This is a genomic window from Nonomuraea sp. NPDC005692 (assembly GCF_040631115.1).
Lineage (GTDB): Bacteria > Actinomycetota > Actinomycetes > Streptosporangiales > Streptosporangiaceae > Nonomuraea.
Genome location: NZ_JBEXYU010000005.1, coordinates 1 through 55368, shown reverse-complemented (window position 1 = coordinate 55368; position 55368 = coordinate 1). Strand labels below are relative to the sequence as shown.

56 protein-coding genes (1 of these 56 only partly in view) are annotated in these 55368 nt (G+C 71.2%); 28 read left to right on the top strand and 28 right to left on the bottom strand.

Translation table 11 applies throughout. The features are described 5' to 3' along the window. Positions 1-806, bottom strand: partial view of a M20 family metallopeptidase gene (locus ABZ459_RS13260; protein ID WP_357969801.1) — the 5' portion only. 418 nt of this gene lie to the left of the window's left edge; only the first 806 of its 1224 coding nucleotides appear in the window; it begins with the start codon at positions 804-806; its stop codon lies beyond the left edge, outside the window. Between the two features lie 486 nt (positions 807-1292). Here ABZ459_RS13260 and ABZ459_RS13255 point away from each other — a divergent pair, with 486 nt between their 5' ends. Beyond that, positions 1293-2684 (top strand): peptide ligase PGM1-related protein, encoded by a 1392-nt coding sequence (locus tag ABZ459_RS13255; protein WP_357969799.1) that lies wholly within the window; start codon positions 1293-1295, stop codon positions 2682-2684. On the opposite strand, the gene ABZ459_RS13250 is transcribed toward ABZ459_RS13255, so the two are convergent. After that, positions 2656-2886 carry a hypothetical protein gene (locus tag ABZ459_RS13250; protein ID WP_357969796.1) on the bottom strand — a complete coding sequence of 77 codons (231 nt, stop codon included), beginning with the start codon at positions 2884-2886 and terminating at the stop codon, positions 2656-2658. The genes ABZ459_RS13255 and ABZ459_RS13250 overlap by 29 nt on opposite strands. 78 nt (positions 2887-2964) lie before the next feature. On the opposite strand from ABZ459_RS13250, the gene ABZ459_RS13245 reads away from it, so the two are divergent. Beyond that, entirely contained in the window at positions 2965-4071 is a 1107-nt protein-coding gene (locus ABZ459_RS13245; RefSeq protein WP_357969794.1) for a D-alanyl-D-alanine carboxypeptidase, read from the top strand. A 25-nt stretch (positions 4072-4096) separates the two neighbouring features. Here ABZ459_RS13245 and ABZ459_RS13240 read toward each other — a convergent pair whose 3' ends face one another. Continuing rightward, positions 4097-5107 carry a YihY/virulence factor BrkB family protein gene (locus ABZ459_RS13240; protein WP_357969792.1) on the bottom strand — a complete coding sequence of 337 codons (1011 nt, stop codon included), beginning with the start codon at positions 5105-5107 and terminating at the stop codon, positions 4097-4099. A gap of 31 nt (positions 5108-5138) precedes the next feature. Next, positions 5139-6416, bottom strand: a complete 1278-nt coding sequence (locus tag ABZ459_RS13235; RefSeq protein ID WP_357969789.1) for an amidohydrolase family protein — start codon at positions 6414-6416, stop codon at positions 5139-5141. A gap of 61 nt (positions 6417-6477) precedes the next feature. Between ABZ459_RS13235 and ABZ459_RS13230 the strand changes: the two genes are divergently transcribed. Continuing rightward, the gene (locus ABZ459_RS13230) at positions 6478-6984 is read left to right on the top strand and encodes a MarR family winged helix-turn-helix transcriptional regulator (RefSeq protein ID WP_357969786.1); all 507 of its coding nucleotides are present in this window, start codon (positions 6478-6480) and stop codon (positions 6982-6984) included. Between the two features lie 30 nt (positions 6985-7014). On the opposite strand, the gene ABZ459_RS13225 is transcribed toward ABZ459_RS13230, so the two are convergent. Further along, on the bottom strand, positions 7015-7878 hold the full coding sequence (locus tag ABZ459_RS13225) for a haloalkane dehalogenase (protein WP_357969783.1): 864 nt from the start codon (positions 7876-7878) through the stop codon (positions 7015-7017). Between the two features lie 92 nt (positions 7879-7970). Here ABZ459_RS13225 and ABZ459_RS13220 point away from each other — a divergent pair, with 92 nt between their 5' ends. From ABZ459_RS13220 to ABZ459_RS13210, 3 genes are all read left to right on the top strand, one after another. Further along, entirely contained in the window at positions 7971-8444 is a 474-nt protein-coding gene (locus ABZ459_RS13220; RefSeq protein ID WP_357969781.1) for a MarR family transcriptional regulator, read from the top strand. 134 nt (positions 8445-8578) lie between these two features. Continuing rightward, entirely contained in the window at positions 8579-9766 is a 1188-nt protein-coding gene (locus ABZ459_RS13215) for a helix-turn-helix domain-containing protein (protein WP_357969779.1), read from the top strand. Between the two features lie 95 nt (positions 9767-9861). Beyond that, entirely contained in the window at positions 9862-10062 is a 201-nt protein-coding gene (locus ABZ459_RS13210) for a hypothetical protein (RefSeq protein WP_357969777.1), read from the top strand. 40 nt (positions 10063-10102) lie between these two features. Here the strand turns inward: ABZ459_RS13210 and trpS are convergent, their stop codons facing one another. Continuing rightward, entirely contained in the window at positions 10103-11107 is a 1005-nt protein-coding gene (gene trpS / locus ABZ459_RS13205; RefSeq protein WP_352362044.1) for a tryptophan--tRNA ligase, read from the bottom strand. Positions 11108-11121: 14 nt separating this feature from the next. After that, positions 11122-12435 carry a hemolysin family protein gene (locus tag ABZ459_RS13200; RefSeq protein ID WP_357969775.1) on the bottom strand — a complete coding sequence of 438 codons (1314 nt, stop codon included), beginning with the start codon at positions 12433-12435 and terminating at the stop codon, positions 11122-11124. Between the two features lie 86 nt (positions 12436-12521). On the opposite strand from ABZ459_RS13200, the gene galE reads away from it, so the two are divergent. Together galE and ABZ459_RS13190 are read left to right on the top strand one after the other, a co-directional pair. Beyond that, positions 12522-13472 carry a UDP-glucose 4-epimerase GalE gene (galE, locus tag ABZ459_RS13195; RefSeq protein WP_357969772.1) on the top strand — a complete coding sequence of 317 codons (951 nt, stop codon included), beginning with the start codon at positions 12522-12524 and terminating at the stop codon, positions 13470-13472. Between the two features lie 219 nt (positions 13473-13691). Beyond that, complete coding sequence (locus tag ABZ459_RS13190; RefSeq protein ID WP_357969769.1) at positions 13692-14924, top strand: MFS transporter; 1233 nt, start codon at positions 13692-13694, stop codon at positions 14922-14924. Positions 14925-14958: 34 nt separating this feature from the next. On the opposite strand, the gene ABZ459_RS13185 is transcribed toward ABZ459_RS13190, so the two are convergent. From ABZ459_RS13185 to ABZ459_RS13170, 4 genes are all read right to left on the bottom strand, one after another. Continuing rightward, the gene (locus ABZ459_RS13185) at positions 14959-15933 is read right to left on the bottom strand and encodes a malate dehydrogenase (protein ID WP_357969767.1); all 975 of its coding nucleotides are present in this window, start codon (positions 15931-15933) and stop codon (positions 14959-14961) included. 55 nt (positions 15934-15988) lie between these two features. Then, positions 15989-18100 (bottom strand): transporter substrate-binding domain-containing protein, encoded by a 2112-nt coding sequence (locus ABZ459_RS13180; RefSeq protein ID WP_357969764.1) that lies wholly within the window; start codon positions 18098-18100, stop codon positions 15989-15991. Positions 18101-18558: 458 nt separating this feature from the next. Next, positions 18559-19587, bottom strand: a complete 1029-nt coding sequence (locus ABZ459_RS13175; protein ID WP_357969761.1) for a polysaccharide deacetylase family protein — start codon at positions 19585-19587, stop codon at positions 18559-18561. Positions 19588-19695: 108 nt separating this feature from the next. Further along, on the bottom strand, positions 19696-20193 hold the full coding sequence (locus ABZ459_RS13170) for an SgcJ/EcaC family oxidoreductase (protein WP_357969758.1): 498 nt from the start codon (positions 20191-20193) through the stop codon (positions 19696-19698). 65 nt (positions 20194-20258) lie between these two features. Between ABZ459_RS13170 and ABZ459_RS13165 the strand changes: the two genes are divergently transcribed. Together ABZ459_RS13165 and ABZ459_RS13160 are read left to right on the top strand one after the other, a co-directional pair. Next, on the top strand, positions 20259-20717 hold the full coding sequence (locus ABZ459_RS13165; protein ID WP_357969757.1) for a MarR family transcriptional regulator: 459 nt from the start codon (positions 20259-20261) through the stop codon (positions 20715-20717). A 102-nt stretch (positions 20718-20819) separates the two neighbouring features. Then, complete coding sequence (locus ABZ459_RS13160) at positions 20820-21335, top strand: pyridoxamine 5'-phosphate oxidase family protein (RefSeq protein ID WP_357969754.1); 516 nt, start codon at positions 20820-20822, stop codon at positions 21333-21335. 26 nt (positions 21336-21361) lie between these two features. On the opposite strand, the gene lysA is transcribed toward ABZ459_RS13160, so the two are convergent. Beyond that, positions 21362-22597, bottom strand: coding sequence for a diaminopimelate decarboxylase (gene lysA / locus ABZ459_RS13155; RefSeq protein WP_357969751.1), 1236 nt, complete (start codon positions 22595-22597; stop codon positions 21362-21364). Positions 22598-22719: 122 nt separating this feature from the next. On the opposite strand from lysA, the gene ABZ459_RS13150 reads away from it, so the two are divergent. From ABZ459_RS13150 to ABZ459_RS13130, 5 genes are read left to right on the top strand one after another with little or no spacing between them, the layout of a single operon-like run. Further along, positions 22720-23589, top strand: a complete 870-nt coding sequence (locus ABZ459_RS13150) for an ABC transporter substrate-binding protein (RefSeq protein ID WP_357969750.1) — start codon at positions 22720-22722, stop codon at positions 23587-23589. Further along, the gene (locus tag ABZ459_RS13145; RefSeq protein WP_357969747.1) at positions 23586-24416 is read left to right on the top strand and encodes an amino acid ABC transporter permease; all 831 of its coding nucleotides are present in this window, start codon (positions 23586-23588) and stop codon (positions 24414-24416) included. Before ABZ459_RS13150 ends, ABZ459_RS13145 begins: the two co-directional genes overlap by 4 nt. 1 nt (position 24417) lies before the next feature. After that, entirely contained in the window at positions 24418-25170 is a 753-nt protein-coding gene (locus ABZ459_RS13140) for an amino acid ABC transporter ATP-binding protein (RefSeq protein ID WP_357970646.1), read from the top strand. A gap of 31 nt (positions 25171-25201) precedes the next feature. After that, positions 25202-26785, top strand: a complete 1584-nt coding sequence (locus ABZ459_RS13135) for an amidohydrolase family protein (RefSeq protein ID WP_357969744.1) — start codon at positions 25202-25204, stop codon at positions 26783-26785. Next, positions 26782-27534, top strand: coding sequence for a serine hydrolase (locus tag ABZ459_RS13130; protein WP_357969741.1), 753 nt, complete (start codon positions 26782-26784; stop codon positions 27532-27534). Before ABZ459_RS13135 ends, ABZ459_RS13130 begins: the two co-directional genes overlap by 4 nt. Here the strand turns inward: ABZ459_RS13130 and ABZ459_RS13125 are convergent. Further along, positions 27503-28426, bottom strand: coding sequence for a LysR substrate-binding domain-containing protein (locus tag ABZ459_RS13125; RefSeq protein WP_357969738.1), 924 nt, complete (start codon positions 28424-28426; stop codon positions 27503-27505). The two genes, ABZ459_RS13130 and ABZ459_RS13125, sit on opposite strands and share 32 nt — an antisense overlap. A 52-nt stretch (positions 28427-28478) precedes the next feature. Here ABZ459_RS13125 and ABZ459_RS13120 point away from each other — a divergent pair, with 52 nt between their 5' ends. Next, positions 28479-29060, top strand: coding sequence for a GNAT family N-acetyltransferase (locus ABZ459_RS13120; protein ID WP_357969735.1), 582 nt, complete (start codon positions 28479-28481; stop codon positions 29058-29060). Positions 29061-29139: 79 nt separating this feature from the next. On the opposite strand, the gene ABZ459_RS13115 is transcribed toward ABZ459_RS13120, so the two are convergent. From ABZ459_RS13115 to ABZ459_RS13095, 5 genes are all read right to left on the bottom strand, one after another. Further along, complete coding sequence (locus tag ABZ459_RS13115; protein ID WP_357969732.1) at positions 29140-29298, bottom strand: hypothetical protein; 159 nt, start codon at positions 29296-29298, stop codon at positions 29140-29142. 101 nt (positions 29299-29399) lie between these two features. Further along, positions 29400-29705: a hypothetical protein gene (locus ABZ459_RS13110; RefSeq protein ID WP_357969729.1), complete on the bottom strand. Its 306-nt coding sequence runs from the start codon at positions 29703-29705 to the stop codon at positions 29400-29402. 176 nt (positions 29706-29881) lie between these two features. Beyond that, positions 29882-31099, bottom strand: coding sequence for an NADP-dependent isocitrate dehydrogenase (locus ABZ459_RS13105; protein ID WP_357969726.1), 1218 nt, complete (start codon positions 31097-31099; stop codon positions 29882-29884). A gap of 53 nt (positions 31100-31152) precedes the next feature. After that, complete coding sequence (locus ABZ459_RS13100) at positions 31153-31452, bottom strand: DUF3017 domain-containing protein (protein WP_357969724.1); 300 nt, start codon at positions 31450-31452, stop codon at positions 31153-31155. Next, positions 31449-32570, bottom strand: a complete 1122-nt coding sequence (locus tag ABZ459_RS13095; RefSeq protein WP_357969721.1) for a citrate/2-methylcitrate synthase — start codon at positions 32568-32570, stop codon at positions 31449-31451. Before ABZ459_RS13095 ends, ABZ459_RS13100 begins: the two co-directional genes overlap by 4 nt. Before the next feature lie 181 nt (positions 32571-32751). On the opposite strand from ABZ459_RS13095, the gene ABZ459_RS13090 reads away from it, so the two are divergent. Continuing rightward, complete coding sequence (locus ABZ459_RS13090) at positions 32752-33402, top strand: FHA domain-containing protein (protein WP_352362084.1); 651 nt, start codon at positions 32752-32754, stop codon at positions 33400-33402. A gap of 233 nt (positions 33403-33635) precedes the next feature. Here ABZ459_RS13090 and ABZ459_RS13085 read toward each other — a convergent pair whose 3' ends face one another. After that, positions 33636-35165: a family 10 glycosylhydrolase gene (locus ABZ459_RS13085; RefSeq protein ID WP_357969718.1), complete on the bottom strand. Its 1530-nt coding sequence runs from the start codon at positions 35163-35165 to the stop codon at positions 33636-33638. A gap of 88 nt (positions 35166-35253) precedes the next feature. On the opposite strand from ABZ459_RS13085, the gene ABZ459_RS13080 reads away from it, so the two are divergent. Together ABZ459_RS13080 and ABZ459_RS13075 are read left to right on the top strand one after the other, a co-directional pair. Beyond that, entirely contained in the window at positions 35254-36684 is a 1431-nt protein-coding gene (locus tag ABZ459_RS13080; protein WP_357969715.1) for a glycoside hydrolase family 3 N-terminal domain-containing protein, read from the top strand. Next, positions 36669-37541 (top strand): MurR/RpiR family transcriptional regulator, encoded by an 873-nt coding sequence (locus ABZ459_RS13075; protein WP_352328557.1) that lies wholly within the window; start codon positions 36669-36671, stop codon positions 37539-37541. Before ABZ459_RS13080 ends, ABZ459_RS13075 begins: the two co-directional genes overlap by 16 nt. Before the next feature lie 28 nt (positions 37542-37569). Here the strand turns inward: ABZ459_RS13075 and ABZ459_RS13070 are convergent, their stop codons facing one another. Beyond that, on the bottom strand, positions 37570-38340 hold the full coding sequence (locus ABZ459_RS13070) for an IclR family transcriptional regulator (RefSeq protein ID WP_357969712.1): 771 nt from the start codon (positions 38338-38340) through the stop codon (positions 37570-37572). Between the two features lie 100 nt (positions 38341-38440). Between ABZ459_RS13070 and ABZ459_RS13065 the strand changes: the two genes are divergently transcribed. Genes ABZ459_RS13065 through ABZ459_RS13045 form a run of 5 tightly spaced genes read left to right on the top strand, consistent with a single transcriptional unit; the run spans position 38441 to position 43229 of the window. Then, on the top strand, positions 38441-39373 hold the full coding sequence (locus tag ABZ459_RS13065; RefSeq protein WP_357969709.1) for an ABC transporter substrate-binding protein: 933 nt from the start codon (positions 38441-38443) through the stop codon (positions 39371-39373). Further along, positions 39370-40140, top strand: a complete 771-nt coding sequence (locus ABZ459_RS13060; RefSeq protein WP_357969706.1) for an ABC transporter permease — start codon at positions 39370-39372, stop codon at positions 40138-40140. The genes ABZ459_RS13065 and ABZ459_RS13060 overlap by 4 nt, the downstream gene beginning before the upstream one ends. After that, positions 40137-40886 (top strand): ABC transporter permease subunit, encoded by a 750-nt coding sequence (locus ABZ459_RS13055; RefSeq protein ID WP_357969705.1) that lies wholly within the window; start codon positions 40137-40139, stop codon positions 40884-40886. The genes ABZ459_RS13060 and ABZ459_RS13055 overlap by 4 nt, the downstream gene beginning before the upstream one ends. Then, positions 40879-41649, top strand: coding sequence for an ABC transporter ATP-binding protein (locus tag ABZ459_RS13050; RefSeq protein WP_357969702.1), 771 nt, complete (start codon positions 40879-40881; stop codon positions 41647-41649). The genes ABZ459_RS13055 and ABZ459_RS13050 overlap by 8 nt, the downstream gene beginning before the upstream one ends. Next, positions 41646-43229, top strand: coding sequence for a thiamine pyrophosphate-dependent enzyme (locus ABZ459_RS13045; RefSeq protein ID WP_357969699.1), 1584 nt, complete (start codon positions 41646-41648; stop codon positions 43227-43229). The genes ABZ459_RS13050 and ABZ459_RS13045 overlap by 4 nt, the downstream gene beginning before the upstream one ends. 6 nt (positions 43230-43235) lie before the next feature. Here the strand turns inward: ABZ459_RS13045 and ABZ459_RS13040 are convergent, their stop codons facing one another. Both ABZ459_RS13040 and ABZ459_RS13035 read right to left on the bottom strand, forming a co-directional pair. Continuing rightward, on the bottom strand, positions 43236-44387 hold the full coding sequence (locus ABZ459_RS13040; protein ID WP_357969697.1) for a C45 family peptidase: 1152 nt from the start codon (positions 44385-44387) through the stop codon (positions 43236-43238). A 76-nt stretch (positions 44388-44463) separates the two neighbouring features. Continuing rightward, on the bottom strand, positions 44464-45309 hold the full coding sequence (locus tag ABZ459_RS13035; protein ID WP_357969695.1) for a bifunctional methylenetetrahydrofolate dehydrogenase/methenyltetrahydrofolate cyclohydrolase: 846 nt from the start codon (positions 45307-45309) through the stop codon (positions 44464-44466). A gap of 247 nt (positions 45310-45556) precedes the next feature. On the opposite strand from ABZ459_RS13035, the gene ABZ459_RS13030 reads away from it, so the two are divergent. Continuing rightward, a complete protein-coding gene (locus ABZ459_RS13030) occupies positions 45557-46456 on the top strand; it encodes an ROK family protein (protein WP_357969692.1) in 900 nt (299 codons plus the stop codon). Here ABZ459_RS13030 and ABZ459_RS13025 read toward each other — a convergent pair. From ABZ459_RS13025 to purN, 3 genes are all read right to left on the bottom strand, one after another. After that, positions 46453-46629 carry a hypothetical protein gene (locus tag ABZ459_RS13025; RefSeq protein WP_357969691.1) on the bottom strand — a complete coding sequence of 59 codons (177 nt, stop codon included), beginning with the start codon at positions 46627-46629 and terminating at the stop codon, positions 46453-46455. The genes ABZ459_RS13030 and ABZ459_RS13025 overlap by 4 nt on opposite strands. Positions 46630-46757: 128 nt before the next feature. Then, positions 46758-48299, bottom strand: coding sequence for a bifunctional phosphoribosylaminoimidazolecarboxamide formyltransferase/IMP cyclohydrolase (gene purH / locus ABZ459_RS13020; RefSeq protein WP_357969689.1), 1542 nt, complete (start codon positions 48297-48299; stop codon positions 46758-46760). Next, positions 48296-48925, bottom strand: coding sequence for a phosphoribosylglycinamide formyltransferase (gene purN, locus ABZ459_RS13015; RefSeq protein ID WP_357969686.1), 630 nt, complete (start codon positions 48923-48925; stop codon positions 48296-48298). Before purN ends, purH begins: the two co-directional genes overlap by 4 nt. A gap of 76 nt (positions 48926-49001) precedes the next feature. On the opposite strand from purN, the gene ABZ459_RS13010 reads away from it, so the two are divergent. After that, a complete protein-coding gene (locus ABZ459_RS13010; RefSeq protein ID WP_357969684.1) occupies positions 49002-49421 on the top strand; it encodes a hypothetical protein in 420 nt (139 codons plus the stop codon). Here the strand turns inward: ABZ459_RS13010 and ABZ459_RS13005 are convergent. The 3 genes from ABZ459_RS13005 to sucC all read right to left on the bottom strand — a co-directional run bounded on the left by ABZ459_RS13005 (position 49418) and on the right by sucC (position 53307). Beyond that, on the bottom strand, positions 49418-51055 hold the full coding sequence (locus ABZ459_RS13005) for a DUF6350 family protein (protein WP_357969682.1): 1638 nt from the start codon (positions 51053-51055) through the stop codon (positions 49418-49420). The genes ABZ459_RS13010 and ABZ459_RS13005 overlap by 4 nt on opposite strands. Positions 51056-51246: 191 nt before the next feature. After that, on the bottom strand, positions 51247-52122 hold the full coding sequence (gene sucD / locus ABZ459_RS13000; protein WP_125644468.1) for a succinate--CoA ligase subunit alpha: 876 nt from the start codon (positions 52120-52122) through the stop codon (positions 51247-51249). Positions 52123-52125: 3 nt separating this feature from the next. Next, positions 52126-53307, bottom strand: a complete 1182-nt coding sequence (gene sucC / locus ABZ459_RS12995) for an ADP-forming succinate--CoA ligase subunit beta (RefSeq protein ID WP_357969680.1) — start codon at positions 53305-53307, stop codon at positions 52126-52128. Between the two features lie 353 nt (positions 53308-53660). Here sucC and ABZ459_RS12990 point away from each other — a divergent pair, with 353 nt between their 5' ends. Beyond that, entirely contained in the window at positions 53661-54473 is an 813-nt protein-coding gene (locus ABZ459_RS12990; protein WP_357969678.1) for a hypothetical protein, read from the top strand. Positions 54474-54493: 20 nt separating this feature from the next. Continuing rightward, positions 54494-55264 carry a hypothetical protein gene (locus ABZ459_RS12985; RefSeq protein ID WP_357969676.1) on the top strand — a complete coding sequence of 257 codons (771 nt, stop codon included), beginning with the start codon at positions 54494-54496 and terminating at the stop codon, positions 55262-55264. Positions 55265-55368: the final 104 nt, after the last annotated feature.

Genomic DNA, 55368 nt, shown 5'->3' with positions numbered 1-55368 from the left:
TCGTCGAGGCAGCGGATCGTGCCCTCGGCGATGCCGTCGTCGGGGATGGCGTTGGCCGCCGAGCCCGCCTCGACCCGGCCCCAGACGAGGCTGAGCGAGGAGCGCGGGTCGATCCGGCGGGAGAGCGCGGCGGGCAGCTCGGTGAGGATCTTGGCCAGGGCGAAGACCAGGTCGGCCGTCAGGTGGGGACGGGCGGTGTGGCCGCCGGGGCCGGAGACCCTGACGACGATCTTGTCGCAGGCCGAGGTGATCGGGCCGCTCCGCAGACCGAGCTGGCCGACGTCGACGCGCGGGTCGCAGTGGAGGCCGAAGATGCGGTCGACGCCGCTGATGCCGCCGTGGGCCATGACCTCAAGAGCGCCGCCGGGCAGTTCCTCGGCGGGCTGGAAGATCAGCCGGACCCGGCCGGGCAGCAGCCCGGCCGCGGCCTGCTGGGCCAGGAAGATCGAGGTGCCGAGCAGAACGGTGGTGTGCACGTCGTGCCCGCAGGCATGGCACGCGCCGGGGACGGTGGAGCGGTAGGGCACGTCCTTCTCGTCCTGGAGCGGCAGCGCGTCGATGTCGGCCCGCAGCGCGATGGTCGGCCCGTCGCCGCTGCCCACCTCGCAGATGAGACCGGTGCCACGCGGCAGCACCGACGGCGTCAGCCCCGCGGCGGTCAGCCGGTCGGCGATGCGCTGGGTCGTGCGGTATTCGGCGAAGGCCAGCTCAGGATGCATGTGAAGGTCACGACGGAACGCCACCAGCTCCTGCTCGATCTCCGCCAGGAACGCGTCCAGTTCTCCCCGCAGCTCACGTCCCCGCATATGTCACCATCCATCCCGTAGAGGCCGCGCGTCCCACGCACGGACGGCGGCTCATAACGCTCTCGAAAAAGTCCATCCTGCGGCAGCCACCTGGTTGAGGCGGCCGTTCGGCGAATCAAAAGCCACACCCGTAGGTTTCGGTGCGAGATCGTCAGCACGGGCTTCGCGTTCATCGGTCGCAGCAGCCCGGGTGCACGGCGGTAAGCCGTGAGCCCGGTGGCGATGCTTCTGACTTTATCGCTCCCGTGCGCCTTCGCGCCGACAGATACACCAAAAGTTGGCCGACGGCATGCCCGTAACCGCAGGTGGTCACGTTCCGCACATGTCCACCTGATCAGGAAAATAGTCACAAGGGATCATTAGATGGTGACCCGATGTCGCCACTTCCAAACGTGCTCACCGATTTCGAATCCTGTCACCTTCTGTCATGTTCATGACACTTTGGCGCTTGCTGCATTTGTGAAGAATGCGTGTTTCACTCGCTATATGATCACTAATATCCCGTTCGGGGAGAAGTATGCCGGGTTGAGCATCTTCGAGCCGAGCGAGGGGACCCTGGTGGTCGTACCCTCGCTCTCCCTGCCGCAGGACGAGCTGCGCCGCATCACGGCAGCCCGATCGTACGAGGAGCGCCTGCTCTTCCTCCTCCTGACGCTCCGGGAACCCGGGGTCAAGGTGATCTACCTCTCCTCCGCTCCGATCGATCCCGACATCATCGACTACTACCTCGGCTTCCTTCCCGACCCGGACGACGCCGCCAAGCGCCTGGAGCTCATCAGTCTCGACGAGCCCTGGTCGCAACCCCTCACCCGGACGCTGCTGCGCCGACCCGACGTCCTCGACCGGTTACGGTCGGCGATCGACGCCGACACCTGGCTGGTGCCGTTCGTCCTCAGCGAGACCGAGGAGGAGCTGGCCGCGTCACTCAACGTCCCCATCTACGGCCCCGCCACCGCGCTGGCCTACTACGGCTCCAAGAGCGGCGCCCGCGAGGTCGGGCACGAGGCCGGCGTGCCCATGGCCCGCGGTTTCGGCGACGTGCACAGCATCATCGCGATCGACGAGGCCATCGACTCGCTGCCCGGCGAACGGGTGATCGTCAAGCTCAACGACGGCTACTCGGGCCTGGGCAACGCCATCGTCAGCAAGGCCGACCGCTCGCTGACCCGATTTTCGGCGGCCGGGGAGACCTGGACGAGCTTCACGACGAAGATCAGGGAACGCGGCGCGGTGGTGGAGGAGTTCATCGAACATCGCCCGCTCTACTACCCGAGCGCCTTGGCCCGAATCACGCCCGGCGGGCACGCGGCCGTGCTGGCCACGCACGACCAGGTGCTCGGCGGCCCCAACAACGACGTCTACCAGGGCTGCACGTTCCCCGCCGCCCCGGAGTACCGGCACGAGGTGGGCGAGTCTGCCGGGCGCATCGCCGCCATCCTGGCCGAGCGGGGCGTGGTCGGCCTGTTCGGCATGGACTTCTTCGCACTCAAGGCCGACGCCGGGTACGCCGCGCTGCTGTGCGAGATCAACCTGCGGATCGGCGGCACGACGCACCCGTACGGCGCGGTGGTGCTGACGACCGGGGCCAGGTACGACCCGGCCACCGGCCTCCTCATGGCCGGGGACCAGCCGAAGTACTACACCGCGACCGACAACTGCTCTTCCTCCTGCCTGCGTGGCCGCACGCCGGGCGAGGTCATGCGCACCGCCCGGCGGCTCGGGATCGGCTTCGACGCCGACCGGCGCACGGGCAACGTCTTCCACCTGCTCGGCGCCATCCCCGAGTACGGGAAGCTGGGCTTCACCTCCATCGGCGACTCCCGCGAGGAGGCCGACGAGCTGCACGCGCTCACCCGCCGCCTTCTTTGCGACGCCTGATCCCCGCCTCCCGCAGACCGCGCCACCCGATCACCGCCAGCACCGCACCGAGGATCACGTTGACCCCGATCAGGATCCCGTGCACGACGTAGAAGCCGGTGGGATGTCCGTCGGCCAAGTTAAACCCCAGGTTGATCCACTCGACGATCATGAACACGCCGAGGATGACGAGGAAACCGGCGATCTTTGGTGACATGGTCATCTCTCCAGTATCGAAGGCGGATCATCTGGGGAATGTGTCGCCACATGGGCATTCACACGGAGCTACGCTGAGACCGCCATGTGGACGAAATTTGTGCCGGTTACGGCACTTCTCGCCGCGGTCACGCTCACGAGCGGGACCGCATCCGCCGCCCCGACGACACCCGTCGGCGGTGACGCGCTGGGAAGCCGTGGGCTGGTGCAACCCCAAGGCGTCAAGGCGCCCCCCAAGAGCAAGGCTACTTCCTACGTCATCGCGGACGTGGAGACGGGTCAGGTGCTCGCCGCGAAGGACGCGCACGGCCGCTACCTGCCGGCGAGCACGCTCAAGACGCTCACGGCGCTCACGCTGCTGCCGAAGCTCGACAAGAACCGCAAGGTCCGGCCGAGCCAGAACGCCTGCAACCAGGAGGGCACGGCGGTCGGGCTGACGCCGAAGATGACGTACAAGGTCGACGACCTGTTCCGGGCGCTGATGATGTCCTCAGGAAACGACGCGGCCATGGCCCTGGCCGAGACGAACGGCGGCGTGGCCCAGACCATGCGCGACATGAACGCCGAGGCCAAGCGGCTGCAGGCGTACGACACGGTGGCCAAGACGCCGAGCGGCCTGGACAAACCCGGGCAGAGCAGCTCGGCGTACGACTTGGCGCTCATCGCCCGCGCCGGCCTCGCAAACCCCGATTTCAGGCGATATATCAGTACAAAGGTTGCCAAGTTTCCGGCGCCCAAGGACTACTACGAGATCAGCAACCACAACAAGCTGCTCTGGCGCTACCAGGGCATGATCGGCGTCAAGAACGGCTGGACGTCCAAGGCACAGGGCAGCTTCGTCGGCGCGGCCACCCGCGGCGGCCACACGATCCTCGTCACGATCATGCGGCACGAGGGCTACTTCTGGGACGAGGTGGCCAAGCTGCTCGACTGGGGCTTCACGGTCAGGGGCAAGGCGACCCCCGTCGGGCAGCTCGTCGAGCCGGTGCCCGAGCAGGTGCGGGCCGCGCCGCAGGCGCCGGTGTCGAAGGTGACGCCGGCCGCCCAGCCGCCGCTGCTGGACACGGCGGCCTCCAAGCAGACCGACTCCACCCGGACGGTCGGCTCGGCCGTCATCGGCGGCGGCCTGCTGTTCGGGCTGGTCTGGCTCGGCTTCGGCATCCGCCGCAAGCGCAACAGGTCCCGCCTCTGACGACGGAGGGCGCGTCAGGGCCGGGTCAGGGCTCCGAGGTCGGGTGCGGGGTCGTGCCCTTGCACTCGGGGCCGGGCGCCGGGCCCGGGTCGGCCGCCGGCACCTCCAGCGGGTCGCCGAGCGACGGGATCGGCGACGGGGACGGCGGCGGGCACAACCCCGTGGTGGACGTCCACGCGGCGGCGAGCAGCACGAGCCTGGCCGAGAAGTTCATCCACACCAGCAGCCCCACGATGGCGGCGAACGCGCCGTAGACGGGGTTGCCGAGCGTGGTGCTGAGCAGCAGGCTCGCCACCTGCTTGAGCAGCCCGAACCCGATCGCGCCGAGCAGCGCGCCCCTGACGATGACCTTGAACGGCTCGGCCGGCTTGGCGACCCAGCCGAGCAGGATCACGAACAGCACCCAGTCGGCCACGACGCTCGCCACCACCACGAAGATCCGGAACGCCTCGGTGCTGAGCAGCGAGTTGTCGCCGAAGACGTGGTCGAGCACCTTGTCCGTGACCGTGGTCGCGGCCCCGGACACCAGCGTGGAGGCGACCAGCGTCGCCCCGAGCAGGATGACCGAGACCAGGTCGCGCAGTTTGCCCAGGAAGTAGTTCGGGGGCGGCACGGTGGTCATCGACATCTCGCGCAGCGCCGCGCGCAGCGCGTCCATCGCGCCGAGCCCGGCGTACAGGAGGCCGAGGAGGCCGATGATGCCCGCCGTCGTCCTGGCGCCGGCGATCTGCTCCAGGTTGAGGTCGGTCGCCATGCCGGGCAGCCGTTCGGTGATGGCGGTCTCCAGCGCCTCCCTGGTCGCGCTGCTGGCGTCGAGGGTGTAGCCGAGCACCGCGTACCCGAGCGCGAGCAGCGGGAAGAAGGACAGGAAGGAGAAGTAGGTGACCGAGCCGGCCAGCCGGTCGCCTCCCTGGAGCTGGTAGCGGCGCACGGCCCTGACCAGGTGGTCGATCCACAGCCTGCGGACCCGCCAGTGGTCGAGCGTCGTCCGGCCCCAGGCGCGCAGCGACACGATCCGCTCGTTCAGACTCGCCATCACGCCCTCACCCCCCGCCGGAGGCGAACGATCACCTCGTCACGGCGTCGGCCGATTCTGCCAGTGACGCGAGGACCGCCGCCAGATCCTGGTGGAGCATCTGCCCATCTCGCTTGACGACACGCCCGCCGACCAGCACCGTTTCCACGACGCTCGGGTCGGCGTTGAGCACGACGGCGCCGATCGGGTCGTGCGCCGCCGCCATGCCGAGGGTGTCCGTACGCAGCAGTTGCAGGTCGGCCTGCTTGCCCGGCCGCAACGAGCCGACGACGTCGCCCAGCCCCACCACCTCGGCCCCCTCGACGGTGGCCATGCGCAGCACGTCGCGGGTGGTGAAGCCCATGCCTCCGCCGTCCGGCCTGCCGCGCTCCAGCAGGTACGCCGCCCGCATCAGGCTGAACATGTCGCCCGGCGCGCAGCTCACCGTGTCGATGCCGAGACCGGTCGGCGCGCCCGCCGCCCTGGCCCGCCCGCTGACCGGGTAGCCGAGGCCAAGCGTCATCTCGTCGACCGGCGAGACCGACACGTTGCCCCCGCTGCCGGCGACGCGCTTGAGGTCGTCGTCGGTGTAGCTGTTGGCGTGCACGTACGTGGTCCGCGGCCCGAGCAGGCCGTTCGCCTCCAGGAACGCCAGGCCGCGGGCGGCGCTGTCCGGGCCGCCGACGCCCATGTGCACGGTGACCGGCAGGTCGAGCTCGCGGGCCAGCCGCCATTCGGCCAGCGCGTGCTCCTCGTCCACGATCTCCGGCCCGAGCGCGGCGACGACCATGGTGACCAGGCCGCCGCCGGCGCCGAAGTGCTCCTCGTGCACCCGCAGGCCCTCGCGGACGAGCCCGCCCGGCTCGCCCCCGTGGCACCAGCCGAGCACGGCCCTGATCCCCGACTCGCGCAGCGCCCGCACGGTGGCCTCGGTGTGGGCGGGCGAGAGCTGGATGTGCGACCAGTCGAGCAGCGTGGTGATGCCGGTGTCGAGGCATTCCAGCGCGCCGGCGAGGTTGCCCGCGTGGACGTCGGCCGGGCGGTGGGCCGGGGCCAGCTCGCCGAGCACGCGGCTCAGGTAGCCGTCGAAGGCGACGTCGGGGGCGACCGCCCTGATGCCGGCCTGCCAGGTGTGCCGGTGGGTGTCGACGAACCCGGGCAGCACGATCCGCCCGGTCGCGTCGATCACCTCGGCGCCCGGGACGTCGGGCAGCCCGGGGCCCACCTCGGCGAGCACGCCGTCCTCGACGCGCACGTCCACCTGGCCGAGCACCACGGGCTCGGGCTCGGTGTCGATCACGGTGCCGTTCTTGATCAGCAAGGTTGTCATGGCGAAAAGCTTAATTAGAAGCTTTTCAAAAAGCAATCTCGCGATGGGTATCCTCGATGGCGTGAAACCGGATGAGATCGACGCGATGGTGCCGCGCTGGGTGGAGTCCGGGCTGCCGTCGTCGCTGATCGCCGGTCTGGAGCTGAGCAAGCGCCTGTCCCGGCTGCACCTGGTCTTCGAGCAGGCGATCAAGGCGGAGCTGGCCGAGCTGGGGCTCACCTACGCCGAGTTCGACGTGCTGGCCGCGCTCGCCCGTACGCCGGCGCCCCATCGGATGAAGCCGAGCGAGCTGTCCAAGGCGCTGCTGCTCACCTCCGGGGGCACCAGCAACGTGCTCCAGCGCCTGACGGCGGCGGGCTACGTCGAGCGGGAGGCCAACGCGGGCGACGCGCGCAGCCGGTGGGTGCAGCTCACGGCCGAGGGGCACCGGGTGGCCCTGGCGGCCCTCGACGCCTCCTCGCGAGCGCACGAGGAGGTGCTGGCCGGGGTGCCGGAGCAGGACGTCAGAGCCGCCGCCGACGCCCTGCGCGAGGTGCTCACCCTCGTCGGCCGCCGCCGCTTCCGCTAGCCCGCCGCCCCCAGGCCCGCCGGGCCTCCGCTAGCCCGCGCGCAGGGCGTGGCGGTCGGCCCAGGAGCGGATCGACGCCGCGATGGCCTCCGGCTGGTCCTCCGGGGCGTGGTGACCCGCCGGACCCAGGTGCTCGATCTCCAGGGCCGAGATGTTGCGGGCGCACCAGTCGAGCACCTCGCCCTGGATCAGCAGGGTCGGCGAGGAGTCGAAGGTGAGCAGCAGCTTGGGCACCTCGTCGCTGTTCGCCAGCCACTTGTCGTAGCGCTCGACGGCCTCGGCCACGTCGGCCGGGTCGCCGTCGAGCGGGATCGAGCGCGCCCACTGCAGCAGCGGCCGGCGGCTCTCCCTGGTCGCGTACGCCTCCAGGTACGGCCGCAGCTCCTCCTCGCCCAGCGGGTTCAGCACCCCGCCCGTGTACGCCGTCCGCACCAGGAAGTCGTCGTCGAGCACCAGCCGCTCCCCCGCCTCGCTCCTGATCAGCTCGCTGCGGGCACGCGGCCCCTCGCCCAGCTCGCTCCAGCTCATCGGCCGCACGATGGTCTCGAAGAAGGCCACCCCGCGCACCCGGTCCGGATGCCGTGCCGCCCAGTCGAAGGCCAGCGCGCCGCCCCAGTCGTGGCCGACCAGCACGGCGTCCTCAAGGCCGAGCTCGTCGAACCAGGCGTCGAGGTAACGGGCATGGTCGGTGAAGCGGTAGGCCAGGTCGGGCCGTCCCGAGCGACCCATGCCGATCAGGTCGGGCGCGAGCAACCGGCCGGGCCCGCCCACCCCGGGCAGCACGTTGCGCCACAGGTGGGAGGAGTTGGGGTTGCCGTGCAGGAAGACGATCGGCACACCCTCCCCCCGGTCCTCGTAGTACATGGTCGAGTCCAGCACCTCGGCAACAGGCATGACACGCCTCTTTCGTTCGTCGCACTAACGTTTATGTCACTAACGAACGTACATCGTTAGTGCCACTAACGCAACGGGGTACGATCACCGGCATGAGCCACGACATGTCCGACGCCGCCGACCAGGCCGCCCCCACCCGCCTGCGCGGCCTGCCGAGCCGGCTGCTGGCCCACGTCGCGATGCAGGCCGACCGGCTGGTCAGCGACCGGCTCGCGGGCGCCGACGCGCGCAAGTGGCACTACGCGGTGCTCGTCGCGCTGCGCGAGTCCGGCCCGGCCAGCCAGGCCGAGCTGAGCCGGCTCACCGGCATCTACCGCAGCGACATGGTCGCGCTGCTCAACGAGCTGGCCGGGCGCGGCCTCGTCGAGCGAGCACCCGACCCCGCCGACCGTAGGCGCAACGTCATCTCCATGACCGAGCGCGGCCGCGACCGGCTCACCCGGCTCGACGGGCTGGTGGACGACGTCCAGGACGAGCTGCTGGCGCCCCTGACCGGCCCCGAGCGCGACCAGCTCGTCGGGCTGCTCGGACGGCTGCGCGACCACCACTCCCGATCAGCCCAATAGTGGGCAAAGACTGGTAAAAGCCAAGGCGTGGGAGCTTGCCGACATACCTCCTGACCAGGGGGAACGCATGGCAGGGCCGCTCCGGTGACCCTAGCCTGTGCTGTGTCGGGACCAAGCCAGGAGGCGTCACGCCCATGACCGAAATCAGCACCGGGCAGATGGTGCGACTCCAGCGCGAACGAAGGGGCATGAGCACGACCGCGCTGGCGACCCAGTCGGGCTGCACCACCCGGCACATCGAACTGATCGAACACGGGAAACGCACCCCCTCGCTGCCCCTTCTGCGCGAGATCGCCAAGGTCCTCGGCGTACGGACCGCCGTGCTCCTGGGCGAGACCCCCCGCGACTCCCACGAGCCCAGCCGGCCGCAGATCCGCGACATCGAGCGCGCCCTGTTCGCCTGCCGCACGGAGCCCGACCTCGAACCGCCCGACGCCGAGCAGCTGACCGAACGCGTGGCGGCGGCGCGCAACGCCTGGTTCACCTCGGCCCGCCGGTACTCGATCCTGATGGCCGCGCTGCCCTCGCTGGTCTCCGACGCCGAGAGCCTGGTGGCCGAGCGCACCCCCGCGGCCTACCGGACGGCGACGGACGCGTACATGCTGGCCAGGGGTGTGCTCAAGCACCTGCAACGGGTGGATCTCGCGCACCTGGCCGCCGACCGGGCCATGCGCTACGCCGAGGAGTCGGCCGACCCGCTGATGCTCGCCTGGGCCCACTGGAACCTCGGCCAGTCGATGCTCTCCGACGACATGCACCAGATCGCCCACGACGTGGCCCGGCGCGGCATCGAGATACTCGAACCCCATGTGGCCGACGGCGACGTACGGCACATCAAGGCTCTCGGCGCGCTGCACCTGCTGGCCGCCATCAGCGCGGCCAGGGGCGGCGACGACGAGCAGGCTAGGGAGACCGTGCGCGGCACCGCCGCCCGGCTCGCCGACCGCGCCGACGACCACTCCGACGCCTACGACCTGGCCTTCTTCGGCCCCACCAACGTCGCCATCCACATGGCCAGCATCGAGAACGACACCGGCCACCCCGAGGCCGTGCTGCGGCTGGCCGACGACATCGACATCCGCCGGACCCCGTCCATCGAGCGGCGCACCACGCACCTGTGCCACGTCGCGCGCGCCTGCGAAGACCTGGGCGACGACGCCGCCAGCCTGGTCTACCTGCTGCGGATCGAGCGCGAGAGCCCCGAGGAGCTCGACCACAAGCTGCTGCTGCGGGAGATGGTCCGCTCGCTGGTGCGCCGCGCGCGGCCGTCGTGGGCGCCGGAGGTGCGTTTCCTCGCCGAACGCCACAACATCGACGTGTGAGGCCGGCCACCGAACTCTGAGTTCGCTCCGGCCGAACAGGGAGATCTGTCGCCGCGGTTCGTCACCGAGAGGGGCCGGAGTGGCACTGTGCGTCCATGACCACAACGCCGAGTGCCGACGTCGTCATGGAACGCCTGCTGGAGGAGGCCATGCGCGAGTTCCCCGGTTGGGCGTTCAGCCGCGGACGATCGGGATGGACCGCCGTGTCGGGCGGTGTGCGGCTGACCGGGCGGAGCCTGGCCGCGCTCCGCGCCCGCCTGCGCGTACGCCCCCTCGACCGGCGCGCCCGCCTGTGACGACCGGAGGAAGGGCGGCAGGCCCGCCGCCCTTCCCGCGTCACACCTTGGGCAGGAAGCCCACCCGGTCGCGGACCTCGGCCATCGTCCGCCGGGCCACCGCGGCGGCGCGCTCGGCGCCGACGGCCAGCAGGCGGTCGAGCTCGACCTCGTCGGCCAGCAGCTTCTCCGTGCGCTCCCGGATCGGCGTGAACGTCTCCACGACCGCCTCGGCGACGTCCTTCTTGAACGTGCCGTAGCCCTGGCCCTCGTAGCGGGCGACCAGGTCGGGGATGGGCGTGCCGGTCAGCGCCGACTGGATGCGCAGCAGGTTGGAGATGCCCGGCTTGTTCTCCTCGTCGAACAGCACCTCCGAGCCCGTGTCGGTCACCGCGCGCATGACCTTCTTGCGCAGCGGCCCCGGCTGCTCCAGCACGTCGAGGATGCCCGCCGGGCTGGAGGACGACTTCGACATCTTCGCCGTCGGGTCCTGGAGGTCGGTGATCTTCTCGACCTCCTTGAGGATGTACGGGTCGGGCAGCGTGAACGTGTCGCCGAAGCGGTGGTTGAAGCGCTGGCCCAGGTCGCGGGTGAGCTCCAGGTGCTGCTTCTGGTCGGCCCCCACCGGGACGGCGTTGGCCTGGTAGAGCAGGATGTCGGCGGCCTGCAGGATCGGGTAGGTGAACAGCCCGACGCTGGCCGCGCTCTCGCCGAACTTGGCCGACTTGTCCTTGAACTGCGTCATCCGGGCAGCCTCGCCCATGCCGGTGAGGCAGATCAGGATCCAGGCGAGCTCGGTGTGCTCACGCACGTGCGACTGCACGAAGACGGTCGAGCGCTCGGCGTCGAGGCCGGCGGCGAAGAGCTGCGCGGCGGCCACCCGGCTGCGCCTGCGCAGGGCCGCGGGCTCGGTCGGCACGGTGATCGCGTGCAGATCGACCACGCAGTAGAAGGCGTCGTGGGTCTCCTGCATGGTGACCCACTGACGGACCGCACCCAGGTAGTTGCCCAGGTGGAATGAGTCCGCGGTGGGCTGGATGCCGGAGAGAACACGAGGTCTGGCCATAGCTGGCAATTGTGTCAGGAATCCTGGTCGGGCGGCGACTCGGCGGCGGCCCGGCGTTTCACCCTCACCCGCGCGATCCGGCGCCCGTCCAGCTCGGTGACGGTCAGCTCGAAGCCCTGGATCTCCACCTGCTCGCCGGCGGCGGGCAGGTGCCCCAGCATGGCCATCACGAACCCGCCCAGCGTCTCGTACGGGCCGTCGGGCAGCCGTACGCCGGTCTCGGTGGCGAAGTCGTTGAGGTTGGTCAGGCCGTCGATCTCGATCTCGCCGGCGGGCAGGACGACGACGTCCTCCTCGACGTCGTACTCGTCCCTGATGTCGCCGATCAGCTCCTCGACCAGGTCCTCCATGGTGACGATGCCGGCGGTGCCGCCGTACTCGTCGACCACGATGGCCAGGTGCTGGCCCTCGTCGCGCATCTCGTTCAGGGTGCTCAGCAGGCGCTTGGAGGCGGGCACGAACTTGGCCGGCCGGATCGGCACGACCGCGCTGATGGGCTCGGTACGCCCGATCAGCTCGGGGTCGAGCAGGTCGCGCACGTGCACGAAACCGATGACCTCGTCGTATGAGTCGCGGTAGACGGGGAAGCGGGAGTGCGGGAGCGTGGCGGCCAGGTTCGCGGCCTCGGCCAGCGGCGTCTCGGCGTCCATGAACTCGACCTCGGTGCGGGGCAGCATGACCTCGCGGAGCTGGCGCTTGCCGGCGGCGAACACCTCGGCGATGAGCTTGCGCTCGTCGGCGGTGAGCTCGGTGTGCCCGACGACCATGTCGCGCAGCTCCTCGGTGGTGACCTCCTCCCGGTCGGCCTCCGGGTTCCCGCCGAGCAGCCGGACGACCAGGTCGGTCGACTTCGACAACATCCAGATGATCGGGCGCGACAGGGCGGCGATCCGGTCGAGGAAGGGCGCGACGAACAGCGACAGCCCCTCGGTGCGCTGCAGGGCCAGCCGCTTGGGGGCCAGCTCGCCGAGCACCAGGGAGACGTACGAGATGGCCAGCGTCACCAGCACGAGCCCGAGCACGGGCGCGACCGCATGCGGCACCCCCCAGCGTTCGAGCACCGGGACGAGCTCCATCCCGAGCCGGTCGGCGCCGAAGGCGGCCGAGAGCATCGTGGCGACGGTCACCCCGATCTGCACCGCCGACAGGAAACGGTTGGGGTCGCGGGCGAGCTTGGCCACGCGCTCACCCCTCCGGCCCCGCTCGGCGAGCTTGCGGACCTGGCTCTCGCGCAGGGAGACCATCGCGATCTCCGCGCCCGCGAAGAACCCGCCGACCAGGATGAAGATCAGGACCAGGGCGATGTTCGCCGCGAGGGTGTCAAACATGGTGGTTGGCAGCGTACTCGGCGGGTTTCCCGCGTATGCTGAACGGCAAGCCGTACAAAATCAAACATATGTAAACAGGAGTACACATGAGGCTGTTGGTCACCGGAGGCGCCGGGTACGTCGGCAGCGTCGTCGCCGCGCAGCTCGTCGAGGCGGGGCACGAGGTGACCGTGCTCGACGACCTGTCCACCGGCCACGAGGACGCGGTGCCCGAGGGCGCCCGGTTCGTGCGCGAGTCGATCACGAACGCCCACGACGCGCTCGACGGCATGGACGCCGTGCTGCACTTCGCGGCCAAGTCCCTGGTGGGCGAGTCGGTGGAGAAGCCGGGCCTGTACTGGGCCAGTAACCTCGGCGGCACGCTGGCCCTGCTCGACGCGATGCGCGACAAGGGCGTGCGCCGGATCGTCTTCTCCTCGACGGCGGCCACGTACGGCGAGCCGGAGCGCTCCCCCATCGAGGAGGACGACCCGACGCGCCCGACCAACCCCTACGGCGCCTCCAAGCTGGCCGTGGACACCGCCCTGAGCGCCTACGCGGGCATCCGCGGGCTCGGCGCGGTGAGCCTGCGTTACTTCAACGTGGCCGGCGCCTACGGCCGCTTCCGCGAGCGCCACACGGTCGAGACCCACCTCATCCCGAACGTGCTCAAGGTCGCCACCGGCGAGCGCGACTCGGTGAGCGTCTTCGGCACCGACTACCCCACCGCCGACGGCACCTGCGTGCGCGACTACGTCCACGTCGGCGACCTGGCGCGGGCGCACCTGCTGGCGCTGGAGGCGGTCGCCGAGGGCGAGCACAAGATCTACAACCTGGGCAGCGGCACCGGGTTCAGCGTTCAGGAGGTGATCTCGGTCTGCCGCGAGGTCACCGGTCACGAGATCCCGGTCGTCGTGGGCGACCGGCGGCCCGGCGACCCGGCCGTCCTGGTGGCCTCGTCCGCGCGGATCCAGCGCGACCTGGGGTGGAAGGCGGAGCGGGCGGCGCTGCGCGACATCGTCTCCGACGCGTGGACGGCACTTTCCGGGAACGCCTGATGTAGGCGGCGTTTGTATGCTGTGATACCCAAATGTGAGGAGCTTTTCACCAAGGGTCACGAAGCTGCTCTTTGGTGCCCTCATCCTGCTGGGCAGCCTCGCCGCGGCGGCCGGGGTGCTCTACGCGACCGCCCAGCCCGCGCCGGCCGCCCAGCCCGTCCCCTCCTGTCCGGGGGCGGACGAAAAGGACGTTTCCCGGCACCAGTAGCCTGTTCCGCCGTGTCACTCCTCCCCGAGAGCGGGCCCGTGCGCGCGCTCACGTACGCCACACTCCTGCGTTCCCTCGGCCGCGGCCTGTTCGTCACGGTGAGCGTGCTGTTCTTCAAGCTGTCGGTCGGCCTGTCGGACGGCGAGATCGGGCTGGGGATGACGATCGCCGCGGCCGTCGGGCTCGCCGCCGGGCTGCCCGCCGGGCGGCTGTCCGACCTGGCCGGGCCGCGCGGAGTGCAGATCGCCTTCTCCGCCGCGGGCGGGCTGCTGGTGCCGGTGTACGCGCTGGTGTCGGGGTTCGCCGGGTTCGTCGTGGTGGCCACCCTGGTGACGTTCGCCGAGGCCGGCGAGGGCACCGCGCGGGCGGCGCTGGTCGGGGGCGCGGTGCCGGCGGCCGACCGGGTGCGGGTGCGCGCGTACCTGCGGGCCGTGACCAACGTCGGCTGGTCGGTGGGCGGGCTCGGAGCGGGCGCGGCGCTGCACTTCGACAGCCGTCCCGTGTACCTGGGGATGATCTTCGGGTGCGCGCTCTGCTACCTCGGCAGCGCGGCGCTGACGTTCCGCGTGCCGCCCGTCGCGCCGGTCCCGCGCAAGGCGGGCGAGCCGGTCTGGATCGTGCTGCGCGACCGGCCGTACGCGGTGCTGGCGCTGCTCAACGCGGTGCTGTTCATGCAGAACGGGCTGCTCACCATCGCGATCCCGCTCTGGGTGGCCGGCCGGACCTCGGCGCCCACGTGGACGGTGGCGGCCGTCGCCATGATCAACACCGTCACCGTCACGCTGCTGCAGGTGCGGCTCAGCCGCGGCACCGACGACGCGGCCGGCGCGGCCCGCGCCCAGCGCCGCTCGGGCGTGTTCCTGCTGCTGGCGTGCGTGTTGCTGGCCCTGGCCGCCGGACAACCGGCCTGGGTGGCGGTGGTCGCCCTGTTCGGCGGCGCGCTGCTGCACGTCTTCGGTGAGCTGCTGCAGGCCGCCGGCTCGTGGGGATTGTCGTACGAGCTGGCCCCGCCGCACGCGATCGGCCAGTACCAGGGCCTGTACGGGATGAGCCAGCAGGTGTCCAACATCGTCGTGCCCGCCGTCATGACCACGGTCATCGTGGGCTGGGGGCTGCCGGGCTGGCTGCTGTTCGGCGGGGTCTTCCTGGCCGCCGGGCTCGCCGTGCCGCCGGTGACCCGCTGGGCCGAGCGCACCCGCGCGGCCGCGCTCCCCCTCACGACGACGGACGCGCGCCCCCGCTGAGCCGGGGACGCGCGTCCGGGGTGTCGCGCCTGGTTCAGATGAGGCCGAGCCCGCGGACGGCGTCGCGCTCCTCGGTCAGCTCGCGCACGCTGGCGTCGATGCGCTCGCGGGAGAACGAGTCGATCTCCAGGCCCTGGATGATCTCGTACCGGCCGTTGACCGAACGCACCGGGAAGGACGAGATGAGCCCCTCGGGCACGCCGTACGAGCCGTCGGAGACGACGGCGGCCGAGGTCCACTCGGTGCCGTTGACCCAGTCGTGGACGTGGTCGATCGCGGCGTTGGCGGCCGAGGCGGCCGAGGAGGCGCCACGGGCCTCGATGATGGCGGCGCCGCGCTTGGCGACCGTCGGGATGAACGTCTCGCGCAGCCACTCGCCCTCGACCTGCTCGGCCGCGATCTTGCCGCCGACCTCGGCGTGGAACAGGTCGGGGTACTGGGTGGCGGAGTGGTTGCCCCAGATGGTCATCTTCTTGATCTCGGTGACCGGGACCTGGAGCTTGGCGGCGAGCTGGGACAGCGCGCGGTTGTGGTCGAGGCGGGTCATCGCGGTGAAACGCTCGGCCGGGACGTCCGGCGCGTTCTGCTGGGCGATGAGCGCGTTGGTGTTGGCGGGGTTGCCCACCACCAGGACGCGGATATCGTCGGCGGCGTGCTCGTTGATCGCCTTGCCCTGAGGGCCGAAGATGCCGCCGTTGGCGCCGAGCAGGTCACCGCGCTCCATGCCGGCCTTGCGCGGCATGGCGCCGACCAGCAGGGCGACGTTGGCGCCGGCGAAGGCCACGTTGGCGTCGTCGGTGATCTCGATGCCGGACAGCAGCGGGAACGCGCAGTCGTCGAGCTCCATGGCGGTGCCCTCGGCCGCCTTCACCGCCTGAGGGATCTCCAGCAGGCTCAGCTTGACCGGGACGTCAGCGCCGAGCAGCTGTCCCGACGCGATGCGGAACAGCAGTGCGTAGCCGATCTGACCGGCGGCCCCGGTGACGGTTACCTTGACGGGCGTGGCCATGGCCTTCCCCTAACTCACTGGATGAATTCGTTGGACTTTCGGATGTTACCGCTCGTCATCCGCAGGGCTCCATCGCGGGCACCTTCAGCTCGGGCTGGAAGTCGACCTTGCCGAAGTGGCTGTTCAGGAGCTTCTTGATGGTGCCCGTGCGGTAGAGGTCGGCGATGACGCCCTTGACCGCGGTGCAGGTCTTGGCGTCGCCGTCGCGGACGCCGACCGCGTACCGCTCGTTGTCCAGCTTGGCACCGATGATCTTGTAGCGCATGTTCTCCCGGCTGGCGAACCCGGCCAGGATCAGGTCCTCGCCGGGCACCGCGTCGACCTTGCCGTTCCTGAGCAGGTCCATGCAGGCTGCGTAGTTGCCGGCGGTCACGGGCTCGACCTTCACCCTGTCCTGCACCTCGCCGACCGTCGGAGTGTCGAGCGCGCAGATCTTCTTGCCCTTGAGGTCCTCCAGCGAGTCGATGCCGGTGCCGGCGCGGACCAGCACGTCGCGGTGGGCCACGTAGTACGGCCCGGCGAACCTGGTCTCGCTCTTGTCCACCGAGTACGTGGCGACGACCAGGTCGACCCTGCCTTCGGCCAGCGCGGCCGCCCGGTCGTTCCGGCCGACCCGGGTGAACACCGTCTCCTCGGCCCCGAGCGCGGCGGCCACGAGCTTGGCCACCTCGACGTCGAACCCGCTGAAGTCGTCGCCGTTCTGCAGGCCGACGCCCGGCAGGTCGCCCTTGACGCCGACGATGATCTTTCCGGTCTGGGCGACCTTGTCCACCACCGAGGCGAACGTGGGGGGCCGCGAGTTCTTCTTCCCCGTCGTCGCGGGGGTCACGACCTCGCCCTTGAACGCCAGCGGCGACCAGCCGTTCGCCATCGCCGCGACGGCCACGACCACCAGCATGACGAGCGCGGCTGCCAGCGCGAGCCACACCTTGAGCCGCCGCCGGCCGCCGGACGGCACGGGCTCGTCGACGGGCCTCGCCTCCACCGGCCCCTGGCCCTGGCCCTGGCCCTGGCCCTGGCCGGACTGCACCGTCTCCACACGCCCGGAGACACCGGTCCCGGTGCCGGTCGTGTGCGGAGTGCCGGTCGGATGCGGGGCGCCGGTCGTGTGCGGGGCGCCGGACCCGGTCGTGTGCGGGGTCCCGGTGCCGGTCGTGGCCGGGTGCGCGGCCCCGGTGCCGGTCGTGGCCGGGTGTGCGGTGGCGGGGCCGGACGGGGGCCGGGTGGGGTGGCCGGTGGCCTGCGTGGCGGGACGTTCGGTGATGGACGTTGCCGACACCCGCGTGAACGGCGTCGTGTCGTCGCCGGCCACCTGCACGCCCCTGGTGAGCACCGCCGTCGAGGCCCCGGCCGCCGTGCCGGTCTGCCCGAGCAGGCGCAGCAGGAGCTGGTCGGCCGAGGGACGCTCGTCGGGCGACTTGGCCAACGCCGAACGCACCACGCCCCGCAGCGGCTCGTGCATCATCTCCACGTCGACCTCGTGGTTCAGGATGCGGTTGAGCACCACGGCGATCGACTTGCCCTCGAAGGCCGCCTTCCCGGTGGCGGCGAAGGCCATGGTCGCGCCCCAGGCGAACACGTCCGTGAAGGGCCCGATGTCGTCGCCGGCGATCTGCTCGGGCGCCATGTAGGCGGGCGTGCCGATCGCGCGGCTGGTGATCGTGCCGGTCGAGTCGATGATGCGGGCGATGCCGAAGTCGACCACGCGCGGCCCGTCGGCGGCGATGAGCACGTTGTCGGGCTTGAAGTCCCGGTGGACGATCGAGGCGTGGTGGATGGCGGTGAGCGCGGTGGCCGTGCCGATGGCCAGCCGGTCGAGCACGGTGCCGCTGAGCGGGCCGTCGGCCTCGACGATGTCGCGCAGCGCCCGCCCGTCGATGTACTCGCTCGCGATGTACGGCGTGTCGCCGTCGAGGTCGGCCTCCATCACCCGCGCGGTGCAGAACGAGGCCACCCGCTGCGCCGCCTTCAGCTCCCTGGCGAAGCGCGACCTGGCGATCGTGTCACCGCTGAACTTCACGTGCAGCAGCTTGATCGCGGCCCGCTCGCCCTGCTCGTTGACGCCCAGGTAGACGATCCCCTGGCCGCCCTCGCCGATCCGTCCGGACAGCCGGAACGATCCCAGCAGCGCTGGATCGCCGGCCACCAGCGGCGCGATCTGCGGCATTCGTCTTCCCCACGTTCACTGAACCCCAACCACGCAAACTTTACGACGCTCAGCAACTTCCCAGGGATCCGTTAACCGTTCGTGACTCACCGGTTTTTACACAAAGCCCGTACACAGCGTCCATTCGGACCCTGTAACAGTGGTCTTGACTGGTTGGTCGCAGGCACGTCGTCAGCGTCGAGGCCGAGCTGGTGCGGTGGACGAAGGACGGGAGCCGCGCGTGATCGTGGACGCCACGCGCGGCGCGGCCATCCGCCTCCCGGCCCGCGGGCAGGTCGCCGGATGGACGCCGGAAGGTCTCGTCATGAAGAGCGGCGAACCCACCCGCCGCTCCCCGGGACACCTCAGGTCAGTGTGGTTCGCCGTCCACTCGCCCAAGGGGCGACCTGCTGCGCAGCTGCACCATGCCGGGCAACGTGGAAGCCCGCCGAGGTGAGCGTGGTGCTCGGGCGCGTCCGTCAGTAGGGCAGGCTCCAAGTGGTGAAGGACTTGCGCAGGTACGGGTTCTTGAACTTCGGGTACGCGACCGTGCTGACGTCACCGTCCGAGGTGTAGCGCATGTCCGGGTTGTTCTTCAGCCAGTCGAGCCAGGCCGCCGAGCAGAACTGCGAGCAGTCGCCCTTCTTCTCCATGACCCGGATGCGCGGGATGCCGCCCGGGTCGAACGCCTTGCTGAACGGCGACGGCGCGGGCGTGTAACCGGCCAGGAACGCGCCGGCGTGGTTGTAGAGCTTGCCGTGCAGCGCCCACTCCTTCTTGCGCGGCTGGTTGCCGTACGGCAGGGCGATGGAGTTGGGCTTGACCTTGGTCAGGTCGTCGATCTGCTTGGCGATGCCGCCGATCTGGTCCTCCACCTCCTTCTCCGAGCGTCCGTGCAGGTTGACGTGGTCACGGGTGTGGTTGCCGATGTCGAAGCCGTTGTCCTTGAGCCAGCCCAGCGTCTGGGCCTGCTCCTCGCGCACGGTCTTGCCGAACATGTCGCGGGTGACGTAGAAGGTGGCGGCCGGCCGGAAGCCCGGGTGCTTGGCGGCCACCTCGCGCAGGATCGCCACGGCGGTGTCCGGCTGCGGGACGCCCATCTCGTTCAGGGTGAGCTGCGAGGGCGAGGAGTCGTCGAACGTCAGGACCACGGGATGCTTGCCCGCCGGGACGTTGATCTTCCCGGTCACCATCTCCGACGCGCTGATCGGGACGTAGTCCTCCTTGACCAGCCGTTCGAGGTCCGAGCGGAACTGCTGCGGCGTCCTGTCGTCGGTGGTGGCCGGGTTCTTGATGACCCGGTGGAACATCAGCACCGGGATCTGGCCCAGCTCGTTCGCCTTCACCTTGCGCGCAACCGCGATCTTGGCCGCCTTGCTCTGCTTCAGCCTGGCCGCGGCCTCGGCCTTGCTGTCGGTGATCTTGGCAGTGTCGGGCGGCGAGTCGCACCCGGTCAGGACGACGGCGGCCGCGAGCAGCCCCGCTCCTGTCAAAATACCCAGTCGCATCCGAACCCCCCGAGACGCGTACGACTGTTACAGGTTGGGCCTTACCCAGATGATCAACTGCGCCACGCCGCGACCTCGTCAAGGAAGGGTCAGGGATTACGAAAAGCGTCATCCCCTGCCGAGGCCGAACCGGCGGGCGACCCGGGCCATCAGCTGCGACATCCTGGACGGGAACGAGCCCGGCTCGGGAACGGTGACCGGCCGGACCCGGCCGTTGTGGATCGCGCCGATGCGCCAGCCCTCGCCCGTCCGCACCACGACGACGGTCTGCCGGGACAACCGCCGCCTGGGCAGCGTGGACCGCCAGGGCATCAGGACGGAGGCCGTGCCGTGCACGACCGCCACGTCGGGGGTGAGGAAGCGCACCGACTCCAGGTCGCCGACGAGCGCCGATCCGGCCAGGACGCCACGGAAGAGCTTGTCGTGGTTGAGCTCGTGCGCGCGGCGGCCACGGGCGATCGTGCCGTCGTAGGAGACGTAGTCGGAGTCGTCGGTGAACAGGGCGCCGAACGCGCGGGCGTCCCCGGCGGTCCAGGCCGCCATGAAGTCGGCGAAGAGGCGCTGGATCTCGGCAGTGTCGGGCGAGGTGAGGGTGGTCGAGCGCATGGCGGTGCCTCCGGAGTGATATCGTCATTTCGACTAACGAAAAGTACGATACCAGAAAGGTTCGAATGTCGAAACGTGCCGTCATCGGAGAGATCGCCATGGAGCTCCGGCAGCTGCAGCAGAGCTTCGACGCCTTCGACGAGGCCGCCGCGGCCCGGCTCCGCCTCAACCGCACCGACCTGCGCTGCCTCGACGTCGTCCTGGCCGAGGGCCCGGTCGCCGCGGGCGCGCTCAGCCTCGCGCTGAAGCTCAGCCCGGCGGCCGTCACCACCGTCATCGACCGCCTGGAACGCGCGGGCATGGTGACCCGCGCGCCCGATCCGGGCAACCGCCGCCGCGTCCTGGTCGCCGCCACCGACGCGGCCCGCGCCGCCGAGGCCGAGATCTTCGCCCCGGTCGGCCAGGCGGGCGCGCGGGCGCTGGAGGGCTACGGGCCGGACGAGCTGGCAGTGATCCTCGCCTTCCTGCGCACCGCCCGCAGGGTCCAGGAGGAACAGGCGGCCCGCGTCAGAGATTCGTCCTGAGTTCCGGAAAACACGACACAGGGTGTCGGGTTTCCGGTCGAGCATGGTCCCACCGGCCGGCGCCGATCGCGGGCCGGTACGTACGTACAGACAAGGACCTCAATGCGCGAAACCCCGCAGGAGCTCGAAGAGCTCCAGGCGCTCCTCGACGCCTCGCTCTCCCGCTCCACCTCGCACCTGCGCTCGATCGTCACCGAGCGCACCATGAACGCCGAGCAGCTCACCGGGATCCTGACCGGCATGCGCGTCCTCGCCCTGTCCACGGTGACGGCGAAGGGCGAGCCGCGGATCAGCGGCGCCGACGGCCACTTCCTGCACGGCAAGTGGCACTTCGGCACGGCGCGCGGCGCCGCCAAGGCGCGCCACCTCGCCGCCCGCCCGGCGGCCAGCGTCGCCCATATGCGCGGGGAGGACCTGGGCGTGTTCACCCACGGCAGGGTGGAGGTCCTCAACCCGCAGGACGGCGAGCCGGCCGCCGACTGGCCGGCCCTGCTCGCCTACTTCAAGGACTTCTACGGCGCGGACGCCTTCGACTGGGAGCACGACGTGGTCTACTTCCGGCTGCACCCGAGCTGGATGACCGTCTACGCCCCCGACCTGGGCAAGCTCACGTCCTGACCGCCGGCGCGGCTTCGCGGCCGCGTCTACAGGTAGAGCCGCAGCAGGTCCTCCTCGCTCTCGCGGCGGACGACGACCCGCGCCTCCCCGTCGCGCACCGCGACGACCGGCGGCCTGGGCACGTGGTTGTAGTTGCTGGCCATCGAGCGCTGGTAGGCGCCCGACACCGGTACGGCGAGCAGGTCGCCGGGCCGCACGTCGCCGGGCAGCGCGATGTCCCTGACCAGCACGTCCCCGCTCTCGCAGTGCTTGCCGACCACGGTGAACGCGCTCGTGGGGGCGTCGGAGGCGCGGTTGGCCAGGATGGCGGTGTAGGCGGCGCCGTACATGCCGGGGCGGGGGTTGTCGCTCATGCCGCCGTTCACGCTCACGTACCGGCCCTTGATCGTGCCGATCTCGTACAGGGCGACCGTGGACGGCCCGGCGATCGACCTGCCGGGCTCGACGGCCAGGTGCAGGCCCGCGGTCTCCTTCCTGAGCACGGCGAGCAGCTCGGCGGGGGTGGGCGGGGTGGGGTCGTCCGGCGTGTAGCCGATGCCGAGGCCGCCGCCCAGGTCGAGCCTGGTGACGCCGGTCTCGGCGGCGAAGGCGGCCATCCTGGCGGCGGCGGTGCCGAAGCCGTCCAGCTCGAAGATCTGCGAGCCGATGTGGGAGTGCAGGCCGTACAGCTCCAGCGCGGGCTCGGCGTTCACCTGCGCCACCGCGAGCGCGGCGGCGCCGGCGCTCAGCGAGAAGCCGAACTTGGAGTCCTCGCCGCCGGTGGCGATGAAGGCGTGGGTGTGCGGGTCCACGCCCGGCGTCACCCTGATCATCACCCGCTGCCGGACGCCCAGGGAGGCGGCGATCGCGGCGAGCCTGGCGATCTCGGTGAAGGAGTCGACGACCACGCAGCCGATGCCCCAGGCCACGGCCCGGCGCAGCTCGTCGGCCGACTTGTTGTTGCCGTGGAAGACGACCCGCTCCGGCGGCATCCCGCCGGCCATGGCCACGGCGAGCTCGCCGCCCGTGCAGACGTCGAGGGACAGGCCCAGCCGATCCAGCCAGCGCACCACCTCGGGGCAGAGGAACGCCTTGCCGCCGTAGTGCACGTCGCCGTCGGGCAGCGCGTCCAGCCAGGCGCGGGCGCGGGCGGTGAAGTCGGCCTCGTCCAGCACGTACGCGGGCGTGCCGTGCACGCGGGCCAGTTCGACCGCGCCGATCCCGCCGAGCCGCAGCTCCCCGTCGTGCCATGTGGCGGTCTGGGGCCAGATGTCCAAACTCATGAAGCGCGAGCGTAAACAACCGCGAGGGCACGGTGGGTCGAGCATCGACGGATTCGTTGCTGAGGGTCGCATGCCTTCACGAGGCTTGGTGCCGCCTGACGGCCTGGCCACGATGACATGCCATGCGAACACACCTGGTCATCGCCCTGGTGGCGGCCTGCGCTCTTGGCGCGGGATGCGGGAGGTCCACCTCGGGTACGGCGGCTGCCCCCACGCCGCCCTCCTCGACCGGCAAGAGCGCCAAGGACCTCGTCCCGGAATCCGTACGGAAGTCCGGCGAGCTCCGCATGGCGACCTCGGAAGGCTATCCCCCGATGGAGATGTACAAGCCGGGCACCCAGGAGATGACCGGCGTCGACGCCGACCTGGCCGTGGCGGTCGGAGAGCGGCTCGGGCTGAAGACCCGGATCATCAACGCCTCCTTCGACGGTCTCATCCCCGGCCTGCAGGGCGGCCGGTGGGACATCGCCATGGCCGCGCTCAGCGACCTCGAACAGCGCCGCAAGGCCGTCGACTTCGTCGACTACTTCAACGCCGGCGGCTCGATCATGGTCAAGAAGGGCAACCCCGAGGGCATCAAGACCCTCGAGGACCTGTGCGGCAAGAAGGTCGTCCTGGCCAAGGGCAGCTCCAACCTGGAGATCGGCAAGCGCCAGAACGAGAAGTGCGCCCAGAAGATGGAGATCATGCAGAGCGAGGACGCCCCCACCGGCCTGCTCACCATCGACTCCGGCCGTACCGTCGCCACGATCGTCGACTCCCCCGTGGCCGCCATGTACGCCAAGGAGACCGGCAAGTACGAGGTCCTGGCCGAGCAGTACGACGCCGGCCCCTGGGGCATCGCGATCGACAAGAAGCAGACCGGCCTGCGCGACGCCGTCGCCAAGGCGCTGCAGGAGCTGATCGACAGCGGCGAGTACGGCAAGATCCTGGAGAAGTACGGCACGACGGCCAACGCCGTGCCCAAGGTCACGATCAACACCGGCGCATGATGGAACTCCCGATCGAGGCGGTGAAGCCGCCCAGGCCCGGGCGGCTCGTCGCGGCGGTGGTCGCGGCGCTGGTGATGGCCTGGCTGGCCTACACCGTCATCGTCAACCCCAACCTCCACTGGGACGTGATCTCCGAGTTCCTGCTGGACGGCCGGGTGCTCGGCGGCCTGTGGATCACGATCGCACTCACCGCGCTGTCCATGGTCATCGGCGTCGCCCTCGGTGTGGTCGCCGCCGTCATGCAGCTGTCGGACAGCCCGGTGCTGCGCGGCGCGGCCGGCCTCTACACCTGGTTCTTCCGGGGCACGCCGCTGCTGGTGCAGCTCATCTTCTGGTTCAACATCGGCCTGGTCTTCCCCGAGATCGGGCTCGGCGTCCCGTTCGGCGGGCCGATGTTCCTCCAGTGGCCGGCCAACGAGCTGATCACGCCGTTCACGGCGGCGCTGCTCGGGCTGACCATCAACGAGGGCGCGTACATGGCCGAGATCGTCCGGGCGGGCATCCGTTCGGTGGATCCCGGGCAGCGGGAGGCGGCCGAGTCGCTGGGCATGTCGCACCGGCAGATCCTGCGCAGGGTCGTGCTGCCGCAGGCGATGCGGGTGATCATCCCGCCGACCGGCAACCAGTTCATCTCCATGCTGAAGACCACCTCGATGGTCTCGGTCATCTCCGGCGCGGAGCTGCTGACCGTCTCCCAGCGCATCTACCTGGACAACTTCGAGGTGATCGCGCTGCTGGTGGTCGCCTCCACCTGGTACCTGCTGCTCACCACCGTGGCCACCTTCGGCCAGCGCTCCCTGGAGAGGAGGTTCAGCCGTGGCCACTAGCATGGTGAAGATCGAATCGGTCAGGAAACGCTTCGGCCAGCTCGAGGTGCTGAAGGGCGTCAGCCTCGACGTGCCGGCCGGCGCGGTGGTCTGCGTGGTTGGCCCGTCCGGGTCCGGCAAGTCGACGCTGTTGCGCTGCGTCAACCGGCTGGAGACGATCGACGCGGGCCGGGTGTGGGTCGACGGCGAGCTCATGGGCTTCAGCGAGCAGGGCGGCAAGCTGCACCTGCTGCGGCCCGACGAGCTGTGCCGCCAGCGTCAGGAGATCGGCATGGTCTTCCAGCGCTTCCACCTGTTCCCGCACATGACCGCGCTGGAGAACGTCATGGAGGGCCCGTGCACGGTCAAGCGCCTGTCGAAGGCGAAGGCGGCCGAGCGCGCGAGGACGCTGCTCGACCGGGTGGGGCTGGCCGACCGGGCCGGCCACTACCCCCGGCAGCTCTCGGGCGGCCAGCAGCAGCGGGTCGCGATCGCGCGCAGCCTGGCCATGGACCCCAAGCTCATGCTGTTCGACGAGCCGACCAGCGCGCTCGACCCCGAGCTGGTGCAGGAGGTGCTGCAGGTCATGCGCGACCTGGCGGCCAGCGGGATGACGATGATCGTGGTGACCCACGAGATGGGCTTCGCCAGAGAGGCGGGCGACCACCTGGTGTTCATCGACGACGGCGTGATCGTGGAGGAGGGGCCGCCCCGCGAGGTGCTGTCCTCGCCGCGTCACGAGCGCACCCGCGCCTTCCTCGGGCAGGTGCTGTGAACGGCTCGCTTCTCAGGGAGGGTTCGGCCGCGTGAGCCTCGACATGCTGATCAGCGGTGGCCTCGTGGCCGACGGGACGGGCGCGCCGCTGCGCCGGGCCGACGTCGGCGTCCGCGGTGACCGCCTCGTCCTGCTGCCCGGGGGCGGCCCGTCCGACGGCGGCGGGGGGCGGGTGATCGACGCCTCCGGGCTGGTGGTCGCGCCCGGGTTCATCGACGTCCACACCCACTCCGACGCGGTCACCCTGCTCGGGGAGGCGGGCCGGGAGCTGGCCGCCGCCCCCGTGCTCATGGGCGTCACCGTGGAGATCTGTGGCAACTGCGGGTCGAGCCTGTTCCCGGCGCTGCCCGAGCGGGTGCCGGCGCTGCGCCGGTCGAGCCGGGCCGGTTTCGGCGGCGACATCCCGATTTTTGAGGACTACGACGGGTTCGTGGCGGCGCACGAGCGGGCCCCCCGTTCGAACCACCTGACCTCCCTCGTCGGCCACGGCACCCTGCGGGCCGGCGTGCTCGGCTACGAGGACCGCCCGGCCACCCCCGCCGAGCTCGCCACCATGTGCGCGCTGCTCGACGACGCGCTGGCGGCCGGCGCCGCCGGGCTGTCCACCGGCCTCATCTACACCCCCGGCACGTACGGCGACACCGCCGAGGTGGTCGCGCTGGCCCGCGTCGCGGCCCGGCACGGCAAGCCGTACGTCACCCACCTGCGGGACGAGATGTCCCGCGTGGAGGAGGCGCTGGAGGAGGCCGTCGAGATCGCCCGCAGGAGCGGGGCCGCGCTGCACGTCAGCCACCACAAGACGGCCGGCAAGCACGCCTGGGGCAGGACCCTGCGCACGCTCCCCCGCATCGCCGAGCTGCGCGCCCAGGGCATGGACCTCACCTGCGACGTCTACCCCTACACCGAGGGCAGCACGTCGCTGTCGGCGATGTTCCCCCCATGGGCCAACGACGGCGGCACCGAGGCGCTGCTCGACCGGCTGCGCGACCCCGGCCAGCGCGACCGGATGCGCGCGGCCATCGAGGCGGGCGTGCCGGGCTGGGAGAACACGGTCGGCAACGGCGGCTGGGACCGCATCTCGGTCGCCTGCGCCACCCGTCACCCCGAGGCCGAGGGCCGCACGATCGCCGAGCTGGGCGGCGACCCGGTGGACGCGGCGGCCGAGCTGCTGCTCGCCGAGGACGGCGAGGTGACCATCATCAGCCACTCCATGCGCGAGGACGACGTCCAGCGGGTCCTGGCGAGCGAGTTCGCCATGATCGGCTCGGACGGCGTGCCCAAGCCGGGCCATCCGCACCCCCGGCTGGCCGGCACCTTCCCCCGGGTGCTCGGCCGCTACTCCCGCGACCAGGGACTGTTCCCGGTGGAGACCGCCGTCCACAAGATGACCGGCATGGCGGCCGAGCGGTTCGGGCTGGCGGACAGAGGCGTCGTGCGCGACGGAGCGCACGCCGACCTGGTGCTCCTCGACCCCGCGACGGTCGCCGACGGCGCGACCTACGCCGACCCGCTGCTGCCTCCCATCGGCGTCAGGGCCGTCGTGGTGGCCGGACGGCTCGCCGTGGAGGACAACAGGCTCACCGAGGACAGACCAGGAAGGATCATCGGGCGGTGAACGACATCACGCTCGCCGTCGCGACGCGGGATCTGGTGACGGGCGAGTTCCACGGCGTCAACGAGGACGCCGAGCTGCCGCTGGCCAGCGTCGGCAAGCTGCTGCTGCTGGCCGAGGTGGCGATGAGCGTCGAGGGCGGCATCCTGGCCCCCGACATGCCCGTGACGCTGCACGACGACGACTACTGCGACGGCTCCGGGCTGCTCACGTCGCTGTCCGCGCGCGCCTGGACGATCGGCGACCTCGCCCTGCTGACCGCCGCCGTCAGCGACAACACCGCCACGAACGCGCTGCTGCGCACGATCGGCCTGGACCGGGTCAACGCCGCCGCGGCGGCCCTCGGGCTGTCGCGGACCAGGCTGCTCGACCGCATCAGGGAACCGCGCACCCCGCAGGACCCGCCGACGTTCGCGATCGGCACCGCGGCCGAGCTGTCCGGCCTGGCCGCGCTGCTCGCCGGTCCGGGCGGCTGGCAGGCGCTCATGCGCGGCTGGATGCGGCAGAACACCGACCACGGTCTCGTCCCCGCCCTGGTCAGGCACGATCCCGAGGGCGACTGGCTGGCCAACAAGACCGGCACCGACGAGGGTGTCCGGTCCGACGTCGGCATCATGGACGGCCGCATCGCCTACGCCGTCCTCGCCCACGGCCCCGCGGGCAGCGAGCACGACCTGACCGCCGCCGTACGGCGGGCCGGCCTGGACGTCGCCGCCCGCCTCAGCGCAGCGAAGGCTCCAGCGAGTTCCTGAGCTGGGCCGAGGCCGTACGCAGATAGGCCAGGAACGACCGGGCGGCCGGGTTGGGATTGGTCGGCCTCCTGGCCACGCCGATCCGGCGGAACAGGTTCGGCGTGGTCAGCCGGCAGGTGTGCAGCCCGGTCGCGCCCTGCAGGCCGAGGCTCGGCACCAGCGCGACGCCGAGCCCGGCCCGTACCAGGCCGATCGTCACCTCGTAGTGGTCGCTGCGGCAGCGGATCCGCGGCGAGAAGCCCTCCAGCGTGCTGGCCCGCTCAAGGATCGACACCGGGTGCTCGGCGCCGAACGTGGTGATCCACGGCTCCTCGGCCAGGTCCGCCAGCCGCACCTTGGGCCGCTGGGCGGCGGCGTGGCCGGTCGGCAGCACCAGGAGCTGCGGCTCGTCGAACAGGTGGACGACCTCCACCCCTTCCGGGCACTGCCACGGGTCGAGCGCGTGCTCGAAGACCACCAGCACGTCGAGCGCGCCGCGCTCCAGATCGGGCAGCAGCTCGTACGGCTGGCCCTCCACCAGGTCGAGCGCCACCTTGGGATACCGGGAGGCGAAGCGCGACAGCGCCAGCGGCAGCAGCCGGTACCCGGCGGAGGCGAAGAAGCCGATGCGCAGCTCGCCGGCGTCCACCCTGGCCTGGGCGAGCAGGTCCTTCTCGGCCGCCTCGATGATGTCGACGACCTCCTGGGCGCGGATGGCCAGGCGGCGTCCCGCCTCGGTCAGCCGCAGGCTCTGGGCGTTGCGCTCGACCAGCCCGACCCCCGCCTCCTGCTCCAGCCGGGACAGCTGGTGGGACACGGCGGACGGCGACAACTTCAGCACCCTGGCCGCACCGGCGATACTGCCCGTCCTGAACACCTCAAGCAGGACACGCAGCCGGTTACTACTCAACACGGGACCAAGAGTACGAGCTTCCCCACCTCGCTCCGCGCATAAGATGTCACCGGTGATCGACTCCACCCATCTGCCGCCGGTCGAGCTGCGTACCGAGCGCCTCCTGCTGCGGCCCTGGCGTCCTTCCGACCGCGAGCCCTTCGCGGAGCTCAACGCCGACCCCGAGGTCATGGAACACTTCCCCGCCACGCTCAGCCGCGAGCAGAGCGACGCGTTCGCCGCCGCCGGCGACGACCTGATCACCCGGCAGGGCTGGGGACGCTGGGCGCTGGAGAGGCTGGACACCGGCGAGTTCATCGGCTTCACCGGCCTGCACCGGCCTTCGTTCGAGGCCCCCTTCATGCCCGCGACGGAGATTGCCTGGCGGCTCAACCGCAGGTCGTGGGGCCATGGCTACGCGAGCGAGGCGGCCACCGCCGCGCTCGGCTTCGCCTTCGACCGGCTCGGCCTGGCGGAGGTGGTGTCCTTCACGGCCACGGTCAACACGCGCTCCAGCGCCGTCATGCGCCGTCTCGGGATGGTCCATGACCCCGACGGGGACTTCGACCATCCCGTCCTGCCGCCCGGCCACCGGCTGCGCCGCCACGTCCTGTACCGCCTCACCGCGAGCGACTGGCGCCGGGCGAGCGGGTGAGCCGGCCCCAGTGGCGGTCCCGGTGGCGGTCCCGGTGGCGGTCCCAGCGGCGGCTCCAGTGGTGGCCCCGGGTGGCGGCTCAGTCGCCGCCCCGGCCCAGTGGTCCGAACGCCACCTCCTCCTCCTGCCTCAAGCCCTGGTGCTGCGGGCCGTACGCGGTCACCGTGACCGGCGGCGAGACCAGGACACCGGCCGGCCTGCCGTCCGCGTCCTTCCAGGAGGGATCGGGGGCCGTCACATCCGCACCCGGGCGATGAAGAAGCCGCCGGCCACGCGTGCCCCGCTGCGCGGCCCGGGGGCGACCGTTCTCGACGGCCGCCCGCGGGTGCCTGCTGGATCTCAGCGCTTGTTGACGCGGATGGAGATGATCGTGCCGGGCGGGATGGTGGCCGAGGAGACCTGGCCGGGAGAGACCCATGGGCCGACGTTGTAGACGTAACCGACGGCAGGATTGACGTGCAGGACGGTGATCGCGATCTGGTGCTGGCCCGTGCCGCCGGTGCAGCGGCTCTCGGCCGTGGAGCCGTTCACGCTGGAGGTGCAGCCGTCGGGGACGGCGTGGGCGGCCGGGGCGAAGCCCGTGAGCAGCGCGGTGGTGAGCAGGGTCGCGACGGGCAGGCCGGTGGCCCACTTCCTGGACAGCACGAGGACGCCTCCTGATGCGTGCGAGGGACGGAAGCTTCTCTTAGGAAACTTTCCTAAACGGACCATAATCGCCCCTGCCCGCACGTCAACCCCCGGAAAGACGGCCCGCAGCCGGCCCCGGACATGCGAAACGGCCCCTACCGTACGACGAAGCCGCAGGTAGAGGCCGCTTTCTCTCAAGCAGACATCTTCTTCTTGAGGTTCTCGTCCAGGGCGGCCAGGAAGTCCTGGGTGGTGAGCCACTTGGCGTCGCCGCCGACCAGCATGGCGAGGTCCTTGGTCATCTGACCGCTCTCGACGGTCTCGATGCAGACCTGCTCCAGCTTGTTGGCGAAGTCGGTCACGGCGGGGGTGTTGTCCAGCTTGCCGCGGTGGGCCAGGCCACGCGTCCACGCGAAGATCGAGGCGATCGGGTTCGTGGAGGTGGGGTTGCCCTTCTGGTGCTCGCGGTAGTGGCGGGTCACGGTGCCGTGGGCGGCCTCGGCCTCGACGGTCTGGCCGTCGGGGGTCATGAGGACGGAGGTCATCAGGCCGAGCGAGCCGAAGCCCTGGGCGACGGTGTCGGACTGCACGTCGCCGTCGTAGTTCTTGGCGGCCCAGACGTAGCCGCCCTCCCACTTGAGCGCCGCGGCGACCATGTCGTCGATGAGGCGGTGCTCGTAGGTGAGCCCGGCCTTGTCGAAGTCGGCCTTGAACTCGGTCTCGAAGACCTCGGCGAAGATGTCCTTGAAGCGGCCGTCGTACGCCTTGAGGATGGTGTTCTTCGTCGACAGGTAGACCGGGTAGTTGCGGGCCAGGCCGTAGCGCATGGAGGCGCGGGCGAAGTCGCGGATCGACTCGTCGAGGTTGTACATCGCCATGGCGACGCCGCCGCCCGGGAAGTCGTACACGTCGAGCTCGATCGGCTCGGAGCCGTCCTTCGGCGTGTACGTGAGGGTCAGGGTGCCCTCGCCGGGGATGACCAGGTCGGTGGCGCGGTACTGGTCGCCGAAGGCGTGACGGCCGACGACGATCGGCTTGGTCCAGCCGGGCACGAGCCGCGGCACGTTCGACATGATGATCGGCTCACGGAAGATCACGCCGCCGAGGATGTTGCGGATGGTCCCGTTGGGGGACTTCCACATCTTCTTGAGCCCGAACTCCTCGACCCGCGCCTCGTCTGGGGTGATGGTGGCGCACTTCACACCGACGCCGTACTTCTTGATGGCGTTGGCGGCGTCGATGGTGACCTGGTCGTCCGTCGAGTCCCGGTACTCGATCCCCAGGTCGTAGTACTTCAGGTCGACGTCGAGGTAGGGAAGGATCAGCTGGTCCTTGATGAACTGCCAGATGATCCGGGTCATCTCGTCGCCGTCGAGCTCGACGACAGGACCCTCCACCTTGATCTTGGGCATGCGAATGGTTCCCCTTCAATGAATGGATGCGTTGAGGCTATCGGACCGTCCCGTCAACCGGCCAAAAGGGACAGGAGCCAGGCCTTGAACGCGTTGTTGTACAGCGCGAGCGAGGTCAGGGCCATGAGGAAGCCGAACGCGATCAGCGTGATGACGTCCGTCACCTTGTCGCGGACGGCCAGTTGCCCGTCGAACCCGGCGAACCGGAGCGCGGCGGCGACCATCAACACACCGCCCAGCGCGAACCCGCCCCAGCGCGGGTCCACCAACAGGATCACGAGCACGGCGGCGACCGCTCCCGCCACAATCAGCGGGAACGGTCCCCAGCGTTCACGTTCGTTCTCTCGGCTCAACGCTCTTCTATTGGCTTCCACTTCTGATCGCGCTCGCCAATGTATTCACTGTCGGGCCGGATCAGCCTGTTGTCGGCATGCTGCTCGATCACGTGCGCGGTCCAGCCGGACATGCGGCTGATCGAGAAGACGGGGGTGAACAGGTCCGTCGGAATGCCAAGGTAGTGGTAGACCGACGCCGCGTAGAAATCGACGTTCGGATAGAGGCCCTTCGTCTCGAAGACGACCTCCTCCATCTCCTTCGACATCCGGTAGTAGGTGTCGTCGCCGGCGGCCTCGGCCAGCTCGGCGGACATGCGGCGCAGGTGCGTGGCGCGCGGGTCCTCGGTCTTGTAGACGCGGTGGCCGAAGCCCATGATCTTCTCGCCCGCGGCGAGCTTGTCGCGCACGGCCTGGGCCACCCCGCCCGGCGGGATCGACTCCAGGGTCTTCATGACCTGCTCGTTCGCGCCGCCGTGCAGCGGGCCCTTGAGCGTGCCGATGGCCGCGACGATGGCCGAGTGCATGTCCGACAAGGTCGCGGCGCAGACGCGGGCGGCGAACGTCGAGGCGTTCATCGTGTGGTCGGCGTGCAGCACCAGGCACTCGTCGAAGATCTCGACCGCGCGCCGCTCGGGGGCGCGTCCGGTGACCTGGAGCAGGAAGTTTCCGGCGATGCTGAGCTCGGGGTCGGCCTCGGGGGCCGCGCCGCCGGTGCGCGCGGCGTGGTAGCGGGCGACCAGCACGGGCTGCTGCGCGGTCAGGCGGGCCGCCTTGCGCAGGTTCGCGTCGGGGGCGGTGGAGTCCTTGTCGGGGTCGTCGGCGCCGGAGAGTGAGACGAGGGAGCGGAGCGCCTCCATGGGTTTCTGCTTCTCGGCGATCTCCGCCACGTTCGCGGCGACCAGCGCGCCGAGCTCCCGGCCCTGGGCCAGGTCGGCGCCGTACGCCTCCAGCTGGGCCCGGTCGGGCAGCCTGCCGTGCTGCAGCAGGTACGCGGTCTCCTCGAACGTCGCTCGGCCGGCCAGGTCGTGGATGTCGTATCCACGGTAGAAGAGGCGACCGGCCTTGCCGTCGATGTCGCTCAGCGCTGTGGACGCGGCTACGACATCGGCCAGGCCTTTCGTGGGCTTGTCCGCCATGAGTGTTTCCTCCGCTTATCTTCCTCCGAAGTCTACCCGTGAGCAGGTAAAACCGTTCGCAGAGGTCCAGACCAATTTCACGTGGGATTCTCCTTTCGGCAAAGGCGATTCCGCATCCCCTCGGTTGGGTAAGCCGGAGCTGTAGTAATAGTTACGGCGGGCTACCTGGGGAGGAACTGCCGTGGAGGGGCCGTTCATACGCATCGAGGACACCGGCGACGTGGTCCCGTTGCGCCCCGAGATCACGACGGTCGGGAGAGGCCGGGGTGTGGACATCCGGCTCACCGACCCCAGTGTGTCTCGACTCCATGCCGAGTTCGTCAGACGAGGACCCTACCTGTACGTCGTTGACCTGGGCCTGTCCCGCAACGGCACACGGGTGAACGGCAGGCCGATCGCCCGGAGGGTCCTTGACGACGGCGACGTCGTCTCGTTCGGCGCGGCGCGGGGTCGCATCGGTGGAGTCCCCCGTGAGGACTTCACCCCCGAGGTCGAGCTGCGCAGGGCGGCGGCGCCCGAGCTGACCAGGCGCGAGGTCGATGTGCTGACCTCGCTCTGCAGGCCGGCGCTGTCCGACGAGGCGTTCGTCGCTCCGGCGACGGCGCGCGAGATCGCCGACGACCTGGTCGTGACCGAAGCCGCGGTCAAGCAACACCTGCTGCGGCTGTACCAGAAGTTCAGGATTCCTGAGGGCACCAACCGCCGCACGCGCCTCGCCAACGAGGTCGTCGCGCTCGGGCTGGTGCGCCCGACCCCTGTGGTGCCACCACAGCGGTCGGCGGGCGCCGCGGCTGAGCAGCAGCCGTCGGCGGCCGGTAGGAGGGCTTCCTAGAGGGAGCCAGATCGCGACCGGGGCTTCGGCGAGGGGTTCCGGCAGCGTCGGAACCATCGAGAGATCACCGTGCTCGTCCCTGCTGGGCGCGGAACGGGCGACGGCGGGCGACCGCGGGCCGACAGGCCGGTGGCGCGCGCCGTGCTCGTCGCCGGTCAGGGAACGTGCCGGCGACGCGCGCTGGTGAGCCATGCGCGCGGCGCCGGAGGTCAGCGTTCCTTCACCGGTGTCCTTCAGATCACCCGGAAACCGCGGCTGGGCTTGCTGGTCCTGTTGGCCCGGTCGACGGCGACCGCGTAGTAGTGGTCGCCGCGCTTGCCGTCGGGGTCCGTCCAGCGGATCTGGCGGTCGGCGGGCACGACCGCGACCAGGTTGCGCGCGTCGGCGAAGGCGTTCTGGCCGGCCTCGTCCGGGAAGCGGAAGATGGCGAACTGGAACGGCTCGTCCCGGCCGGTGGCGACCACGCGCACCTCGACGCCGCCGGTGCGGCGCAGCGCGTACGCCACCACCGGGCGGCGCGGCGGCTCGCCGTTCGCCAGGCGGGGCAGCACGGGCGCGAGCGCGGGCCGCTGGTAGTGGTCGTTGACGGCGGTCGTGATGGAGGCGAGCCGGTCCACCTTGACGTCGTTGGCGTTGTACCAGATGTCGCCGCTGATCTCGGGGTGGGCGCGGTTGAGCGTCAGGTGCCTGGACAGCTCGTCCGGCTTCTGCCACTCGGCGGCCTGGGCCGGGTCGCCCGCCTTGTACGCCGCCTGTCCGATCCACAGCAGCGTGTTCGTGCCCGCGGCCACGTCCGACCACCACGGGACGAGCTTGGAGTAGTCGGCCGGCGGCTGCCCGATGTACCAGTAGAGCTGCGGCGCGATGTAGTCCAGCCAGCCCTTCTTGACCCAGCCGCGGGTGTCGGCGTGCAGGTTGTCGTAGGACTGGCCGCCGTTGGTCTCGGAGCCGAGCGGGTCGGTGCCCTTGTTGCGCCAGATGCCCGACGGGCTGATGCCCCAGGCGATCTCCGGCTTGGCCTGCAGGACGCGCTGCTGCATCTCGCTGACCATGAGGTCGACGTTGTTGCGCCGCCAGGAGGCCAGGTCGGGGAAGCCGGCGCCGTGCTTGGCGAACGCGGCGCTGTCGTCGAAGGCAGTGGTGTTGGTCGGGTAGAAGTAGTCGTCGAAGTGCAGGCCGTCGATGTCGTAGCGGGTGATCGCGTCCATCATCGCGTCCTGGCAGAACTTGCGGACCTCGGGCATGCCCGGGTTGTAGTAGAGCTTGCCGCCGAACGGCAGGATCCAGTCGGGGTTCTTGCGGCCGGGGTGATCGGGGTGCAGCTTGCCCGGGTCGGGCTGCATCGACACGCGGTAGGGGTTGAACCAGGCGTGGAAGGCCAGGCCGCGCTTGTGGGTCTCCTCCACGGCGAACCCGAGCGGGTCGTAGCCGGGGTCCTGGCCCTGGGTGCCGGTCAGGTACTGCGACCAGGGCTCGAACGGCGACGGCCAGAACGCGTCGGCGGTCGGCCTGATCTGCACGAACACGGAGTTGAGCTTGCGCTGCACGGCCACGTCGAGCCAGGCGAGGTATTCGGCCTTCTGCTCGTCGGCGCTCAGCCCCGGCTTCGAGGGCCAGTTGATGTTGACCACGGAAGCGATCCACATGCCGCGCATCTGACGCAGCGGGGGGACGTAGTCTGCCTGGGCGAAGGCCGGCAGCGGCACGGCGGACGCGGCGGCGGCGAGAGCGAGACCCTTCAGGAGAGTCCTTCTGCTGGGCATGGGGGGTGGCCTCTCGACAATGGTTGTGTCGAGGGCGACGATGACAGAAAATTACCTTCAGATCAACAACCGTGAAGGAAAATGCCGCATGAGCGCAGAGCTGGTCCGACTTGCGATGACGGTGCTCCAGCCGGGGTTCGAAGGGACGTCGCCTCCCGACTGGCTGCGCCGCGCGCTGGGCGAGGGCCTGGGCGGCGTCATCCTGTTCGCCCGCAACTCCATCGGCGAGCAGCTCGTCCGTTCGGTGCGCGCCGAGAACCCCGGCGCGATCGTCGCGGTCGACGAGGAGGGCGGCGCGGTCACCCGGCTCGAAGTGCTCGCCGGCAGCTCCTTCCCCGGCAACCGGGCGCTGGGCGTGGCCGACGACGTCGAGCTGACCGAGCGGGTCGGCCGGCAGATCGGCCGGATGCTCGCCGAACTCGACATCTCCCTCGACTACGCCCCCTCCGCCGACGTGAACGCCAACCCGGAGAACCCGGTCATCGGCGTGCGCTCGTTCGGGCCCGATCCCGAGCTGGTCGCCCGGCACACCGTCGCGTACGTGGCCGGGGTGCAGGGCGCGGGCGTGGCCGCCTGCGCCAAGCACTTCCCGGGGCACGGCGACACGACCACCGACTCCCACCTGGCGCTGCCCACCGTGCACGCCTCGCGGGCGGTGCTCGACGAGCGCGACCTGCCGCCGTTCCGGGCCGCCATCGCGCACGGGGTGCGCTCGATCATGTCCGGCCACCTGCTCGTGCCCGCGCTCGACCCGTCGATGCCGGCCACGCTCAGCCACAGCGCCCTGACCGACCTGCTCAGGGGCGAGCTCGGCTTCGACGGAGTGGTGGTCACCGACGCGATCGAGATGCAGGCCGTGGCCGACATGTTCGGCCCCGGCGAGATCGCGGTGCGCGCGCTTGCCGCCGGCGTCGACACCATCTGCGCCGGCCGGGCCGACGAGCGGAGCCTGCACGAGATGCGCGACGCCGTCGTCGAGGCGGTGCGCACGGGCCGGCTGGCCGAGGAGCGGCTGGCCGAGGCGGCCGGCCGGGTGCTCGCCCTGTCCACCTGGTACGCCGAGCGGTCGGAGCTGCGCGAGAAGGCCCGCGCCGACATCGACGAGGGCGTCGGCCTGGAGGCCGCCAGGGCCGCGCTGACCACGACCGGCACCGCCGTGCTCGACCGGGGGCCGCTGGTCGTGGAGGTCAACACCCGGCTCAACCAGGCGGTCGATCCCGCCACGCCGACCGGCATCGCGGCGGCGCTGGCCGCCCGGCTGCCGAACACCGCCAGGGTGCGCCTCGACCGCGACGGCGAGCTGCCCGCCTTCGACGACCGTCCCGTGGTGCTCGTGGTGCACGACGCGGCCCGGCACCCGTGGGTGCGCGAGGCGCTGGCGCGGGCGCTGGCCGTCCGGCCCGACGCGATCGTGGTGGACACCGGCATCAGCGACGCGCCCGTCGGGGCCGCCCACGTCGCCACGCACGGCATCTCCCGCGTCTCCGCGCAGGCGGCGGCCGAATGGCTGACCCGTTGAACACCGAGCCCGCGAACCCGGTCGCCACCGTGCGCGCGGTGCTGCCGTCGCTGACCCCGGCGGCGCAGGCCATCGGACGCATCATCCTGGACGACCCGGGGCTGGTCGTGCGGAGCACGATCACCGAGTTCAGCGCGGTGTCGGGCACCAGCGAGGCGACGATCGTGCGCACCGCGCGGGCGCTCGGCTTCGCCGGTTACTCGCAGATGCGCTTCGCGCTGGCCGCCGCCGTGGCCAAGCAGCCCGAACGCCTGGTGCCCGGCGACCTGGCCCCCGACGACCCGCTGACCGACGTGATCGCCAAGGTGGCGCGGGCGGAGTCCGACGCGCTGGCGGACACGGCGGCGCAGCTCGACCCCGACCAGCTCGGCGAGGTCGTCCAGGCCATCGCGGTGGCCCGGCGGGTGGACGTCTACGGCGTGGCGGCCTCGGGTCTGGTGGCCGCCGACATGTCGCAGAAGCTGCTGCGCATCGGCCTGTCCAGCCATCCGTTCAGCGACGCCCACCTGGCTCTGACCAGCGCGGCGCTGCTGCGGGACGGCGACGTGGCGGTGGCCATCAGCTGCAGCGGCGAGACCCCCGACGTGCTGGTCCCGGCCCGTACGGCGGCCGAGGCCGGGGCGCTGATCGTGGCCATCACCAACAACCCGCGCTCGTCGCTGGCCGACCTGGCCAGCCACACGCTGGTGTCGGCCGGCCGGGAGACCGCCTTCCGGCCCGGCGCGCTGGCCAGCCGGATCAGCCAGCTGCTGATCGTCGACTGCATCTTCGTCGGCCTGGCCCAGCGCACCTACGACCGGGCCGAGGCGGCGATCCGGGCCACCCGCGACGCGACCGACCGCTACCGCAACCGGTGACGGACGACCGGCGACCGACAAGCGGGCGTCAGGCGCGGGTCACCGAGACCTTCGCCAGGTCGGCCTCGATGCGCGCCGCCGTGGCCAGGAGCTCGGGCAGCAGCCCCGTCCTGACCTGGTGCAGGCTGGTACGGCCGACGTGCGTGGAGACGTTCACGGCGGCGACCGTACGGCCGGCGTGGTCGCGTACGGGCGCGGCGACCGACCGCAGGCCCTCCTCCAGCTCCTGGTCCACCATCGCCCAGCCGCGCAGGCGCACCTGCTCCAGCTCGGCCCGCAGCGCGTCGGGCAGCACGACGGTCCTGGAGGTCAGCCTGCGTAACGCGGCCCGTCCCAGGTAGTCGTCCAGGTCGCCGGGCGGCAGGGCGGACAGCAGCACCCGGCCCATCGACGTGCAGTAGGCCGGGAAGCGGGTGCCGATGCTGATCGACACGCTCATGATCCGGGCGGTGGCGACGCGGGCGACGTACACGACGTCCTCGCCGTCGAGAACCGCGACCGAGGCGGACTCGTGCACCTCGGCGGCCAGGCGTTCCAGGTGGGGGCCGGCGACCTCGGGCAGCGACAGGCCGGACAGGTAGGCGTATCCCAGCTCCAGGACGCGGGGGGTGAGCGCGAACAGCCGGCCGTCGTTGCGCACGTAGCCGAGGTCGGTGAGGGTGATGAGGAAACGCCTGGCGGCGGCGCGGCTGAGGCCGGTCGCCCGCGCCACCTGACTGAGCGTCAGCTCGGGCGCCGCGGCGCTGAACGCGCGGATCACCGCCAGCCCTCTGGCCAGCGACTGCACATGATCGACCATGGTGATCCCTTGACAGAAGCCGACAAGGGCGTAGTTTCCGCCATATGGGGCTGTTCGGACAGAGAATACCTGTGCGCATAGCGAACACCTAGGAGCAGCCGTGCGTCGCGCTCTCATCATCCTCGCCGCCCTGCTCGTGGCCGCCTGCGGCGGCCCGCGGCCGGGCACTACGGCGGGAGGCAAGGCCCGGGTCAACGCCGGAGTGATCGCGATCGTCGACACCGCGCCCATCCACCTGGGCAGGGCCAAGGGCTTCTTCGCCGAGCAGGGCATCGACCTGGCGATCACCCCCGTGCAGGGCGGCGCGGCCAGCATCTCGGGGACGGTCGGCGGACAGTTCCAGTTCGCCTTCGCCAACACCACCTCGCTGCTGACCGCCAAGCAGCAGGGGCTGGACGTGAAAGTGGTGGCCAACGGCGTCTCCTCGACCGGGCGGCCGGGCGAGGACTTCAGCGCGGTGCTGGTCGAGCCGGACAGCCCGATCAGGTCGGCCAAGGACCTGGCGGGCCGGCGGATCTCGGTCAACCAGCTCAAGAACATCGGCGACACGACCATCCGGGCCTCGGTCCGCAAGGCGGGCGGCGACCCCGGCGGCATCGAGTTCGTCGAGCTGCCCTTCCCCGACGCGCCCGCCGCCCTGCGCAGCGGCCGGGTGGACGCCATCTGGGTGGTCGAGCCGTTCGTCAGCCAGGCGATCAGCCAGGGCGCGCGGCCGGTGGCCTGGAACTTCGCCGAGGCGGCCCCCGGACTCACCGTCGCCATGTACTTCACCACCGGCCGGACCGACCCCGGCCTGACCGAACGGTTCACCGCGGCGATGCGCAGGTCGCTGGAGTACGCCGACGGCCATCCCGACGAGGTGCGGCAGATACTCGGGACGTACACGAAGATCGCGCCCGAGGTGATCGCGAAGATCCACCTGCCGAAGTGGCCGGTCGAGGTCAACAAGGCGTCCGTGCAGACCATCGCCGACCTGGCGCTGGCCGACGGCGTGCTGACGAAGAGGATCGACGTGTCCGCGCTGGTCCCGTGAGGCGCGACCTCCTCCACGGGCTCGCCGGGCTGGGCGGCCTGCTCGCGCTGGTGGAGGCCGTGCCGCGGCTGGGCCTGGTGGACGAGCGGTTCCTGCCCCCGGCCACGCGGATACTGGGCGCGCTCGCCGCCGAGCTGGCCACGGCCCGGCTCTGGGTCGCGCTCGGCGAGACCATGCGCGGCTGGGCGCTCGGGCTGGCGCTGGCGTTCTGCGCGGCGGTCGCGGCGGGCGTGCTGATCGGGACCGTGCCGGGGCTGCGGGCGCTGACCGGCTCGACGGTCGAGTTCCTGCGGCCGATCCCGTCGGTCGCGCTGGTGCCGCTGGCCACGCTGCTGTTCGGCGCCACGCTCGGCTCGACGCTGCTGCTCGTGGTCTACGCCGCCTTCTGGCAGGTGCTCATCCAGGTCCTGTACGGCGTCGCCGCCGTCGATCCCGTCGCCCACGACACCGCCCGCTCGTACGGGTTGTCGGCCTGGTCGCGGATCAGGCACCTGGTGTGGCCGACGGCGCTGCCGTACGTGATGACCGGGCTCCGGCTGGCGGCGGCGGTGGCGTTCATCCTGGCGGTGACGGCCGAGCTGGTGATCGGCAGCCCGGGGCTCGGCGCGGAGATCCAGGTGGCGCAGAGCAGCGGCGCCGTGCCGACCGTGTACGCGCTGATCGTGCTCGCGGGCGGCGTGGGCATCGTGGTCAACGCGGCCGTGCGGCTGCTCGAACGCCGGGTGCTGGCCTGGCATCCGGCCGTGCGCTCGGAGGCGGCGGCGTGAGGGCGCTCAGGCTGGTCGCCCTGCCCGCGGCGCTGGTGCTGGTCTGGTGGGCGGTCGGCGGCAGCACGTTCTACCTGCCTGGCCCGGCCGAGGTGGGCCGGGCCTTCGCCGCGACGTGGTTCTCCCGGCGGCTGCTCGACGACGTGCTGCCGAGCCTCGCGCGGCTGCTGGCGGGGTACGCGCTGGCCGGGCTGCTCGGGGTGGGGCTCGGCGTGCCGATCGGGTTGTCGCGGCGGCTGCGGGCCACGCTGGAGCCGGTGCTGGAGTTCTTCAGGGCCGTCCCGCCGCCGGTGCTGGTGCCGCTGATCATGTTGCTGGCCGGGATCGACACGGCCATGAAGGTGCTGGTCATCGTGTCGGGCTGCCTGTGGCCCGTCCTGCTCAACACCGTGGAGGGCGTACGGGCGCTGGACGAGGTGCTGTCGGACACCTGCCGCATGTACGGCGTGCGCGGCGCCTCCAGGCTGCGCCGGTTCGTGCTGCGCGGCGCGAGCCCGCAGATCATGACCGGGCTGCGGCAGGCGCTGTCCATCGGGATCATCCTCATGGTCATCAGCGAGATGTTCGGCGGTTCGAGCGGGCTCGGGTTCACGATCGTGCTGTTCCAGCGGCAGTTCCAGATCGCCGAGATGTGGAGCGGGATCCTGCTGCTCGGCCTGCTCGGCCTCGGGCTCTCGCTGCTCTTCGGCCGCCTTGAGCGGTGGGTCCTGGCCTGGTACCACGGCAGCGGAGCCGCCCGTGCTTGAGATCTCCGGGCTGAACAAGGTCTACCGGAGCCCAGGCCGCCGGGTGGAGGCGATCGGCTCGGTCACGTTCGGCGTCGCGGCGGGCGAGCTGGTGTGCGTGGTGGGGCCGTCCGGCTGCGGCAAGACGACGCTGCTGCGGTGCGTGGCCGGGCTGCTGCCGGTCAGCGGGGGCGAGGTGCGGGTGGCGGGCGAGCCGGTGACCGGGCCGCCGCCGCGCATGGCCGTGGTCTTCCAGGAGTACGGCCGCAGCCTGTTCCCCTGGATGACCGTCCGGCAGAACGTCGAGCTGCCGCTGAAGGAGAAGCGGGTGCCGCGCGCGCGGCGGGCGGAGCTGGTGACCGGGTCGCTGGCGGCGGTCGGGCTGGCCGACGTGGCCGGCGCCCATCCGTGGCAGCTCTCGGGCGGCATGCAGCAGCGTGTGGCGATCGCGCGGGCCGTGGCCTACGAGCCGCAGGTCCTGCTCATGGACGAGCCGTTCGCCGCCGTGGACGCGCAGACCAGGGCCGACCTGGAAGACCTGATCCGGCGGCTCTGGCGGGACCTTGAGGTGACCACGCTGTTCGTCACCCACGACATCGACGAGGCCGTCTACCTGGGGCAACGGGTGATCGTGTTGTCGTCGTCGCCGACGTCGGTCATGGAGGACCTGCCCATCGACCTGCCGCGCGACCGCGACCAGCTCACCACCCGGTCGCTGCCGCGTTTCGGCGAGCTGCGCGGGCAGGTCTACCGGCGGATCCAGCAGGCGAGAGGGGCACAGTGAGCACAGTGAGGGCGGCGGCGTTCGAGGTGCTGCGGCGGCACGGCCTGACGACGATCTTCGGCAACCCCGGCTCGACCGAGGTGTCGCTGCTGACCGGGCTGCCGGACGACCTGCGCTTCGTGCTCGCGCTGCACGAGGGCTCGGTCGTCGGCATGGCCACCGGCTGGGCCATCGGGCACGCCGAGCCCGCGCTGGCCGTGCTGCACACCACGGCCGGGCTGGGCAACGCGGTGGGCGCCCTCGCCACGGCCCGGGTGAACCGGGCTCCCCTGGTCGTCCTGGTGGGGCAGCAGGACCGGCGGCACCTGGCGCTGGAGCCGTTCCTCGCCGGGCGGCTGGCCGGGCTGGCCGGCGACTACCCGGTGTGGACCGACCAGCCGGTGCGGGCGCAGGACGTGCCGGGGGCGCTGGCCAGGGCCTTTCACGAGGCGGTCACGCACCGGGGCCCCGCGCTGGTCGTGGTGCCGATGGACGACTGGGACGCGCCCTTCGCCGGCGAGACCCCGGCGGCTCCGGCCCGGGTGCTGCGGCCCGCCGCCGTGCCCGACGCCGGCCTGGCGCCGCTGGTGGAGCTGCTGGCCGGGGCACGGTCCCCGGCGATCGTGTCGGGGGCAGGGGCGGCTTGGGGGCCGCTGGTGCAGCTGGCCGAGCGGCTGGCGTGCCCGGTGTTCCAGGAGTCGTTCGGGGCGCTGGCGGGGTTCCCGCAGGACCATCCGCAGTACGCGGGGGTGCTGCCGGCCGACCGGGGACGACTGCGGGCCGTGCTGGCGCCGCATGACGTCGTGCTGGCCGTGGGTGCGCCGGTGTTCCGGCAGTACCCGTACGCGCCGGGGCCGCTGGTCGAGCCTGGGACGGCGGTCGCCGTGGTCACCGACGACCCGGCCGAGGCGCACCGGAGCCCGGCCGCCCTGGCCGTCCTGGCCCCGCCCGGGGCCGTCTGCGAGCGGCTGGCGGCCCTGCTGCCGGCCCGGCCCGCCGCTCCGGCGGCCGTTCCACCGGCCCCGGCGCCGGAGGTGCCCGGCGGGGAGCCGTTGCGGCCCGCGTACGTGCTGCGCGAGCTGGCCCGGCGGCTGCCCCGTGACGTCGTGCTGCTGGAGGAGACCCCGTCGTCCCGTCCTGACCTGCACCGGCTGGTCCCGGCCAGGAACCCGCTGGGTTTCGTCTCGGCGGCCATGGGCGGGCTCGGGTTCGCCGTGCCGGCCGCGGTCGGCCTGCGCATGGCGCTGCCCGGACGCCCGGTGGTCGCGGTCGTGGGCGACGGCTCGGCGCTCTACGGCATGCACGCCCTGTGGAGCGCCGCCCACTACCGGGTGGGCGCGCTGTTCGTCGTGCTCGCCAACGGCCGCTACGCGGTCATGGACCGGCTGGCCGAACGGCAGGGCGGCAAGGCCCCCTGGCCGCCGTTCGCGGAGGTGGACATGGCCGCGCTGGCCAGGTCGCTCGGCTGCCCCGCCCGGCGGGTGGACGGCCCCGCCGAGCTGGGGGCCGTGCTCGACGAGGTGATCCCGTCGCTGGCCGCCCGCGAGGAGCCCCTGCTGCTCGACGTCACCGTGGCCGTGGACCAGGACTTCCAGCCGTGAGCCGGCTCACCAGGCCGGAGGGCGCCGCCCGCCGTCGGCTGCGGGGTCGAAGCAGAGCTCGGGGGCGGCGTCCGGCTTGAAGACCTCGTCGAGGGCCCACCGCTCGTACGGGCGGGCGCACGGCGGCGCGCCGGCGATCGCCAGCTCGCGGGCGTCGAGGTCCATGACGACGGAGTAGACCGTGTGGCACTCCTCGGCCGGGCCGGCGTCGGGGTCGAGGTGGCGGCAGACGCCGTCGGGGAAGGAGTAGTGGTCGCGCAGGGCGGCGACGACGTGTTCGAGGCCGACCGCGCGCTCGGCGGCGATGTCCTCCAGCAGGTGGCGCACGCGTTCGGGGCGCAGCAGGGTCAGGCCGGACCTGGCCGCCTTCATGTCCTCCAGCGGCAGCTCGGCCTCGAAGTGGTTGGCGTGGGTGAGCAGGCCGTCGCGCGGCAGCAGCGCGCCGAACGCGCCCGGAGCCACCTCAAGGTCGATGGCCTCGCCTCCGGCGTCGGCGATGAGCAGGTTGCCCGAGGAGACGCGCGGCACGTCGAGCACCTTGCGGTGGGCCCGGCTCATGCGGTCGGACTGCAGCACCCCGCGCAGCAGGAAGTGGTACGGGACCCCCGCCCCGGCGTGGTCGCGGTCGGACTGCAGGCGGTTGGCGCACACCCCGAGCCCCGCCGAGTTGAGCCCCGATTTGGCGAGCATGCCCGCCTCGGCCAGCGTGAGCACCGCGAACCCCTCGGTGTCGCGGGTGGCCAGCAGGAAGGTGACCGCGCCCTGCTCGGGATGCCAGTCCCAGTTCTGGGCGAGCAGGGTGTGGCCGTCGCGGGTGTACTTGGGCAGGACGGCCAGCGCGGTGCAGCCGTCGTCGTGGTAGCCGGTGCCGTCGAGCAGCTCGGTACGGGCGTTGAGCGCGGCGATGTGCTCGACGGGCCGGCCCGCGCCGGCCGCCAGGCCCTCCAGCATGGCGGCGATGCTCGGGTCGTACGCCCTGGCCACGTCGAGGAAGGTCTGGCCCCAGCGCAGCACGTCGGCCGAGGAGAGCCCGGACTTGTCGCGGAACCGCCGCAGGTAGGTCTCCACGCTCCGCGCGACCAGGTCGGCGGTGCGGTGGCCGACCTCGGCCCCCATCTCCTCGTAGGTGCCCTCGACAGCGATGAGCGGGGTGTCCATGAATCGGCCTTCCGTGATGGGGGTGGGGCTCGCTCTTCTTCCCATTCCCCCCATCAGGGCTTCATCCCCCGATCACTCAGGAACGCTCGGCGGCCTCCACGACGTTGGACAGCAGCAGCGCGCGGGTCATCGGCCCGACCCCGCCCGGGTTGGGCGTGAGGAAACCGGCGACCTCCTCGACGTCGGGGGCCACGTCACCGGCGATCTTGCCGTGGACCCTGGAGACGCCCACGTCGAGGACGGCCGCGCCGGGCTTGACCATGTCGCGCGTGATGAGCTCGGGCACGCCGGCCGCGGCCACGACGATGTCGGCGCGGCGCACGTGGGCGGCCAGGTCCTGGGTGCCGGTGTGGCAGAGGGTCACCGTGGCGTTCTCGCTGCGGCGGGTCAGCAGCAGGCCGAGCGAGCGGCCGACGGTGATGCCGCGGCCCACCACGACGACGTCGGCGCCCTTGATCGGCACGTTGTACTCCTGGAGCAGCAGCACGATGCCGTGGGGCGTGCAGGGCAGGGGCGCGTCGACCATGTGGACGAGGCGCCCGAGGTTGACCGGGTGGAGGCCGTCGGCGTCTTTGGCCGGGTCCATGCGCTCCAGCAGCGCCATCGTGTCGATCTGCTTCGGCAGCGGGAGCTGGACGATGTAGCCGGTGCAGGCCGGGGAGGCGTTGAGCTCGTCGACGGCCGCCTCGACGTCTTTCTGGGTGGCGGTGGCCGGGAGGTCGACGCGGATGGAGGCGATGCCGACCTCGGCGCAGTCGCGGTGCTTGCCCGCGACGTAGATCTGGCTGCCCGGGTCGTCGCCCACCAGGACGGTGCCCAGGCCGGGCGTGATGCCGCGGTCCTTGAGCGCGGCCACCCGGGTCGCGAGGTCTGCCTTGATCCTGGCGGCTGTCGCCTTGCCGTCGAGTTTCACTGCGCTCATGCCGTCAATCCTTCCATGACTGCTCGGCTTCCCGGCACGGGCCGCGCGTTCGTCCACAGTTTTTCCACAGATGGGAGGCAGGCGGCGCCCGTTGTCCACAGGGAGACGATGACATCGTTGTCATCGATCAAGGAAAGGCATATCGTGTCGGGCGCCGACACCATGCCCCACGGAGGTCCCCCTTGCGCGCCCGCTCCCCCCTGCCACGCCTCGGCGGCCTCCGCCGGCCCGTCCACCCCGTCCACGGATGACCTGCGTACTCGCCGTCGACATCGGCGGGACCAAGCTCGCCGCCGCGCTGGTCGACGAGGCCGGCTCGCTGCTGCGCTCGGCCACGCGGCCCACGCCGCGCGCCGACGTCATGTCCGCCCTGGCGACCCTCGTCACGGAGGTGACCGGCGGGGGCCCGCCTCCGCACGCCGTCGGCGTCGGCTGCGCGGGCCCGCTCGACCTGACCACGGGCACGGTGAGCCCGGTGAACATGCCGAGCTGGCGCGGCTTCCCGCTGCGCGACGAGCTGCGGCGGCTGACCGGCCTGCCCGTGGTGCTGGCCGGCGACGCCCAGTGCATGGCGCTCGGCGAACACTGGCTGGGCGCCGGGCAGGGCAGCACGTCGCTGCTCGGCGTCGTCGTGTCCACCGGCATCGGCGGCGGCCTGGTGATCGACGGCGCGCCGCTGCTCGGCCCGGCGGGCAACGCGGGGCACGTCGGCCACATGAGCGTCGATCCCGGCGGCGAGCGCTGCGAGTGCGGCGGCCGGGGCTGCGTCGAGCGCTACTCCAGCGGCCCCAACCTGGCCCGCTGGGCCCTGGAGAACGGCTGGGCGCCCACCGGCGACCGCGACGCCAGGGCGCTGGCCGCCGACGCGTCCGCCAGCCATCCGGTGGCGGTGGCGGCCTTCGAGCGCGGCGCCAGGGCACTGGCCGGCATGATCGCCTCCACGGCGGCCGCGGTCGAGCTCGACACCGTGGTCATCGGCGGCGGTGTGTCGGCGGCCGGCGCGGTGCTGTTCGGCCCGCTGGAGCGGGCGCTCGACGACGTGGCGGGGCTGGCGTTCGTCCGGGCGGTCCGGGTGCGACCCACCACGCTGGGCGTGCGCGCGGGCCTGGCCGGGGCCGCCCGGCTGGCCTGGCGCCTGTCCGGCTAGTCGCGCTCGGCGAAGCGGGCCTCGCGGCGCTCGATGATCCGGCGGGTGTACGGGATGAGCTCGACGACCCGGCTGCCGAGGTACGCACCGATGAAGGCGAGGACCAGGAGGACAAACGGGCTGGTCGAGAAGCCGTTCATGGTCACGAAAGCATGCAGGGCCACGTCGAGCATGGAAACTCCGGGGGAATGAGCACAGCAGGGCGGCAATCAGGGTAACCGGGGAGTGCCGATGCTCGCCGCCAAAACGGATAAAGGGCAACAAGTGATCTCTTGTTGCCCTTTATCTGATGAACCGGTGATCAGTGGAAGAAGTGCCGGGTGCCGGTGAAGTAGAGGGTGACGCCGGCCTGCTCACAGGCGTCGATCACCTCCTGGTCCCGGATCGAGCCGCCCGGCTCCACGATCGCCTTGACCCCGGCCTCGATCAGCACCTGCGGCCCGTCGGGGAAGGGGAAGAACGCGTCGGAGGCGGCGACCGAGCCGGCCGCCCGCTCCCCCGCCCGGCTGACCGCGAGACGGCAGGAGTCGACCCGGTTGACCTGGCCCATGCCCACGCCCACCGTGGCGCCGCCGGCGGCCAGCAGGATGGCGTTCGACTTCACCGAGCGCGAGGCGCGCCAGGCGAAGGCCAGGTCGGCCAGCAGCTCGGGCGAGGCGGCCGCGCCGGTCTTGAGCTCCCACGCCGACGGGTCGTCGCCGGCCGCGTCGATCCGGTCGACCGCCTGCAGCAGCAGGCCGCCGTCGACCCGGCGGAACTCCAGCGGCTGGGACGGCCCCTCAGGGCAGCGCAGCAGGCGCAGGCTCTTCTTGGCCCGCAACACCTCCAGCGCCTCCGCGCTGAAGCCAGGGGCGACGACGACCTCGGTGAACACGTCGGCGATCTGCCGGGCCAGCTCGACGGTGACCTCGCGGTTGACCGCGATCACGCCGCCGTAGGCCGAGACGGGGTCGCAGGCGTGGGCCTTGCGGTGGGCCTCGGCCACGTCGGCGCCGACGGCGATGCCGCACGGGTTCTGGTGCTTGATGATGGCCACGCACGGCTCGGCGAAGTCCCAGGCCGCCCGCCAGGCCGCGTCGGAGTCGAGGTAGTTGTTGTAGGACATCTCCTTGCCGTGGAGCTGCTCGGCGTTGGCCAGGCCGCCCGAGCCGGCGGTGTAGAGGGCGGCGCGCTGGTGCGGGTTCTCGCCGTAGCGCAGGGTCGCCTTGCGCTCGTACGCGACGCCGGTGAACTCGGGGAACTCCTCCCCGCCCGCGTACGGCCCGGCGAACCAGTTGGCCACGGCCACGTCGTAGGCGGCGGTGTGGGCGTACGCGTCGCCGGCCAGGCGGCGGCGCTCGTGCAGCGTGAACCCGCCCTCGGCCAGCGCGGTCAGCACGTCGCCGTAGGCGGCGGGATCGACCACGACCGCGCAGGTGGCGTGGTTCTTGGCGGCGCCCCTGATCATCGCGGGCCCGCCGATGTCGATCTGCTCGACGCAGTCCTCGTCGGAGGCCCCGGAGGCCACCGTCTGCTGGAACGGGTAGAGGTTGACCACCACGAGCTGGAACGGGTCGATCTCCAGCTCGTCGAGCTGGGCCACGTGGTGGGGCTTGGTGAGGTCGGCCAGCAGGCCGGCGTGCACGCGCGGGTGCAGCGTCTTGACCCGGCCGTCGAGGCACTCGGGGAAGCCGGTGAGCTGCTCCACCTTGGTCACCGGGATCCCGTGGGACGCGATCGCGGCGGCCGTGCCGCCTGTCGACACGATCTCCACGCCGGCGCCGTCGAGTGCCCTGGCCAGCTCTTCGAGCCCGGACTTGTCGTAGACAGCGATCAGCGCGCGCCGGATGGCGATGCGAGTCACGTGCTTTCCCCTCCTGATTGGTTGCCGATGCGGACGATGCGTCCGCTGACCGTCCAGCCCTCGCGGGCCATCCGGCCGACGATGTCGACGAGCAGGCGCCGCTCGACGGTCTTGATGCGCTCGTGCAGGACCGGCTCGTCGTCCTCCGGCAGCACGGGCACCGCCTCCTGAGCGACGATCGGCCCCGTGTCGACCCCCGCGTCGGCCAGCATCACCGTGCAGCCGGTCACCTTCACCCCGTGGGCCAGCGCGTCGCGCACGCCGTGGGCGCCGGGGAAGGACGGCAGCAGCGCCGGGTGGGTGTTGAGCACGGGGAACGCGTCGAGCGTGGGCGCACCCAAAATCTTCATGAAGCCCGCCGACACCACCAGGTCGGGCTCGTACGATGCGATCTGCGCGGCGAGAGCGGCATCCCAGTCCGCCCGAGTCGCATGATCACCCAGTTTTTCAACAAATGTCGGGACATTTGCCCTGGTGGCCCTGGCCAGGCCCTCTATGCCGTCCCGATCCGCGCCCACCGCCACCACGCGCGCACCGTACGACGGGTCGGCGGAAGCGTCCAGCAGGGCCTGTAGGTTGGTTCCAGAGCCGGAGACGAGGACGACGAGCCGCCCAGCCTTTGACACGCACACTCCAAAGAATGGAAACAGGGTGGGGCTGACAGGGTATCTGTTCCTCGCCCGGCGACGCAGAGGAGGTCAGGTGTCGACACCGGTGCAGGCACCGGCGGGTCAGCAGCCCGCCGATTCAGCGGGTCGCCGTGCGATCTGGTTGTCCATCGCGGCGCTGGCCATGACGTTCATGCTGCCGCTCGCCGGCCTGGTCATGGCCCTGTTCGCGCTCATGTCCGGCATCCGCGCGCTGCCGCGGCTCAAAAGCGCCCACAAGCCCACGGGCACGGCCGTCGGCGGCATCACCATCTCCTCCATCGCGCTGGCCCTGTCGGCGATGGCCACGGGCATGCAGCTCTACCTGATGGACGAATACTCCGCCTACCAGGAGTGCATGAAGGGCGCCGGCACGGTCTCGGCCCAGGGCGAGTGCTTCACCCAGTTCAGGGACGCCGCGCAGCGCAAGCTGCCGCCCGACGTCCTCCAGCTGCTCGGGGCGATGCAGTCCTAGTCGCGGTCCCAGGCGTAGGGGTCGACGTAGATGACGTGACCGCCGCGGTCGTCGGACTCGTCCACGATGTCCTTGCGCGGCGGGCGGGCCGGGTCGCCTGACGGCTCGGCCGGGCGCGGGCGGGCCTGGGCCAGGGTCTCGGCCTCGGCGGAGGCGTGCTCGTCCTGCCAGTCGTCCCTGATGACCGGGATCTCCTGGGTGTCGGCCTCGGTGGCGTCCATCCAGTGGCCGGGCAGCGGGCGCGGGTCGGACTCGGCCAGGCCCACCTTGCTGGCCGCCTTGGCGATGGCCGCCCCCGCCTTGCGGACCGGGGCGGCGGCCTTGTCGAGCGGCGCGCGGGCCTTCTTGTTGAGCAGCAGCAGGTTGGCCACGCCCGCCGAGATGCCGGCCGCCACGCCCACCTCCAGGGCCACCGACAGGGCCACCTCCCAGGGGGACGGGCCGATCGCCGACAACCGGCCGCCGCCGATGGGCCCGCCGGACAGCGCGGCCAGCAGGCCGGCGACCAGGCCGGTGGAGACGCCGGTCAGGAAGCCCCACAGGGGGGCGGCCTCGTACGAATGCGAGGGCGAGATCCGGGCCACGAACACGCCCGCCACCGCGCCCGCCGCGAACGGCAGCGCGATCACCGCCATCATCCACGCGGGCACGGGTCCGCTCTCGGGCAGCGCGCCCAGCAACGGCAGGCTCGGCACGGTGCCGAGCTCGACGCCGGTCGGGGCGACCAGCGTGTCCGCGCCGATGGCGAAGCCGGGGCCGGCGATGTAGGAGGAGGCCCAGATCACGGCGTTGAGCAGGTAGAGGAGCTGGAGCAGCAACAGCAGCACGCCGCCGACGAAGCCCGGCGCGAGCACGTTCGACAGCTCCCTGACCTGGCCGAAGTTCAGCACGACCGCGACCAGCACCAGCCCCAGCCCGGAGGCCAGCAGCGACGTGGTGGCGACCGCCGTGCCGACCGTGACGGCGCGCAGCCGTTCGGGCAGCAGCTTGAGCATGATCCGCCACGGGCCGATCATGCGCGCGGTGGCCAGCGAGCCCGCCAGGAAGGCCAGCACGAAGTGGCTGAGCAGCGCCTCGCCGATGAACGGCTGGGTGATCTCGTTCCTCGCCACCAGCGCGATCAGCCCGGCCAGCAGCGCGTAGGGGGCCGCCAGCGAGACGCCGGCCTGGCCGACCAGCACGAGCTGCGCGCGGCGGCGGGCGTTGGCCTGCTCGCGCGGGCTGTTCTTGGGCAGCCGGGCGGGCAGGCGCAGCCGCAGGTCGGCGTCGCGGGCCATCCACCGGCCGGCGCGGTAGAGCAGGAAGGCGGGCAGCACCATCAGCCCGAGGGGCAGCAGCCCGACCCGGCCGCCGGGCATCGCGAACCCGGCGTGGTGCGCGGCCAGCCAGAGCTGCGCCGCCGCGCGGAACACCCCGGGCAGGCCCGCGCCGAGCGTGCCGCGCGGCGCGGCGATCCAGCCGACGAGGGTGAGCGTGGTGAGCACGGCCAGGCCGACGCCGAGCGTGCAGGCGGCGGCGAGCATGCCCGACACGGGTAGCGGCCGCCTCGTCTCGTCGTCGTCGGTCGAGACCCCGGGGAGCTTGCCGAGCACCGACTTGGGGGCGGTACGCAACTGGTCGAGAATGGCCGTCACAGATGCGATTTTCTCAATCTTTCCCAACCATCGCTTGGTTGACGCGCCGCAGAGGGTCCACTTTGTCGCCGTGACACCCCCGCGAACGCGCCTCGCCCCCTTTCCCCGCCCTTTACGCGCCGCCCCGGCGGCCTCCGGGACATGGAAAAGCCCCGCATGGCGGCGGCCAGGCGGGGCTTTTCCATGCGTGACTAGCGGGACTGCATGATCTCGCGCATCAGGCGGGCCGTCTCGGAGGGGGTCTTGCCGACGCGGACGCCGACCTTCTCCAGGGCCTCCTTCTTGGCCTGGGCGGTGCCGGCCGAGCCGGAGACGATGGCGCCGGCGTGGCCCATCGTCTTGCCCTCGGGGGCGGTGAAGCCCGCGACGTAGGCCACGACCGGCTTGGTGACGTGCTGCTCGATGTAGGCCGCGGCACGCTCCTCGGCGTCGCCGCCGATCTCACCGATCATCACGATCGCGTCGGTGTCGGGGTCGTCCTGGAAGGCCTGGAGCGCGTCGATGTGCGTGGTGCCGATGACCGGGTCGCCGCCGATGCCGACCGCGGTCGAGAAACCGAAGTCGCGCAGCTCGTACATGAGCTGGTAGGTCAGCGTGCCGGACTTCGAGACCAGGCCGATGCGGCCGGCGGTGGTGATGTCGGCGGGGATGATGCCGGCGTTGGACGCGCCGGGCGAGGCGATGCCGGGGCAGTTGGGCCCGATGATGCGGGTCTTGTTGCCCTTGGCCACCGCGTACGCCCAGAACTCGGTCGAGTCGTGGACCGGGATGCCCTCGGTGATCACGACGCAGAGCGGGATCTCGGCGTCGACGGCCTCCTTGACGGCGGCCTTGGTGTGGGCCGGCGGCACGAAGACGACCGACACGTCGGCGCCGGTCTGCTCCATGGCCTCCTTCACCGTGCCGAACACGGGCAGGCCCTCGTGCGTGATGCCCGCCTTGCGGGCGTTGACGCCGCCGACGACCTTCGCGCCGGAGGCGAGCATGCGGCGGGTGTGCTTGGTGCCCTCACCGCCGGTCATGCCCTGAACAATGATCTTGCTGTTCTCGGTCAGCCAGATAGCCATGACTCACGCACCTACCGCAGCGAGCTCGGCGGCCCGCTTGGCCGCGTCGTCCATCGTGTCAACCAGCTCGACCCGCGGGAGCGCGGCGTCGGCCAGGATCTGCCGCCCGAGCTGGGCGTTGTTGCCGTCGAGGCGGACCACCAGCGGGTGCGTCACGGCCTCGCCGCGGCTCTCCAGCAGCTTGAACGCCGAGACGATGCCGTTGGCCACGGCGTCGCAGGCGGTGATGCCGCCGAAGACGTTCACGAAGATCGACTTGACGCTCGGGTCGGAGAGGATGATCTCCAGGCCCGCGGCCATGACCTCGGCCGAGGCGCCGCCGCCGATGTCGAGGAAGTTCGCCGGGGACGGCTTGCCGGGGAACGCCTCGCCCGCGTAGGCCACCACGTCGAGGGTGGACATGACCAGGCCCGCGCCGTTGCCGATGATGCCGACGTTGCCGTCGAGCTTGACGTAGTTGAGGTCCTTCTCCTTGGCCTTGGCCTCCAGAGGGTCCTCGGCGGCCTTGTCGGCCAGCGCCTCGTGGTCGGCCTGGCGGAAGCCGGCGTTCTCGTCGAGGGTGACCTTGCCGTCGAGGGCCTTCACCTGGCCGTCGGCCGACAGGATCATCGGGTTGACCTCGACCAGCGTGGCGTCCTCGTCGACGAAGCAGCACCACAGCTTCTCGATGAGCTCGGCGGCGCCGTCGAGCGACTTCTCGGGCAGGCCGCCGGCCAGCGCGATCTCACGGGCCTTGGCGCGGTCGATGCCGTCGAGGGCCGAGACCGGCACCTTGGCGACCTTCTCGGGCGTGCTGTGGGCGACCTCTTCGATGTCCATGCCGCCGGCGGCGGAGCAGATCGCGAGGAAGGTACGGTTGGCGCGGTCGAGCAGGAAGGAGAAGTAGTACTCCTCCGCGATCGCGCTGGCCTCCTCCACGAGCACCTTGTGGACCGTGTGGCCCTTGATGTCCATGCCGAGGATGGCGGTGGCCTTCTCGACGGCGTCGGCGGCGTCGTCGGCCACCTTCACGCCGCCGGCCTTGCCGCGACCGCCGGTCTTGACCTGGGCCTTGACGACAACGCGGCCGGTCAGCTCCTCAGCCGCCGCCCGCACCTCCTCCACGGTGTTGGCGACGATGCCGCGTGGCACCGGGATGCCGTAGTCAGCGAAGAGCTCCTTCGCCTGATGTTCGAACAGGTCCACGAGGGTCCGTCCTTGCTTATCCGACTGATGTTCGACGGCCCGGGCAACTGCGCTGACGGTCGCGTCCGCTCGCCGCTCGTGTCGGCTTCGTGCCTCGCTCTCTCACGGCGAGCTCCTACGCTCAGGGGTGCGTGCCGGGCGTTTCCGCCAGTGAAGCCTAGCCCCAAGCTTGACCTGCACAGGTCATCGGGGCACGGTTCTTCCGCTATGTGACGGTGATCTCACTTCACCATGTCCCTCTGTGCACCGAAAGTGCACCAATTCGCTGCCTTATGCGGCGTCTGTCGATATATGGTCGTGATCTTCAATTGGCAGGATTCCTGCTCCCCTCATTCTTGATCTGAAGGAATCGGATGAAGCGAATTATCGCGGGCCTGGCCCTGGCCTCCGCGGCGGCGCTCGTGACCGCGACCCCGGCCCAGGCCGCGCCCGCGGATCCGGCGAAGGCGCTGAAGAAGCAGTACGTCGCCGGACACGGCGTACGGTTCACCGAGACGTCCCGCTCCTCGATGGACGGCAAGAGCACCGGCGCCACGAAGACGTCCGGCGTTCTGGAGTTCGGCAAGTCCGGAATCGTCGCCTCGGACGTACGTAATCACGCCACCGGCAAGGACGACGTGTACGCGTCGCTGATGCCGTCCCGGATCATCACCCTGGGCAAGCACGTATATGCGCAGGGCGGCCTTTACAGCGAGGGCCTGCCCGAGGGCAAGAAGTGGGTCCGCTACCCCGACACCGGCCTCCGGATCAGCACCTCCAACCAGATGCTGGACGTCTTCGAGCCCAAGGTGCTGCAGGCCCTCGTCTCCCACGCCGCGAGCACCAAGGGCGGGATCTACCGCGGCTCGGTCACGGTGAAGGAACTCGGCAAGATCTACGGCCAGAGCGTCAACAAGAAGGTCGCCAAGGTCAAGGTCTCGTACCTGCTCGCCGTGAACTCCAAGGGCCTGGTCACCAGGGTCGTCAGCGACTGGACCCTCGACTACGGCATCCTCGGCACCAGCCACAGCACGACCGAGACCCGCTTCACCGGCTGGGGCGTCAAGGTCAAGGTCAAGGCCCCGCCGGCCGACCAGGTGACCGACGTCGCCGACCTCGGCGACGACAGCACGGTCCCGCAGAACATCCCGGACGGTTCCCTCAACTCCCTGGGCAACGTCAGGTAGCCCCCCTCCTAAGGACACTCATGAAGCGATTGCTCGCGGCCGCGGTGACGGCCGCGGCACTCATCCCGGCCGTCCCCGCACAGGCGGCCGTGGACCCGGTCACCGCCCTGAAGCGGCAGTTCGCGCCGGGCCACGGGGTGACGATCTCCGAGACCGCACGGATCGAGTCGAAGCGTTCGCGCGACGACGAGGTCACCCGCATGGCCGGCTCCGTGGAGTTCGGCGCGTCCGGGCCCGTCGCGGCCGACGTCGTGTTCAGGACGGTCGGCGAGGACGACAGCCGGCAACGCTGGATCAGCGTCGGCGGCAAGGTCTACGTGCAGGCGGCCGACCTGGCCGACGACCTGCCCTTTGGCAGGACGTGGGTGCTCATGGAGCACCTCAAGGGCAGTGTCATCACCTCGGCCCAGCCGGTCGACGTGCTGCGGCCCACGACGGTCAAGACCCTGCTCGCGCATGCCGGCAGCCTCAGGGACGGCCTCCGCCAGGGTGCGCTGACCCCCGCGCAGGCGCGCGGGACCGGCGCCTACGAGGCGTTCTCCTTCCGGCTCGGCCTGAACTCCCAGGCGTTGCCCGACCGCGTCGTAACCGGCCAGAACGGCACGCCGGGCTCGCGGAGCACCGTCGAGACCCGGCTCTCGGGCTGGGGCGCGAGGGTCAGCGTCAAGGCGCCTCCGGTGGACGAGGTCATCACCTACAAGGACCTGGTGGCCGAGAAGCGGGCCAGAGCCGAGCGGCTCAGCCAGGCCATCCCCGACGGTTCCACCAGCTCGCTCGGCCTGTTCGACTAATGGGACCTGCCGGGTCGGCCTCGCTGGCAGACTCGGTGCCTGGTAGCCGCTGGTGAGTGAGCACTCTCGTCGACCGGACTTCGAGTCCTAGGGTCAGATCGTGC

Bases quoted from the DNA above. Each gene is read 5' to 3' on its own strand.
- ABZ459_RS13255 (WP_357969799.1), top strand. From the start codon at position 1,293: ATGATCACTAATATCCCGTTCGGGGAGAAGTATGCCGGGTTGAGCATC.
- ABZ459_RS13250 (WP_357969796.1), bottom strand. From the start codon at position 2,886: ATGACCATGTCACCAAAGATCGCCGGTTTCCTCGTCATCCTCGGCGTG.
- ABZ459_RS13245 (WP_357969794.1), top strand. From the start codon at position 2,965: ATGTGGACGAAATTTGTGCCGGTTACGGCACTTCTCGCCGCGGTCACG.
- ABZ459_RS13240 (WP_357969792.1), bottom strand. From the start codon at position 5,107: ATGGCGAGTCTGAACGAGCGGATCGTGTCGCTGCGCGCCTGGGGCCGG.
- ABZ459_RS13235 (WP_357969789.1), bottom strand. From the start codon at position 6,416: ATGACAACCTTGCTGATCAAGAACGGCACCGTGATCGACACCGAGCCC.
- ABZ459_RS13225 (WP_357969783.1), bottom strand. From the start codon at position 7,878: ATGCCTGTTGCCGAGGTGCTGGACTCGACCATGTACTACGAGGACCGG.
- ABZ459_RS13220 (WP_357969781.1), top strand. From the start codon at position 7,971: ATGAGCCACGACATGTCCGACGCCGCCGACCAGGCCGCCCCCACCCGC.
- ABZ459_RS13215 (WP_357969779.1), top strand. From the start codon at position 8,579: ATGACCGAAATCAGCACCGGGCAGATGGTGCGACTCCAGCGCGAACGA.
- ABZ459_RS13210 (WP_357969777.1), top strand. From the start codon at position 9,862: ATGACCACAACGCCGAGTGCCGACGTCGTCATGGAACGCCTGCTGGAG.
- trpS (WP_352362044.1), bottom strand. From the start codon at position 11,107: ATGGCCAGACCTCGTGTTCTCTCCGGCATCCAGCCCACCGCGGACTCA.
- ABZ459_RS13200 (WP_357969775.1), bottom strand. From the start codon at position 12,435: ATGTTTGACACCCTCGCGGCGAACATCGCCCTGGTCCTGATCTTCATC.
- galE (WP_357969772.1), top strand. From the start codon at position 12,522: ATGAGGCTGTTGGTCACCGGAGGCGCCGGGTACGTCGGCAGCGTCGTC.
- ABZ459_RS13185 (WP_357969767.1), bottom strand. From the start codon at position 15,933: ATGGCCACGCCCGTCAAGGTAACCGTCACCGGGGCCGCCGGTCAGATC.
- ABZ459_RS13180 (WP_357969764.1), bottom strand. From the start codon at position 18,100: ATGCCGCAGATCGCGCCGCTGGTGGCCGGCGATCCAGCGCTGCTGGGA.
- ABZ459_RS13175 (WP_357969761.1), bottom strand. From the start codon at position 19,587: ATGCGACTGGGTATTTTGACAGGAGCGGGGCTGCTCGCGGCCGCCGTC.
- ABZ459_RS13170 (WP_357969758.1), bottom strand. From the start codon at position 20,193: ATGCGCTCGACCACCCTCACCTCGCCCGACACTGCCGAGATCCAGCGC.
- ABZ459_RS13165 (WP_357969757.1), top strand. From the start codon at position 20,259: ATGTCGAAACGTGCCGTCATCGGAGAGATCGCCATGGAGCTCCGGCAG.
- ABZ459_RS13160 (WP_357969754.1), top strand. From the start codon at position 20,820: ATGCGCGAAACCCCGCAGGAGCTCGAAGAGCTCCAGGCGCTCCTCGAC.
- lysA (WP_357969751.1), bottom strand. From the start codon at position 22,597: ATGAGTTTGGACATCTGGCCCCAGACCGCCACATGGCACGACGGGGAG.
- ABZ459_RS13150 (WP_357969750.1), top strand. From the start codon at position 22,720: ATGCGAACACACCTGGTCATCGCCCTGGTGGCGGCCTGCGCTCTTGGC.
- ABZ459_RS13145 (WP_357969747.1), top strand. From the start codon at position 23,586: ATGATGGAACTCCCGATCGAGGCGGTGAAGCCGCCCAGGCCCGGGCGG.
- ABZ459_RS13140 (WP_357970646.1), top strand. From the start codon at position 24,418: ATGGTGAAGATCGAATCGGTCAGGAAACGCTTCGGCCAGCTCGAGGTG.
- ABZ459_RS13105 (WP_357969726.1), bottom strand. From the start codon at position 31,099: ATGCCCAAGATCAAGGTGGAGGGTCCTGTCGTCGAGCTCGACGGCGAC.
- ABZ459_RS13095 (WP_357969721.1), bottom strand. From the start codon at position 32,570: ATGGCGGACAAGCCCACGAAAGGCCTGGCCGATGTCGTAGCCGCGTCC.
- ABZ459_RS13085 (WP_357969718.1), bottom strand. From the start codon at position 35,165: ATGCCCAGCAGAAGGACTCTCCTGAAGGGTCTCGCTCTCGCCGCCGCC.
- ABZ459_RS13080 (WP_357969715.1), top strand. From the start codon at position 35,254: ATGAGCGCAGAGCTGGTCCGACTTGCGATGACGGTGCTCCAGCCGGGG.
- ABZ459_RS13075 (WP_352328557.1), top strand. From the start codon at position 36,669: ATGGCTGACCCGTTGAACACCGAGCCCGCGAACCCGGTCGCCACCGTG.
- ABZ459_RS13070 (WP_357969712.1), bottom strand. From the start codon at position 38,340: ATGGTCGATCATGTGCAGTCGCTGGCCAGAGGGCTGGCGGTGATCCGC.
- ABZ459_RS13040 (WP_357969697.1), bottom strand. From the start codon at position 44,387: ATGGACACCCCGCTCATCGCTGTCGAGGGCACCTACGAGGAGATGGGG.
- ABZ459_RS13035 (WP_357969695.1), bottom strand. From the start codon at position 45,309: ATGAGCGCAGTGAAACTCGACGGCAAGGCGACAGCCGCCAGGATCAAG.
- ABZ459_RS13030 (WP_357969692.1), top strand. From the start codon at position 45,557: ATGACCTGCGTACTCGCCGTCGACATCGGCGGGACCAAGCTCGCCGCC.
- ABZ459_RS13025 (WP_357969691.1), bottom strand. From the start codon at position 46,629: ATGCTCGACGTGGCCCTGCATGCTTTCGTGACCATGAACGGCTTCTCG.
- sucD (WP_125644468.1), bottom strand. From the start codon at position 52,122: ATGGCTATCTGGCTGACCGAGAACAGCAAGATCATTGTTCAGGGCATG.
- ABZ459_RS12990 (WP_357969678.1), top strand. From the start codon at position 53,661: ATGAAGCGAATTATCGCGGGCCTGGCCCTGGCCTCCGCGGCGGCGCTC.
- ABZ459_RS12985 (WP_357969676.1), top strand. From the start codon at position 54,494: ATGAAGCGATTGCTCGCGGCCGCGGTGACGGCCGCGGCACTCATCCCG.